Here is a 42,985-nt window from a genome sequence, read left to right as displayed (position 1 = left end):
TGATCATGCGTATTAGCCTGTAAACAATGTCCCCGGTTTGAAATGTAAACGATGTCTTCGGTTTGTACCCGGGGCAAGCCCGCTCCCACAGGTACCCCACATTACTTGAGATCTGTGCAGTCTCTGTGGGAGCGGGCTTGCCCCGCGAAGAGGCCGGCCCTGACACACCTCAAACCGCCCGAGCCAGCCGATCCTCCCGGGGGCAGCGCCCATACCGAACCCGATAGCAACGGGTAAAGTACGAAGCCGACTCAAACCCACACGCCACCGCCACCTCCAGCACACTCATATCAGTCTGGCGCAACAACAGCCGCGCCTTGTCCAGCCGCAAGCGCAGGTAAAACCCGCTGGGCGTGTCATCCAGGTGCAAGCGGAACAACCGCTCCAACTGCCGCCGCGTCACCTGTACCGCCTCTGCCAGCACCTGGGTATTGAGCGGCTGCTCGGTATTGCGCTCCATTTCGCCGATCACCTTCACCAGCTTCTTGTTGCTGATGCCATAGCGACTGGCGATCTGCATGCGCTGGTGGTCCTGTCGCGGGCGGATACGCCCGAGCACGAACTGCTCGGATACCTGCACCGCCAGCTCACTGCCATGCGCCTGGCCGATCAGGTCGAGCATAAGGTCGATGGATGCCGTGCCGCCTGCACAGGTGATGCGCCGGCGGTCGATCTCGAACAGCTCCTGGGTCACATGCAAGCGCGGATAGCGCTCTTTGAAGGCATCCAGCGCTTCCCAATGCAAGGTGGCGCGATGGCCATCGAGCAGGCCCGCCTGGGCCAACACCACGGGGCCGGTGTCGATGCCGCCTAGGATCACGCCTTCGTGATCGAGGCGGCGCAACGCTTGCTGCAGCGCCGGGCCGTAGCAGGCCAGCGGCTCGAAGCCGGCGACGATCAACAGTATCCCACCCGGCTCACCCTCCCCCAGCGCACCGTCGGCGTTCACCGACATGCAATTACTAGCTTCGACCGCGCCGCCATCCAGGCTCAGCACCCGCCAGCGGTATGAAGGCCCCTTGAAGCGGTTGGCCACCCGCAGCGGTTCCAGGGCGCTGATGAAGCCCATGGCCGAGAAACCCGGCAGCAGCAGGAAATGAATCAGTTGCGGCATTGCATGCTCCACGTTGCAGGTGGTCGCTTCCGTACTAGTGTTGGTCGCCAGGGTGCGATTTTCCACCCTGGCGCCAGCGTAGCGTATTACCACGGCCCGCAGAGGCCGCCCTCAATAACAATATGCACTGCCGATGGAGAGCCACCATGCACAGCTTGATCCGCCGCAGCCTGTTGTCCCTTGCCGTGAGCTGCATCGTTGCCACCCCGCTTTTCGCCGCCGAGCCCGCGGCCTGCAAGAACGTGCGCCTGGGCGTGGTCAACTGGACCGACGTCATCGCCACCAGCGCCATGGCCCAGGTACTGCTCGACGGCCTGGGTTACCAGACCAAGCAGACCAGCGCCTCGCAGCAGATCATCTTCGCCGGCATCCGCGACCAGCGCCTGGACATGTTCCTGGGTTACTGGAACCCGATCATGACCCAGACCATCACCCCGTTCGTCGACGCCAAGCAGGTCAAGGTGCTCGACAAGCCGAGCCTGGAAGACGCCCGCGCCACGTTGGCCGTGCCCAAATACCTGGCCGACAAGGGCCTGAAAAGCTTCGCCGACATCGCCAAGTTCGAGAAGGAACTGGGCGGCAAGATCTACGGCATCGAGCCGGGGTCCGGCGCCAACACGCAGATCAAGGCGATGATCGCCAAGAACCAGTTCGGCCTGGGCAAGTTCCAGCTGGTCGAGTCCAGCGAAGCCGGCATGCTCGCCGCCGTCGACCGTGCCGTGCGGCGCAAGCAGGCCGTGGTGTTCTTCGGATGGGCGCCGCACCCGATGAACGTGAACATCGACATGGCCTATCTGAGCGACAGCCAGGACGCCCTGGGCCCGGATGAAGGTCGTGCCACGGTGTGGACGGTCACCGCACCGGACTACGCCGAGCGCTGCCCCAACGCCAACCGCCTGCTGGCCAACCTGAACTTCAGCGCCGAAGACGAGAGCCGGATGATGCAGCCGCTGCTCGACCACAAGGATGCGCTGGAGTCGGCCCGCCAGTGGCTGAAGGACCACCCCGAGGACAAGGCGCGCTGGCTTGAGGGGGTGACCACCTTCGATGGCAAGCCCGCGGCTGAGAACCTCAAGCTTACCGCCAACTGATTCGGCCTCTTCGCGGGGCAAGCCCGCTCCCACAGGTACAGCGTAAAACTCAGGATCTCGCTGATCCTGTGGGAGCGGGCTTGCCCCGCGAAAGGGCCAGCACAGACACCACAAGGAACCGATCCATGAACCACGACGTCATCATCACCTGCGCCCTCACCGGCGCCGGCGACACGGTCGCCAAGAGCCACCTGGTCCCAGTCACTCCCAAGCAGATCGCCGAATCCGCCGTCGAAGCCGCCAAAGCCGGCGCCACCGTGGTCCACTGCCACGTCCGCGACCCGCAAACCGGCCGTTTCAGCCGTGACGTGAACCTCTACCGCGAAGTCATGGAACGCATTCGCGAAGCCGACGTGGACATCATCGTCAACCTCACCGCCGGCATGGGCGGTGACCTGGAGATCGGCCCGGGCGAATCGCCCATGGAGTTCGGCCCCGGCACCGACCTGATCGGCCCGCTGGAGCGCCTGGCCCACATCGAAGCGCTGCTGCCGGAAATCTGCACCCTTGACTGCGGCACCCTCAACTTCGGAGATGGCAACGCGATCTACGTTTCCACCCCCGCGCAGCTGCGCGCCGGGGCCAAGCGCATCACCGAGCTGGGCGTGAAGGCGGAGCTCGAAATCTTCGACACCGGCCACCTGTGGTTCGCCAAGCAAATGATCAAAGAGGGCCTGCTCGAAAGCCCACTGTTCCAGCTCTGCCTGGGCATCCCGTGGGGCGCGCCGGCTGACACCACCACCATGAAAGCCATGGTCGACAACCTGCCCGCCAACGTCACCTGGGCCGGCTTCGGCATCGGCCGCATGCAGATGCCCATGGCCGCGCAAGCCATGCTGCTCGGCGGCAACGTGCGGGTTGGCCTTGAAGACAACCTGTACCTGGACCGTGGGGTGCTGGCCAGCAACGGCCAACTGGTAGAGCGTGCAGCGGAGATCATTACCCGCTTGGGTGGCCGCGTACTTACCCCGGCAGAGGGCCGGGAAAAAATGAACCTCAAGCGCCGCTGATCCCTATCACCGATTGCAGCAGCGCCACAAACCCTGTGGGAGCGGGCTTGCCCCGCGAACACCGGCGCAGCCGGTGCCATGCAACACCGCGTCGCTTGCTTCGCGGGGCAAGCCCGCTCCCACAAAGGTCGGCGCAAACCCATTGACTCTGTTTCGCCCTGAGGACTCGATATGCCCTTCATCACCGAGATCAAGACCTTCGCCGCCCTGGGTAGCGGCGTGATTGGCAGCGGCTGGGTCGCCCGCGCCCTGGCCCACGGCCTGGACGTAGTCGCCTGGGACCCGGCGCCAGGCGCCGAACAGGCCCTGCGCAAGCGCATCGCCAACGCCTGGCCTGCACTTGAGAAGCAAGGCCTGGCGCCAGATGCCGCACAAGACCGTCTGAAGTTCGTCGCGACCATCGAGGAGTGCGTTCGCGACGCCGATTTCATCCAGGAAAGCGCACCGGAGCGTCTGGACCTCAAGCTCGACCTGCATGCGAAAATCAGCGCTGCTGCCAAGCCTGATGCGATCATCGGTTCGAGCACCTCGGGCCTGCTGCCCAGCGAGTTCTACGAGTCGTCCACCCACCCGGAACGCTGCGTGGTCGGCCACCCGTTCAACCCGGTGTACCTGCTGCCACTGGTCGAGATCGTCGGCGGCAGCCGCACTTCGCCAGAAGCCATTGAAGCTGCGAAAACCATCTACACCGCACTCGGCATGCGCCCGCTGCACGTGCGCAAAGAGGTCCCCGGCTTCATCGCCGACCGCCTGCTCGAAGCGCTCTGGCGCGAAGCCCTGCACCTGGTCAACGACGGTGTGGCGACCACCGGCGAAATCGACGACGCCATCCGCTTCGGCGCTGGCCTGCGCTGGTCGTTCATGGGTACCTTCCTCACCTACACCCTGGCCGGTGGCGATGCCGGCATGCGCCATTTCATGTCGCAGTTCGGCCCGGCGCTGAAACTGCCCTGGACCTACCTGCCGGCACCGGAGCTGACCGACAAGCTGATCGACGATGTAGTGGACGGCACCTCCGAGCAACTGGGTGAACGCAGCATCGCCGCGCTGGAGCGCTATCGTGATGACACGCTTCTGGCGGTTCTGGAGGCGGTGAAGACCAGCAAGGCCAACCACGGCATGTCGTTCAGCGATTGAGGAAGCCACGATGCCCGCACTGATTACCTACCGCACCCCGATCCAGGAGGACTGGGTCGATTACAACGGGCATCTGCGCGATGCCTTCTACCTGCTGATCTTCAGCTACGCCACCGATGCGCTGATGGAGCGCATCGGCCTGGATGCCGACAGCCGGGGGCAAAGCGGAAATTCCCTGTTCACCCTTGAGGCACACATCAACTACCTGCACGAGGTGAAGCTGGGCACCGAGGTACGGGTGCAGACGCAGATCATAGGTTTCGACAGCAAGCGGCTGCAGGTCTATCACAGCCTGCACCGGGCAGGTTTCGACGAGGCGCTGGCGGCCAGCGAGCAGATGCTCCTGCATGTGGACCTGGCAGGGCCGAAAGCGACGCCATTTAGCGAGCGCAGCGTGGGGTTGCTGCAGGGGCTGGTGGCAGAACAGCAAGATCTTCAAGCGCCCGCCTTCGTGGGCCGTGTGATTGGCTTGCCGCAAAAAAATAACCCCGCAAAGCCGTGAGCCAGCGGGGCCAAGAGCGAGCAACATCCACTGTGCGTGAGTGAGGGTGACCAAACCCTCGGGTACCGTGAATGAAGCCAGTGTGCTGACTTCCCGGCTCAAGCAATTAGCCGGGAGCGACCTGTTCTTAGCCAAAGCAGCCATGCCGACATTCTGTTGTTGCGGGCATGTCGCCATGGACACAGAATCGGTCGTAAATCACAGCAGCACTCTCTTAGCGATAAAAGGGAAAACAGCCATGATGCATGCGGATTTGATTGACCAGGACGACCTCGCCGGCCACCTGCGCGCGCGCGGTTTCGATATCCCTGCCGGGGCCAGTGCCGAGCAGGCGTGCGAGGCGGTGGTGCGCGGGCTGACCGAGCCCAATGCGCGGGCGCTGAAGGGCATGGTCGAGCAGATGTATACCGGTAGTGCGACGATTTTGCCGGCGGTGCGTCAGGCGATCGACAAGCAATTGCTGCCGGCGCTGGCGAGTTTCAGCAAGCGGGCTTGAAACCGGGCCTTGTGCAATCTGAACCGGCCTCTTCGCGGGCAAGCCCGCTCCCACAGGAACCCTGCAGTTCTGAAGTGCAGTGAACTACCTGTGGGAGCGGGCTTGCCCGCGAAGAGGCCGGTACTGTTTCACACGGTTTCCAGCTCCACTGTATTCGCAAATACCGAAGCCAACCCTTCCTGGTGCGTGACCGCCACCACTGTACACCCCGGCAACTCCCGCTTGAGCATCTCCAGCAACCCCCGCGCACTCCCGGTATCCAGCTGACTGGTCGCCTCATCCAGATACAGCGTATCCGGCCGATACAACAACGCCCGCGCCAGGCTGACGCGCTGCTGCTCACCACCGGAAAGCACGCGATCCCACTCCGCCTGCTTGTCCAGCTGCCCAATCAACCCGCCCAACCCCACCTTGCCCAGCACATCGACCAACACCACATCGTCGATCGACTGCACCTGTGGATAAGCCAGCAACCCGCGCAAGCTCATGTGCGGCATGTAGGGTTTCTGCGGCAGCAACAGGCTGCGCCCCGGCGGCAGCTGCCAGTCGCCCAGGCTGTAGGGCCACAGCCCCTGCAGGGTCCTCAGCAACGTCGACTTACCCAGCCCGCTGCGCCCGCCCAGGCGCAGCCACTGGCCCTGCCCCACGCGCAGGTCAAGGTCACGCAGCATCGCGCTGCCATCCGGCCGACACAGCGTCAGCCCTCGCGTGCACAGGCAGTCGCCGCGCGCAGCAGCAACGGCCTGTTCGCGGCTGGCGGCAATCGCCTGTTCGAACTGCTCCAATCGCTGCAGTGCGGCGCTCCAGCGCACCAACCGGGTGTACAGCTTGATGAACCAGCTGAGCGAGCCGTGCACGGCGCTGAACGCGCTGCGGATCTGCATCAGCCCACCCAGGGTGATGGTCTTGGCCATGAACGCCGGCAATGCCGCGAACACCGGGATGATCAGGCTCAGGCGTTCGTAGGAGACGGTGAACAGGCTGAGATTGCGCTCACGCCCCATCAGCTGCCGCCAGTTGTCGGCGATGGCGCGAAAGCGCTCGGCCAGGTGCGCGCGCTCCACGGCCTCGCCACGGTACAGGGCGATCTGCTCGGCATGGTCGCGCTTGCGCAGAAGGCTTGCGCGAAAGTCCGCTTCGCGGTGCTCGCGCTCGTAGTTGAGCGCATGCAGCGGCTTGCCGATCAGGTGGGTGAACAGGCTGCCGAGCAGGGTGTAGGCCAGTACGATCCACACCAGATAGCCATGCACCGTGAAGCTTTCGCCGAACAGGCTGAAGGTTTGCACCCCCGACAGATTCCACAGGATCACCACGAACGCACCGACCTGCGCCAGGTTGATCACCAGCGAGGCCACCAGCTCGATGCTCAGGCCGACCATCAGGTCGACGTCCTGGGCAATGCGCTGGTCGGGGTTGTCCGGCTCGCCGGTCAGCCCCAGGCGGTAGAACGCCTGGTCGGCCAGCCAGGCATCGGTCAGGCGCCCGGTCATCGCCTGGCGCCAGCGCAGTTCCAGGCCTTTGCGGATGTAGTCCATGGCCACGACGATCAGTACATAGCTGCCCAGGTACAGCGCGTACTCGCCGACCAGGCCGTACAGCCCGGTCGTGTCGAACGCGGCCAGGGTGTCGTAGAACGTCTTGCTCCAGCTGTTGATCAGCACATTGATCTGCACCACCAGCAATCCCAGGCCGATGACCGCTGCCAGCATCAGCCAGGCGGGCCACTGGCGGCGGTCGTGCCAGAACGGGCGGCTCAGGCGGTAGAACCTGCGCAGGGTCTTCACAGGGCCTGCTCCAGCGCGGCGGGCGATGGCAGCAGGCGCAGTTGCACCTGGTTGGCGGCGGGGAACAGTTGCCGGGCCAGTTGCTGCATGGCTGGGAGGGTCAGCGCCTCGGGCATCTTGACCTGCTCGCTGAGGTAGCGTGGGTCCTGATAGTGGCGCTCGCTGAGGATCAGGCGCTTGAACTGGGTTTGCGGATCATCGCGGCGCTTGGCTTCCTGGCGCACCAGTTCGCGGCGTGTGGTTTGCAGCCACTGCTCATCCACGGTCAAACCGGCCAGGGTCTTTTGCGCCATTGCCCACAACTCATCCACGCGTGCTGGGTCGCAGGTGAAGTTCAAGGAGCTTTCGATACGCTGCGAATCGGGGTCGAGCTGTGCATCGAAGCTCAGGCGATAGACCCCCGACGCCTCACCGCGCAGTTGCTGCTTGAGCCGCTGGTTGGCCAGCTCGCGCAGCAGTGCGACGCGCATGGCGGCCTGCGGTTGCCAGGCTTGGCGCTGGAAACTGCTAGCCTGCAGCACAGCACGTGGCTCCAGCGCGATGGCCAGGTCACTGCGGCGCTGGCCGGGTTGCTGCGCAGTCACTTGGGGGACGAGCGAGGCGCCGCGCGGCAGATTGGCCAGATAGTCGCGCACCAATGGTTCGAGCTGCTCTGCAGGCACATCGGCCATCAGGTAATAGGTCACCGGTGCCTTGGCAAGGCGCTGCCAGTCATCCTGCAGCTGCTTGCGATCCAGTTTTTGCAGCGCCGCCGGGTCCGGCGATTGCCAGTGATCGGCACCGTACTTCAACTCACGCTGCGCGCTTTCCTGGCGCGAACGTACATCTTCAGGACGGCTGCGCAGGCGCTGCAGCAGGTCGCTGCGAGCCTCGTCGAACACGGCCGGATCGATGCCTGCCTGCTGGCTCTGGCGATAGCTCTGCAGCATGGCCCGCAGTTGCTCGGGAGCACCGCTGAGGTTCAGCTGAAGACGCTGCGGCTGATGCTCAAGGCTGAGGGTGGCCCGTTTTTTCTCCCGCCACGCCTGGGCGCCTGGCGGCCCGCTGCGCACGGCCAGTTGCGCAGCCATCTGCAAGCGCCACGCTGGCGCGTCGGCAAGCCGGTAACCGGCAGACGAGTCGGCCTGCAGCAACCACTTGCCGTCCGGGCCGTTTCGGCGCAACCACACCAGGCGGTCGCCATTGCTCAGGGTCCAATGTTCGACCTGCTCGGCGGGGAATGCCTTGCGGCCGACGATTTTGCCAGCGGGGGCCGGGGCATCGGGCTGGTATTCAGCAACAGCCGGCGCTTCGGCTTGCTGCTGCACAGGGGCTCCCAGCACCTGCTTGGCGACGTCTGCCTGCAATGCCTTGACCGCCGCAACTCTCGGCAACGCGACTTGCGACTGCCCAGGCACACTGAACTGCAGCACGCGGTCGGCACTGCCCAGCCACAACCGCAGCCGCTCGTTCAGGTCTTCGCGGTCGACGTCTGGCAATACGTCCAGATAGCGCTGGGCAGCCGCATGCCGCTCGACCACGCGGCCTTCTGGCGCGGTGGCGTTGTTGAGCTGCTCGACCCATTGCTCGAAGGTGCGTGACGCCTGGTTGCCCAACGTCTTGTCGGCCAAGGCGCGGATATGAGTGCGTTCGCTTTCGAAGTCTTGTTCGCTAAAGCCGTGCTGACGCAGGCGCTCGATCTCAGTCAGCAACTGGCGCAGCGCAGGTTCCTGCTGCTCGCCTTCGACGCCGGCCGCAATCCCCAGCACGGTCGACTCGCTGCCGATCAGGGTTTTCTGTGCGGTCAGGCTGCGCACACCGGGCTGCAGGGGCTGGCGACGCAGGTTGTCGAGCAGCGCTGCCAGGGCCATGCGGTCGATCAAGCGCTCACGCAGGGCGGACCGGGAGGTGCCGCGGCTGTCCGGTTCGTGCAGGCGCAGCAGCAGCGACACTTGGTTGCTACCGGACTGCGGATCCTGCAGGCGGAAGATTTTCAGCTGGGCATCCAACGGCAGGTCGCGATGCTCGCGCGGCGGTGTTTCGCTGCCCTGAGCCTTACCGAACACCTGTTCGATCTGCGCCAGCATGGCCTTGGGCTCGAAGTCGCCAACGGCGGAAATGACCAGGTTCGAAGGCTGGTACCAAGTGGCTTGGTACGCTTGCAGGCTGGCCAGGCTGGCACTGCGGATGGCCGCTTCGTTACCGATGGTGCGGTGCGCTGGGTAGCGCGAGCCAACCCGCTGCGAAGCCGTGCGCTGCTGGTTCATGCGCTGCGCCACGCCCAGCCCGCCGCGCCATTCTTCGATGACGATCGGCCGCTCACGCTCCAGATCCGCCGCGCTGTAGTCGCGGGCGAAGGCCATGTCGGCGAGCACCTGCAAGGCCTGCGGCGCCTGGCGCATGCCCGCTGGCGGGCTGAGCATGTACTGGGTGCGCTCGTAGTTGGTCACGGCATTGAAGTGCCGGCCTTGCACCCAGCCCAGCCCGACCATCCGCGCGCGCAGGTTTTGCGCCTGCCCGGCACGGCTGTGGAACACCAGGTGCTCGACCAGGTGGGCGACGCCGACCTGGTCGTCGGCCTCGTCTACGGAGCCGGCGTTGACGGTCATGCGCAGGTCGAGCCGGCCGGGTTGCGCGGCTTCGCGCACCAGGCGGTATTGCACACCGTTGGCCAGGGTGCCTTGAGTGACCTGGGCATCCCAGGGCAACGGCGCGTCAGGTTCGGGCAGCGACGCGCAGGCGCCGAGCAGCAGCGGGCCGAGCAGGCCCGCAATGAGCTTTTTCATCAGGGTGTCCACGGTTTTTTAAGGGAGGGGTCAGAAGCGGTAGCCGACTTCCAGCCAGTACTGGCGGCCGACTTCGTAGCTCACCAGGCTCACCGACTCGCGGCTGGATATCTTGTTGACCTTGTCGGTGACGTTGGTGATATCGACGTTGACGAAGAACGCCTGGTCCTTGCCGGTAGGGATGTCCCAGGCCAGCTTCATGTCCCAGGTCGGTGCCGCTGGCGTGGCCACGGTCTCGTAGCCGCTGAGTATCTCGCCGTCGACCTCGATGTCTTCGTCCAGGTTGACGACTTGGTCGTACGCCCCGCGATAGCGCAGGAAGTTGCTGATCGACAGGTTCCACTGGGGGATATCGGTGATGGTGGTCAGCCGCGCGGTCCAGGGCCGGTTGAAGTCGCTGCCCGGCAGTTCGTGGTACGGAATGCGCTTGCCGTCGAGCACCACATCGTTGCCCGCCAGCTCGTCACCGTCCAGGCCGGCCTCGTAGGTCTGGCCATAACCGCTCTTGGTCCGCGACCAGTCCAGGGCCAGCTGCACGCTGGTGCTGGTGCCCTTGAAGCGCAGTGGCTGCATCGGCGTGACGGTCAGGCTGACGTTCTCTGTCTCGCTGGTCCCGGCGTTGAGGTAGGCGTAGTAATCCTTGCTGTAGCCGTCGGGAATATCCTTGGCATCCAGGTTGTAATAGGGCCGGGTACGGTAGATCTGGTCGTGGCCCTTGCGGTTGACGTACTTGAGCTGGAATTCGGTGTCGAACCAGCGTTGGTTGAGCCCCAGCATCAACTCGTCGTCGTAGGGGATGTCCATGCTGGAGAACTTGCTCATGTTCTTGTTGGTGCTCGACAGCGCCCATTCGGCGGCCTGGGTGGCACGGGTGTAGCGCGAAGTGAACTGCTGGCGGCCATCGGCTAGACGATACTTGAACAGGTTGCGGCCGTAATAGCGGTTGGCGCCGAACACCAGCACCGTGCTGCGGTCGCCGAAGAAGTCGTAGTCGCCGGCAAAGCGCGGCGCCAGGCTTTTCTGTTCCATGTAGTCGTCGCCCTCGAAGCGCAGGCCGGGGCGCAGGGTGAGCTTGCCGTAGCCGATCTCGTCCTGGACGAACAGCGCATACTTCTTCTGCTCCATTTCGATCTTGCCGGCGCCGTAGACCATCATCGCCGAGCCGTACTGGCGGTTGTTGCCGTTGAGCAACCGGCCGTTCGAGCACCAGATATCGCCGCCGCTGCACACGCCGTTGTCGCGTTTCAAGGTGGTGATCGACAGGGCTTCGTCCTCACGTTCCCAGCTCGCTCGCTGATAGCCCAGTTCCAGGCCAGTGGTCAGGCTGTGCGCGGCAGAGCCAATGCTGAAAGTCTGCCAGTCGGCCTTGAGCTTGTAGTCGATGCTGCGCTGGGTCTGGTACAGGCTGCCGAAACCGCCCTCGGCACTGCGCGCGTTGCTGTCGTCCGGGTTGCCCCAGTCCTTGGTGTCGGACCAGTACCACTTGATCTCCTGGTTACGGTCGGAGTCGCGCGAGGCGTACAGGTTGCTCACCGCCAGTTGCTGCGTCCAGCGGGCGGTGTCGCCTTCGTAGATGGCCTTGAACGAGCCCTGCCAGCCACCGTTGATGTTGGTGTAGCCCGAGTCGCGGTAGTCCTCGCGGTAGTAGGTGTTTTCCTGAGGGGCGTAGACGATCGAGGTGTCCAGGGTCAGGCGGTCGTTGACGTTCCAGTAGGTCTTGAGCAGGAAGTTGTCCAGCGCGCGGGTCTGCTCCTGTTCGTTGTCGTTGTTCGGGCTGTTGTAGCCGTTGGCATAGGTTCGCAGCGGCAGGTACGAACGCTTCTGCGAGAAGTTGAACAGGACGCCGAAGTCGTCGGTGAGGTGCCCTTCGAGCGTGCCGCGCAGGGTGGTCTTGGTGAACTCGGGCTGGTTTTTCTCGTTCGACGAGGTGTCGAAGGTTTCTTTGTTCTCACGGGTGATGTGGTAGCTGGTCCACTCCGAACGGGTCATGGCATAGGACAGCTTGCCGTGCAGGTCGTAGCTGGGGCGACGGGTGATGGCATCGACCACGCCGCCATTGAAGCCACCGTACTCGACCGGGACGTTGCTGTCGTAGACCTTGATCTCTTCGAGCAGGTCAGCGTCCAGGGCGATGCCGTGCGAGCGGCTGGGCGCCGAATCGAACTGGCGGGTTTCGTTGTAGCCGTGGGCGCCGGGGTCGAGGTCGTTGTTGATCGAGATGCCGTCGATCATGAAGTTGTTCTGGTAGAACTTGGCGCCGTTGATGCTGATATCGGCCGGGTCGATCTCGCCCGGCGTATTGGAACTCTTCTGCTCGGTGCTGAACTGCACGTTGGGGTGCATCTGCAACAGCGTGGTGATATCGCCGTTGGCACCGGGGAAGGCCTGGATCGCCTTGCGGTCGATGACCTTGGCGCCCATGTAGCTGTTCTCTTCGGTGTCACCGAGGATCACCGTGTTGTGCAGCTCCAGCGAACCGTTGCCGGCCTGCAACAGGCGAAACACCAACGCGCCGTCCTGGTAATCCCAGGTGATGCCGGTGCCGATCAGCAATTGCGCCAGCGCCGACTCGCTGCTGAGCTGGCCGCTGATGGCGGTGGACTGCAGGCCATCGAGCAGGTCGGGGTCTACCGTGACCTGCATGCCGCTCTGCTGGCCGAAATTGATCAGGGCGATGGCGAGCTTCTGCGCGGGGATATCGAAGCTGTGCACCTGGGTGAGCTCGGTTTTTTCCATGGGCACTTCAGCAGCGGCCGGAATGACCATCAGCGTGCTGCACAACCCCAGTACTCCGGCACCTGCCGCTTGTTTAAGGCGCAACGACCAACCCCGCGCTGGGCGCGGCCTACGGCTTGTTGTTTCAGTCATCCCACGTCCCCGCCCCGGGCAGTCGCCGGGCAGTAAATTGAATACGAATCGCTATCAGTTATTGCGCGCGGGGGAGAAGACGGGGGAGGTCAGGGGATTTTCAGAAGATTTTTGAAATTTTTTTATGGGGGTGCTTTGGTGGTGACAAGGGATTCGGCTTGGGAGCTTGGCAAGCTTTGAGAGATGGCAGCCATGAGCTTTTTGGCGCCTATGAGATCGAGCGCCGCCCGCGCGGCGCTTCGCGGGGCAAGCCCGCTCCCACTGTCTACCTCCGGCCAGTTATGCCTCTGGTACTGTCCCCCTTGTTTGCCCGCCTCGATTGAGGTGGGCACTATTTCAGGCCATGCTCAATCGCTGGCAGCGAAGATGTCATTACTATAAATGGCCTTCTAGCGGTGGAGATTTTCTAAAAAAATGAACAACCTCAACCTGGAAGCGTTGGGCATAGACATGCTCCACTCGGGAAGAACCTGCCTAAATTTGACCTCAAGCATAAATTGGGAAGACTTCCCAAGCTACGCAAAATCATTGCTTGATCTGTTCGATGGCAACGTTGAAAAGATGTCGGATTCTTTCGATATAAGGATCTGGCAGGTCATGATTCAAGGGGAAACGTTCTGCCTTACCTTCGATGACTTTCCTGTGATGGTCTCGCTAGAGTCATTAACACCTAAGGGTGATTTATTGATCGCAGAATTTAAAAACAAGCTGACCCGATAGAACCTTTTTATCGAGCCCCTTAGCAACGTTGGATACAAGAGGCCCCGAGTTATCAGGGTTTATCCAGCACCACCAGCCAAGGACCATAACTCACGACTTGGCCTCCATGCGGCCTAACGACGGCACCAAGCGCGGTCAAGGGTTTACGCAAGTCATAAACACCCGTCACCCGCTTCTGACCGAGCGCCTCATCACGCAACACCACCTTCCCAGGCAGATACCGCGCCAACTCCGCCACCAGTTCGGCGACCGGCGTCTCGTCGGCAATCAGCTGCCCCTGGCGCCACGCCGCTGCCTGGGACGGTTGGAATGCCCGTACCTGTGCCTGCCCTTCGACATAGCGCAGTTTCTGCCCAGCCGTCAGCGCGGCCGCCAGCACCTGAGCCTTCACGGCATCTTCGACCCGCACCGAGCCATGCTGCACATCCACACCCACCCTGCCCGGTCGCAGCTCGACGTTGAACGCGGTGCCGGTGACCGTCACCCGCACGTCGTCGACACGGACATGAAACGGTTTGGCCTTGTTGGGCGTGACTTCGAAGAACGCCTGCCCCGCCAGTAGCGTCACGTTGCGGTGATTACCGGAATAATCGACGGCGATGGCCGTGTCGCTGTCCATCTGCACCACGCTGCCATCGGCCAGCGTGACATCGCGGGTCTCGCCCTGGGCGGTGTGGTAATCGGCTTGCAGGCGCAGGCTCAGCGATGGCGCCACGGCCACCAGCAAACAGGCGGCTACCGCTGCGCCGAGCCACCAGCGGCGGGTCGGTTTTCTTTTCGGCAGCGGTACGACCGTGGCCGTTGCAGGTTGCTCAGGCCACTGATCGACGGTGGCGGGCGCCAGCTGGCCGGTGAGGCGCCAGACCCGCTCGGCCTTGCCATAGGCCTGGGCGTTGGCCACATCGCTGGCGCACCACTGCGCAAGCTCCGCACGCAGCTGCGCATCGTGCGGGGCCTGCTGGATGCGCAGGAGCCAGTCCAGGGCCTGGTCGCGGCGGCTGGAAACGCGATCTGCTGACGTCATGTCCGGCAAGTCTCCTGGGGGCTCGGGGGCGCGAAGGGTCGCACAGAGTCGGCCCGTTGAGCAAAGGACGCACCAGCAGCCGAATTTTTCACAGGTCGTCCTCCAGGTGTTCCATGCAGTGACGCAAGGCGTCGTGGACCAACTGGTGCACCAGGCTCACCGAGACGTTCAGGTGGGCGGCCACCTGCTGCAGGGTGAAGCCACCGAGGCGGTGCATTTCGAAGGCCAGGCGGGTGCGCTCGGGCAGCGATTCCAGGGCACGGCTGATGGCGGCGAGCTCGTCCTGTTGGGTGACGGTCTGTTCGGGCGAGGCGCTGCTGGAGGGCAGTTCGGCAAGTATCTCGTCGCCGCCGGGCTGGGCCTTTTCGGTGGCGGTGCGGCGGGTCTGGTCGAGCGCCAGGTTGCGCACGATACGGTAGAGGTAACTGGCCGGGTGGCGGATCTCGGCGTCGCTGTCCTGGCGACTGAAACGCAGCCAGGCTTCCTGCACCACGTCTTCGGCACGGGCACGGCAACCCACGATTGGCGCGGCATAGTCGACCAATGCTGCCCGGTGGGCGAGGTAGAGCTGCAGTTTGTCGTCCGCCACGGGGTGGTATGCCAAGCGATTTCGGGGCGGGGATGTTACCTGTAGTCGAGAATCATTATCAACAGAAGTTATTGGGTGTCTGGGCTGGCCTCTTCGCGGGACAAGCCCGCTCCCACAGGCACTGCACAGTATTCAGGAACTGCGGCAATCCTGTGGGAGCGGGCTTGCCCCGCGAAGGGGGCGACACGGTATCAGAGCCTTACACTGGCAAAGGTCGACTCATTGCGCGCCTGGCTCAACGCCGCCATCGGCCCGCTGTGCGGCGACAAGGCCATGGCCTGCGGAATCGGCATCATCGCCACCTGCTGCGCAGTATTCGACCCTACCCGCTCATCCCGTGGCGGAATGCCGAAGTACTCGCGGTAGCACTTGGAGAAATGCGGCGTGGAAACAAAGCCGCACACCGACGCCACTTCGATGATCGACATCGGCGTCTGCTTGAGCAGCTGCCGCGCGCGGATCAAGCGCAGCTTCAGGTAGTAGCGCGACGGCGAGCAGTGCAGATATTTCTGGAATAGCCGCTCCAACTGACGCCGAGACACCGCCACATAGACCGCCAGTTCGTCGAGGTCGATCGGCTCTTCGAGGTTGGCCTCCATCAGCGCGACGATTTCCTGCAGCTTCGGCTGGTTGGTGCCGAGCATGTGCTTGAGCGGCACGCGCTGGTGATCCTGCTCATTGCGAATACGCTCGTAGACGAACATCTCGGAGATCGCCGCCGACAGTTCGCGGCCATGATCGCGGCTGATCAGGTGCAGCATCATGTCCAGCGGCGCGGTGCCGCCGGAGCTGGTGAAGCGGTTGCGGTCGAGGGTGAACAGGCGTGTGCTCATGTTGGCCCGTGGGAAGGCCTCCTGCATGGCCGCCAGACATTCCCAGTGCACGCTGCAATCGAAGCCGTCGAGCAGGCCGGCGCAGGCCAGCGCCCAGCTGCCGGTGCATACTGCGCCAAGCCTGCGCGACTGGCGCGCCTGGGCCTGCAGCCAGGTGACGTGTTCACGGGTGACGCTGCGCTGGATACCGACGCCGCCGCAGACGATCACGGTGTCGATCGGTGGCGCGCTGTGCATGGCCGCGTCCGGGGTGATCTGCAAGCCATCGCTGGCCCACACCTGGCCGCCATCGGCCGTCAGCGTGTGCCAGCGGTATAGCTCGCGGCCGGACAGCTGGTTGGCCATGCGCAGCGGCTCGACGGCTGATGCCAGGGAAATCAGGGTGAAATTGTCCAATAGAAGAAACCCGATGGACTGGGGTGCTGTGCGGTTCTGGGTTGGGTTCCCGGAGGTGTACGACGTCATCGCGGTTTCTCCTCACACAATGCAGGGTGTGCCTCAGGCGGGCACTGATTTCTTGTTATGACCCCCCGGTCATGTTTCCGGGGGTAGGTTGCCAATCTCAACGCAATCGCCGTGCCGTAAATTGAACGGCTATCCTAAAACTCCTGAAAACGACGCCTTTGCTGGGGCTTTCAGGAGCTTGCGTGTTGCTGGTCAGTCGTCGCAAACCGGCGAGCTAGCGCATTGCGTGTAACCGGTGAGCACTTTGGTGACACGCGCAGTGTAGGTTTCCCAGAAACGACACTCATGAGTGTCACCGACAATGCCCACACTGATCACGACATCCGACAATCGGTAGATGCACAAACGCCCCATAACGGGGCGTCGTGACCAGCATAGCGCGCATTCAGCGCATCAACATTCGATGACGCTGACCGCCAGGCCACCGCGCGAAGTCTCTTTGTACTTGTCGTGCATGTCGGCACCGGTGTCGCGCATGGTGCGGATCACCTGGTCGAGGGAGATGAAGTGTTCGCCGTCGCCGCGCAGGGCCATCTGCACGGCGTTGATGGCTTTGACCGCGGCGATCGCGTTGCGCTCGATGCAGGGCACCTGCACCAGGCCACCGACCGGGTCGCAGGTGAGGCCGAGGTTGTGTTCGAGGGCAATCTCGGCGGCGTTTTCCACTTGCGGTGGAGTCGCCCCCAGCACTTCGGCAAGGCCCGCCGCCGCCATGGCGCAGGCCGAACCGACTTCACCCTGGCAGCCGACTTCGGCACCGGAGATCGAGGCGTTCTTCTTGCACAGGATGCCCACGGCAGCAGCCGCGAGGAAGTAATCGACCACGTTGGATTCATTCACCTCATCGCTGAAACGCATGTAGTAGTGCAACACCGCTGGAATGATGCCGGCCGCGCCGTTGGTGGGCGCCGTCACCATGCGCCCGCCAGCGGCGTTCTCTTCGTTGACTGCCAGGGCGAACAGGTTGACCCACTCCATGGCGCTCATGGTCGAGCCGATCACGTTGGGCTTGCCCATCTCCTGCAGGCTGCGGTGCAGCTTGGCGGCGCGGCGGCGCACGTTCAGCCCGCCGGGCAGGATGCCTTCATACTTGAGGCCGTTGTTGACGCATTCCTGCATGGCTTCCCAGAGTTTGTACAAGCCCGCGCGGATCTCTTCCTCGCTGCGCCAGACCTTCTCGTTGGCCATCATCAATTGCGACACGCTGAGGTCGTTTTGCTTGCACAGGCGCAGCAGCTCGGCGGCGCTGTTGAAATCGTACGGCAACACCGTCTGGTCGGCGTCCAGCACGCCACTGGCGGCCTGGGCCTCATCGACCACGAAGCCCCCGCCCACCGAGTAATAGGTGTCGCGGTGCAGCTCGCCGTGCTCGCCTTCGGCGATCAGGGTCATGGCGTTGGGGTGGTAGGGCAAATTCTCGTCTAGCAAAAGCATGTCGCGGGCCCAGACAAATTCGATGGGCAGGCGGTTGTCGAGCTTCAGGGTGTCGGTTTCGCGCAGGTCGGCGATACGCGGGACGATCTGGGTCGGGTCGATGGCGTCCGGCCATTCGCCCATCAGGCCCATGATGGTGGCGTTGTCGGTGCCGTGGCCGATGCCGGTGGCCGACAGCGAACCGTAAAGCCGTACCTCGATGCGTTTCACCTGCTCCAGTTCGCCGCGCTCACGCAGGCCCTGGACGAACAACGCACCCGCTCGCATGGGGCCGACGGTATGCGAGCTGGAGGGGCCGACACCGATCTTGAACAGGTCGAACACGCTGATGGCCATTGTCGCTTCACCTCTTGCTGGGCTTGTCTCTGCGCGCCATGCGCAGGGCGGGGCAACTGCTAGGCTGAAGCTGCGAGCCGCCACGAATGCACGCATCATCGGGCTTTTACGCACCCCCTCGCCGTCTGCAACCGACGTAATTTTGCTCAGCAGCGCCGTGCTGTTTTGGCCATTTGTGCGCCGTTTTCCGGCGCATGGATGACGGAAAAATGCGCAAGCGAGGGTGGATAAATCCATAAGCGACGTCGCCCGTACTGGATACGACCCGTTGCGTACTGGTTACGACCCCACCAGTAGGCGATTGCCCGGCGCTGGAGGATTATCGAAAGCGACTCGTATTGCACGGCCTCGCATCCTGCCCTCTGCAGGCCTGGTCGACCGGACCCTGAGAACGCCCGGCGGCCCTCGCGAACCCGAAGATAAAATCACAGGAGTCCATCCATGAAAGGTTCACCCTCGCTGTTGCTGGTCGCGTTGCTGTCCGCACCGTTACTGGCCCAGGCTGCAGAACCCGAGCAGTGCCAGACGGTGCGTTTCTCCGATGTCGGCTGGACCGACATCACCGTGACCACAGCGACCACCAGCGTCGTGCTCGAAGCCTTGGGTTACAAGACCCACACCACCATGATCTCGGTGCCGGTGACCTACAAGTCGCTGGCCGCCGGCAAGGACCTGGACGTGTTTCTCGGCAACTGGATGCCGACCATGGAGAACGACATCAAGCAGTACCGCGACGCAGGCACGGTGGAGACCGTGCGCGCCAACCTGGAAAACGCCAAGTACACCCTGGCCGTGCCCCAGGCGCTGTACGACAAAGGCCTCAAGGATTTCGCCGACATTGCCAAGTTCAAGAAGGAACTGGACGGCAAGATCTACGGCATCGAGGCCGGCAACGACGGCAACCGCACCATCCAGAGCATGATCGACAAAAACGCCTTCGGCTTGAAGGACGCCGGCTTCAAGATCATGCAGTCCAGCGAAGCCGGCATGCTGTCGCAGGTCGACCGTGCGCAGAAGCGCGGTGACGCGGTGGTGTTCCTGGGCTGGGAACCACACCCGATGAATACCCGTTTCAAGATGCAGTACCTGACTGGCGGGGATGAGTTCTTCGGCCCCGACTTCGGCAAGGCGACGGTGCTGACCAACACCCGCAAGGGCTATGCGCAGGAGTGCAGCAACGTAGGGCAGCTATTGAAGAACCTGTCGTTCGAGCTCAAGGATGAAAGCACCATGATGGGCTATGTCCTGGACGACAAGATGAAGCCCGAGGCTGCCGCGCAGAAGTGGCTCAAGGACAACCCAGGCAAGCTGGACGCCTGGCTGGCCGGGGTAACCACCGTGGATGGCAAACCCGGCCTTGAGGCGGCCAAAGCCAAACTGACGCAATAACGCAAGACGCTCAAGCAACACCGCGGGGTGAGACCGTGCTCGCCCCGGACTGATTTCAATCATTGCAGGTGGAAGCTCGCTATCATGCTTATCGATCAGAAAATACCCCTGGGGCAGTACATCGCGTCGTTCGTCGAATGGCTGACCCAGAACGGCGCGAACTACTTCGACGCCATCGCGCAAGGCCTGGAGTTCATGATCCATGGCGTCACCAGCGCCCTGACCTGGTTTAACCCGTTCGTTCTCATCGCCCTGTTCGCCGCCCTCGCGCACCTGATTCAGCGCAAATGGGCACTCACCGTGTTCGTCGCCCTTTCCTTCCTGCTGATCCTCAACCTGGGGTACTGGCAGGAAACCATGGAGACCCTGGCGCAGGTCACCTTCGCCACCGTGGTGTGCGTGGCCATCGGCGTGCCGCTGGGCATCGTCGCCGCACACAAGCCGATGTTCTATACCGCCATGCGGCCAATCCTCGACCTGATGCAGACAGTACCGACCTTCGTCTACCTGATCCCTACCCTGACCCTGTTCGGCCTGGGCGTGGTACCGGGGTTGATCTCGACAGTCGTATTTGCCATTGCCGCGCCGATTCGCCTGACCTACCTGGGCATCTGCGACGTACCCCAAGAACTGCTCGACGCCGGCAAGGCCTTTGGCTGCTCACGCCGCCAGCTGCTGACCCGCATCGAACTGCCCCACGCGATGCCGAGCATCGCTGCCGGTGTCACCCAATGCATCATGCTGTCGCTGTCGATGGTGGTGATCGCCGCCCTGGTGGGCGCCGACGGCCTGGGCAAACCTGTGGTCAACGCACTCAACACCGCCGACATTTCCCTGGGCTTCGAAGCGGGCCTGGCGATCGTGCTGCTGGCGATCATGCTCGACCGTATCTGCAAGCAACCGGAAGTCACGGTAAGGGGTGAAGCATGAGCATCATTCGATTCGAAGACGTCGACGTCATCTTCTCCAACAAACCGCGCGAAGCCCTGACGCTGCTCGACGAGGGCAAGACCCGCGAGCAGATTCTCAAGCAGACGGGCCTGGTGGTCGGCGTCGAAAAAGCCAACCTGGACATCAACAAGGGCGAGATCTGCGTGCTGATGGGCCTGTCCGGATCAGGCAAGTCGAGCCTGCTGCGCTGCATCAACGGCCTCAACACTGTCAGCCGCGGCAAGCTGTTCGTCGAGCACGAAGGCAAGCACATCGACATCGCCCACTGCACCCCGGCGGAGCTGAAGATGATGCGCACCAAGCGCATCGCCATGGTGTTTCAGAAGTTCGCCCTGATGCCCTGGCTGACGGTGCGCGAGAACATCAGCTTTGGCCTGGAAATGCAGGGCCGCCCGGAGAAAGAGCGGCGCAAACTGGTCGACGAGAAACTTGAGCTGGTGGGCCTGACCCAGTGGCGCAACAAAAAGCCGGATGAGCTTTCCGGCGGCATGCAGCAGCGCGTCGGCCTGGCCCGGGCGTTGGCGATGGATGCCGACATCCTGCTGATGGACGAACCGTTCTCCGCCCTCGACCCGCTGATCCGCCAGGGCTTGCAGGACGAGCTGCTGGAGTTGCAGCGCAAGCTGAGCAAGACCATCGTGTTCGTCAGCCACGACCTGGATGAAGCGCTGAAGCTGGGTTCGCGTATCGCGATCATGAAGGACGGGCGGATCATCCAGTACAGCAAGCCCGAGGAGATCGTGCTCAACCCGGCGGATGAATACGTGCGTACCTTCGTCGCCCACACCAACCCGTTGAACGTGCTGTGCGGGCGCAGCCTGATGCGCAGCCTGGACAACTGCAAGCGGGTCAATGGTTCCGTGTGCCTGGACCCAGGCGGTGATTCCTGGCTGGACCTGGGTGAAGGGAATTCGATCAAGCGCGCACGCCAGGGGCAGAACGGGCTGGAGATGCAAAACTGGGCGCCTGGGCAATCTGTCGAGGGGCTGGGGCGTAGGCCAACGCTGGTGCATGCGGATATCGGCATGCGCGAGGCGCTGCAGATTCGCTACCAGACCGGGAACAAGCTGGTGCTGCAGGAGAATGACAAGATGGTGGGGATTCTTGGGGATACCGAGTTGTATCACGCCTTGCTCGGCAAGAATCACGGTTGAAGCCATTGGGGCCGCTTTGCGGCCCTTCGCGGGCAAGCCCGCTCCCACAGGTACAACACAAACCGATCCCTGTGGGAGCGGGCTTGCCCCGCGATGGGCTGCAAAGCAGCCCCAATCAATCGATCAGCGAACCACGATCCCGCGCGCAGCCATATAAGCCTTGGCTTCCGGAACAGTGTACTCACCAAAGTGGAAGATACTGGCCGCCAGCACCGCGCTGGCATGCCCTTCCACAATCCCGTCGGCCAAGTGCTGCAGGTTACCCACACCACCGGACGCGATCACCGGAATCCCCAGCGCATCACTGATCGCCCGGGTCACACCCAGGTCAAAGCCGTTCTTCATGCCGTCCTGGTCCATGCTGGTCAGCAGGATCTCACCGGCACCCAGGCCTTCCATCTTCTTCGCCCACTCGACCGCATCCAGGCCGGTCGGCTTGCGTCCGCCGTGGGTGAAGATCTCCCAGCGCGGCGCTTCGCCCGGCCCGGACACTTTCTTGGCGTCGATCGCCACCACGATGCACTGCGAACCGAAACGGTCGGCGGCTTCACCGACGAACTCCGGGTTGAACACTGCGGCGGTGTTGATCGAAACCTTGTCGGCACCAGCGTTGAGCAGGTTGCGGATGTCCTGCACGGTGCGCACGCCACCGCCCACGGTCAGCGGGATGAACACCTGGCTGGCCATGCGCTCGACGGTATGCAACGTAGTGTCGCGGCCATCGACGCTGGCAGTGATGTCGAGGAAGGTGATTTCGTCGGCACCCTGCTCGTTGTAGCGACGGGCAATCTCCACCGGGTCGCCGGCGTCACGGATGTTCTCGAACTTGACGCCCTTGACCACCCGGCCGTTGTCCACGTCCAGGCAAGGGATGATGCGCTTGGCCAGTGCCATGGTTCAGTCCTCAGCCTTGGTAGTTGTCGCAGAAGGCCTGGGCCTCGGCGACATCGAGGGTGCCTTCGTAGATGGCACGGCCGGTGATGGCGCCGACAATGCCTGGCGCCTTGGCGTCGAGCAGGGCCTTGATGTCACCCAGGTTGTGGATGCCGCCCGAGGCGATCACCGGAATGCGCGTGGCTTCGGCCAGGGCCTTGGTGAAAGGCACGTTGCAGCCTTGCATCATGCCGTCCTTGGCGATGTCGGTGTAGACGATCGCCGAGACGCCATCGGCCTCGAAACGCTTGGCCAGGTCGATGACCTGCACCGAGCTCACTTCAGCCCAGCCGTCGGTGGCGACGAAACCGTCCTTGGCGTCCAGGCCAACGATGACCTTGCCCGGGAAGGCCTTGCACGCTTCGGCGACGAACTCAGGCTGCTTGACTGCCTTGGTGCCGATGATCACGTAGCTGACGCCAGCCTTGACGTAGTGCTCGATGGTTTCCAGCGAGCGGATGCCGCCGCCGATCTGGATCGGCAGGGTCGGGTAACGCTTGGCAATGGCGGTGACCACTTCACCGTTGACCGGCTGGCCTTCGAAGGCGCCGTTGAGGTCGACCAGGTGCAGGCGGCGGCAGCCACCCTCGACCCACTTGGCGGCCATGCTCACCGGGTCGTCGGAGAACACCGTGGAGTCTTCCATGCGGCCCTGGCGCAGGCGCACGCAAGCACCATCCTTCAGATCGATAGCGGGGATAATCAGCATCTTGGGAACCTGTCTATTTGTTGGGTTTCAGGGCTTCTCGAGTGCCCACAGGTCGCTTTCGATGCTCTCGAACCGCTCCTTGAGGTGCAGCTGAACATCGGCAATCGCCCTGTTGTAGTAATGGGGTGCAATCTCTTTGCTGAACAGATCGAGGACCTCGGCCACTTCGAACGAACCCAGCTGCAACTCGAAACGGTCTTCGAGGAAACGCTTGAGCGTGTCCAGCGCCTCGCGCTCCTGCTCGGCGGCCAGGGTGATGATCGGGGCCTTGGTCTTCGAACGGCTCATTTACCAGCGCCCGTCCCAGGCAACGAAGTTCTGCAGCAGCTGCAGGCCATGGGTATGGCTCTTCTCCGGGTGGAACTGCACGGCAAAGCGCGAACCGTCGGCCAGCGCTGCGGCGAAGTCGACGCCATAGTGGCCGCGACCGACCACCTGGCCAGGCTTGCCGGCATTGATGTAGTAGCTATGTACGAAATAGAAGCGCGCACGGTCAGGGATGTCGTGCCACAGCGGGTGGTCGATGCTCTGGCTGACTTCGTTCCAGCCCATGTGCGGCACCTTCAGGTGCTCGCCGTCTTCCTGCAGGCCTTTGCCGAAGAAGCGTACCTGGCCAGGGAACAGGCCGATGCAATCGACCCCGTCGTTCTCTTCGCTATGCTCCAGCAGCGCCTGCATGCCGACGCAGATGCCGAGGAACGGGCGGTCCTGGCTGACTTCGCGCACCAGGCTGTCGAAGCCCAGGCGGCGGATCTCGGCCATGCAATCGCGGATCGCGCCCACGCCCGGGAACACCACGCGGTCAGCCTCACGGATTACCGCGGCATCGCTGGTGACCAGCACCTTGCCGGCGCCGACGTGCTCGAGCGCCTTGGCCACCGAGTGCAGGTTGCCCATGCCATAGTCGATTACGGCTACCGTCTGCATTTACAGGCATCCCTTGGTGGATGGCATCTGCCCGGCCATGCGCTCGTCAAGGGTCACGGCCATGCGCAGCGCGCGGCCGAAGGCCTTGAACACGGTTTCGATCTGGTGGTGGGTGTTGTGGCCACGCAGGTTGTCGATGTGCAGGCTCACCAGGGCGTGGTTGACGAAGCCCTGGAAGAACTCCTGGAACAGGTCGACATCGAAGCCACCGACCGTGGCCCGGGTGTACGGCACGTGCATCTGCAGGCCTGGGCGGCCGGAGAAGTCGATGACCACGCGCGACAGCGCTTCGTCCAGCGGCACATAGGCATGGCCGTAGCGGAAGATGCCTTTCTTGTCGCCGATGGCCTGGGCGAATGCCTGGCCCAGGGTAATACCGACGTCTTCGACGGTATGGTGATCGTCGATATGCAGGTCACCCTTGCACTCGATATCCAGATCGATCAGCCCGTGTCGGGCGATCTGGTCGAGCATGTGTTCAAGGAAAGGCACGCCGATATCGAATCGGGACTTGCCACTGCCATCGAGGTTGATCGAGCACTTGACCTGGGTTTCCAGGGTATTGCGCTCGACGGAAGCCTTACGTTCGACCATCACCAGCTCCGCAAAATCATTGGGCGAAAAGGGCTCCATTATAGGCCCAGAACGCGCAAGCTTGAAACGCGGATGACATATGGCATAAAGCATTCGCGGGACAAGCCCGCTCCCACAGAGGTCGGTGTAGTCTTTGTGGGAGCGGGCTCGCCCCGCGAAAGGGCCCTATCAGGCCCCGATAATGCTGGCTACTGCATCAATCAGTGAAACAACACCGCCGTCTTCTGCAGGGTAATCCACACCCCCCAAGCCAGCGGAATCACCACCACCGCCCAGGCTATCAGCACCAGCGGCAGGCTACCCGGCGCAGCGTGCCACTCCAGCGAGCGTGCACCATCGGCGCCTTTGTCGTGGCTCAGCGCACGCTCGGCGGCCAGCTCGGCATCGGTCATGAAGTACTTGTCGGCCACCGGGCGGATCATCAGGTTGCAGATGAAGCCCAGCACCAGAAGACCGGCGAGGATGTACAGGGTCATGTCGTAGGCCGCCGCACGCTCCACACCCGCCGCCAACTGAGACTCGCGCAGGTAGGTGATCAGCACCGGACCCAGCACGCCAGCTGCTGCCCAGGCCGTCAGCAGACGACCATGGATGGCACCGACCATCTGGGTACCGAACAAGTCAGCCAGGTAAGCCGGCACGGTGGAGAAACCACCGCCATACATCGACAGGATGATGCAGAACGCCGCCACGAACAGCGCCACGTTGCCCAGGTGGCCCATGTTCGGCACCAGGCTGTAGAGGCCAACGCCCAGGGCAAAGAAGGCGAAGTAGGTGTTCTTGCGGCCGATGTAGTCCGAGAACGATGCCCAGAAGAACCGTCCACCAATGTTGAACAGGCTCAGCAGGCCAGTGAAACCGGCAGCGATAGCAGCGATCTGCGCCAGTTGCGCCGCATTCAGCTCACTGAACGTCAGTTCGTTGCCCAGCAGCTTACCCGCGAACACTTCCTGCAGCAGTGGCGAAGCCATGCCGAGGATGCCGATACCGGCCGAAACGTTCAGGCAGAGTACCAGCCACACCAGCACGAATTGCGGGGTTTTCCAGGCGACGCTGACATGCACGTGACGGTCGGTGACCATGCCATTGCCGGCTTTCTTGGCCGGCGCGGTCCAGCCTTCAGGCTTCCAGCCGGTTGGCGGCACGCGATACGCCAGGGCGCCGGCGGTCATGAACACGAAGTAGATCGCGGCCATGACCACGAAGCTCTGCCACACGCCCACTTCATGCTCGTTGCCGAAATGGCCCATCAGCGCGGTGGCCAAGGGTGCGCCAACCATTGCACCGCCGCCAAAGCCCATGATCGCCATGCCGGTAGCCATGCCGCGCTTGTCCGGGAACCACTTGATCAGGGTCGAAACCGGCGAGATGTAGCCCAATCCCAAGCCGATCCCCCCAATCACGCCAGAGCCCAGCCACATCAGCCACAGTTGGTGGGTCTTCACGCCAATCGCCGAAATCAGCATGCCGCCACACCAGCACAGTGCCGACACCAGGCCAGCCTTGCGCGGGCCGGCGTGTTCCAGCCAGCCGCCCAGCACCGCTGCCGAGCAGCCGAGGAAGACGAAGAACAGGGTGTAGATCCAGCTCAACATGGAAATCGGCCAGTCGCATTCGGCGCTGAACAGACGGGCTATGAAGCCCATGTCCGCCGAACAGGCGACCGGCGCGGTGATGCCGATGGCCTGCGACAGCGGCAGCCAGAACACGGAGAAGCCGTAGGCCATGCCGATGCACAGGTGAATGGCCAGGGCCGCGGGCGGAACCAGCCAGCGGTTGAAGCCCGGGCGGGCGATGATGCGCTCCTTCGACAAGAAGCTCGGGGCGCTGACCCGGGCTTGTGCCGTGATGGTACTGCTCATGGATTCGATCCTTTTGTAGGTAGACAGTGCTGGCGGATGGGTCCCGGGCTCTTGTATCTGCACGCACGGCAAAAGGCCTTGTCCATGGGTAAAGGCCCGCGACAATGGGTCGCGGGCGCTCCGCAAAGCGGCACAAGGGTACCAGCTCACAGATGACATGGAAGCAATCTGATATCGTTATTTTTTGCATGGCTGAATCGTTAGTGCGCTTTTGGCTGTGCGGGCCTCTTCGCGGGGCAAGCCCGCTCCCACAGGATGGGGTGCAAATTTCTGTGGGAGCGGGCTTGCCCCGCGAAGAGGCCCGCGCAGGCAAGGCAGAAGGAACTGCGCAAGCCACAACTGTCGAAACCCGCGACAGTTAGTCAATAAGTAGGAAATGGCCTGTATCTCTTGTCTGATACTCAGGGCCCACCGCTGCGGCGCTATACTCTGCCGCTTGAATTTCAAATACCGACTACAAGGACTCGCCCATGAAAGCGTTCGGCAAAATCCTGGGACTGGGGCTTCTCGGGTTGCTGCTGATCATCGTGGCGCTGGGCTTCGCCCTGACCCACCTCTTCGATCCCAACGACTATAAAGACGAGATCCGCCAGTTGGCGCGCGACAAGGCCCATGTCGAGCTGACCCTCAATGGCGATATCGGCTGGAGCCTGTTCCCCTGGTTGGGCCTGGAGCTGCACGAAGCCAGCATCGCCACGCTGAACAAACCCACCGAGCCGTTCGCCGACCTGCAGATGCTCGGCCTGTCGGTGCGCGTGCTGCCGTTGCTGCGCCGTGAAGTGCAGATGAGCGATGTGCGTGTCGAGGGCCTGAACCTGACGCTGGCCCGCGATGAACAGGGCCATGGCAACTGGGAAGACATCGGCAAGCCGCTACCGGCAAAGGACGGCGCAACCGCCAGCGCACCCGCGCCTGCCGACCAGCCGAACGCACCCGCCGAAAGCAGCAGCGAACGTGCGGTCAAGCTCGACATCGACAGCCTGACCGTGAACAACGCCCGCGTGCAGTACACCGATGCCAAGACCGGCCAGAGCTACAGTGCCGAAAGCATCCAGCTGAGCACCGGTCCGGTTCATGAAGGCGCGAACATCGCGCTCAAGGCCAGCGCCTTCCTCAGCGCCAGCCAGCCAAGCCTCAAGGCCCGCACGGAACTGGCCGGCGAGCTGCGCTTCGACCGCAAACTCAAGCGCTACAACTTCGAGGACATGCGCCTGTCTGGTGAAACGTCGGGCGAGCCATTTGCCGGCAAGACCGTGACCTTCGCCGCCCAGGGCCAGCTGCTGGTCGACATGGCGGCCAATGTCGCGTCGTGGAACGGCCTGAAGATCTCCGCCAACCAGTTGCGCGCCTTGGGCGAGCTGAACCTGCGCGACCTGGACAAGGCACCGCAACTCAGCGGCGGCCTGTCCATTGCCCAGTTCGACCTGCGTACCTTCCTCGACGGCATCGGCCACCCGCTGCCGGCCACCAATGACCCGGCCGCCTTCAACAAGCTGGAATTGGTCAGCCGCCTGCAGGGCACGCCGAACAGCCTGGCCCTGGAAGACCTGGCGGTGAAACTGGACGACAGCACCTTCAGCGGCCGTGTCGCCGTCGAAGATTTCGCCAAACAGGCCCTGCGCGTGCAGCTCAAGGGCGACACGTTCAACGCCGACCGTTACATGCCGGCCAAGAGCGAAGAAGCCAAGGGCGCCACCGCAGCACGCCAGAACGAGGTCAAGCAGCAGGAAGCCAGTGCCGTGGCCGGTGCCGGCAGCTCGCCGCTGCCGAACGCACCGACTCAAGTGGCCTGGAGCAACGACAAGCTGCTGCCGGTCGACCGCCTGCGCGCCCTCGACCTGCAAGCCGACCTGGCCTTCGGTTCGCTGACCCTGGACAAGCTGCCGATCAGCGACGCCCAGCTGCAGGCCACTGGCCAGGGTGGCCTGATCACCCTGCAAACCCTGCGCGGCGGCCTCTACAACGGCAGCTTCGAAGCCAAAGGCAGCGTCGACGTGCGCCCGGCCGTGCCGCAGATCGGCGTCAACACCAAGATCAACCGGGTGCCGGTGGAGCACTTCATCAAGGCTGAAGACAAAGATCAGGCGCCGCCGGTCAAAGGCCTGCTGACCTTGACCAGCGATCTGACAGCGACCGGTAACAGCCAGAAGGCACTGGTCGACACCCTCAATGGCAGCGCAAACTTCACCATCAACGACGGCGTGCTGGTCAACGCCAACCTGGAACAGCAACTTTGCCAGGCCATCGCCACCCTCAACCGCAAGTCGCTGAGCGGCGAACCGCGCGGCAAGGACACACCGTTCGAAGAACTGCGCGGCAGCCTGGTGGTACGCAATGGTGTGGCCAGCAACCCGGACCTCAAGGCGCGTATCCCGGGCCTGACCGTCAACGGCCACGGCGACCTCGACCTGCGCGTGCTGGGCATGGACTACAACGTCGGCGTGATCGTCGAGGGCGACCAGCGCGCCATGCCCGACCCGGCCTGCCAGGTCAACGAACGCTTCGTCGGCGTCGAAGTGCCGCTGCGCTGCCGTGGCCCGCTGGAGCTGGGCGCCAAGGCCTGCCGCCTGGACCAGGATGGCCTGGGCAAGGTCGCGGCCAAGCTGGCCGGCAACCGCCTGAAAGACAAGATCGATGAAAAGCTCGATGAAAAACTCGGAGACAAAGTGAGCCCAGAACTGAAAGATGCGCTCAAGGGGCTGTTCAAGCGATGACCCCTGCGCAGTTCTCCAGCGCCGTGTTGGATTGGTATGACCAGCACGGCCGACACGACCTGCCCTGGCAGCAGGGCATCAACCCTTACCGGGTGTGGGTGTCGGAAATCATGCTGCAACAGACCCAGGTCAGCACCGTGCTGAACTACTTCGACCGCTTCATGCAGGCCCTGCCTACCGTGCAGGCGCTGGCCGAAGCGCCGGAAGACGAAGTGCTGCACCTGTGGACCGGCCTGGGTTACTACACCCGCGCACGCAACCTGCAGAAGGCGGCAAAAATCGTCGTTGAGCAACACGGCGGCGAGTTCCCACGCAGTGTTGAACAGCTCACCGAGCTGCCCGGCATCGGCCGCTCCACCGCCGGTGCCATCGCCAGCATCAGCATGGGCATCCGAGCGCCGATTCTCGACGGCAACGTCAAACGCGTGCTGGCCCGCTTCACCGCCCAGGGCGGCTACCCGGGAGAACCCAAGGTGGCCAACCAGCTGTGGGCAACCGCCGAGCGCCTGACCCCGCAGCAACGCGCCAACCACTACACCCAGGCAATGATGGACATGGGCGCCACGCTCTGTACCCGCAGCAAGCCCAGTTGCCTGATCTGCCCACTGCAACGTGGCTGCGAAGCGCACCTGCACGGTGAAGAAACCCGCTACCCCGAGCCCAAGCCGCGCAAGGCCCTGCCCCAGCGCCGCACGCTGATGCCGCTGCTGGCCAATCACGAAGGCGCCATTCTGCTTTACCGCCGTCCTTCGAGTGGCCTGTGGGGCGGCCTGTGGAGCCTGCCCGAGCTGGACGACATCGAACAGCTCGACGACCTGGCCTATCAGCACGGCCTGCGCCTGGCCGAAAGCCGCGCACTGGACGGCCTGACCCACACCTTCAGCCATTTCCAGCTGGCGATCGAGCCATGGCTGGTGCGTGTCGACCCGGTCGGCCAGCACGTGGCCGAGGCCGACTGGCTCTGGTATAACCTCGCCACCCCGCCGCGCCTGGGCCTCGCCGCCCCGGTCAAGAAGCTGCTCAAACGCGCGGCCGACGAATTGATTGCAGGAGAAGCCCGATGACCCGCACCGTAATGTGCCGCAAGTACAAAGAAGAACTGCCAGGCCTTGAGCGCGCGCCCTACCCCGGCCCCAAGGGCCAGGACATCTTCGAACACGTCTCGCAGAAAGCCTGGGCCGATTGGCAGAAGCACCAGACCCTGCTGATCAACGAAAAGCGCCTGAACATGATGAACGCCGAGGACCGCAAGTTCATCCAGGCCGAGATGGACAAGTTTTTTGCTGGCGAGGATTACGCCCAGGCGGAAGGCTACGTCCCACCCGCCGAATGACCCCAAAAATCGTAAGCGACGGAATTAATTTAAAATTTTTTCAAAAAGTCGTTGACGAGCGGTCTGGAAATCTATTTAATTCACCTCGTCGCCCAGATAGCTCAGTCGGTAGAGCAGAGGATTGAAAATCCTCGTGTCGGCGGTTCGACTCCGTCTCTGGGCACCACCTTCAAGCTTCTGGTGGTTGCAAAGTTACCCGAAGCGACAACAAGAAACCCGCCTAGTGCGGGTTTTTTGTTGTCTGGGATTTATGCCTTACCCTCGGCAGATTCACTTTCATGATCTGCCACTCCACCTGTCACCCAGCCGCTTGAGAAAAATGTTAACCACAGTTCACACTGGATCAATCCGCACCTGTTTCAAACTATCTATGAAAAGAGCTCTACTAGAGCTCTTTCCCGTCACGCCTCATTGACCCGCATCAACTACCCCTCCCTCGCTCAAATCCACAATTGCAGACGGACACTTGACCCCACCTCGCAAGGACCTCCATGAGCGAAGAATCCACCCTGCTGCTCCCCGCCCCCGAAGCTTCCACACCCAGCCCTACGCCATCTCCGCGCACCCGCCGCCCCCGCCAGCGCAAACCCGAGCCGACCATCACCCAGATCAGCCAGGCCCCCGCCGCCCTGGAAGTGGCCAGCGCGCCAAAGGGCAGCAACGAGGACAGCACCACCGCGCGCCTGCCCGCCAGCTACCCCTACCGCACCCGCATGCGCCGCCAGGAATACGAAAAAGCCAAGCACGCGCTGCAGATCGAGCTGCTCAAGGTGCAAAGCTGGGCCAAGGAAACCGGCCAGCGGATAGTGGTGTTGTTCGAAGGGCGCGATGCGGCCGGCAAGGGTGGCACCATCAAACGCTTCATGGAGCACCTGAACCCGCGCGGTGCGCGGATCGTCGCCCTGGAGAAGCCTTCCGAGCAGGAACAGGGCCAGTGGTATTTCCAGCGCTATATCCAGCACCTGCCCACAGCGGGCGAAATGGTGTTCTTCGACCGCTCCTGGTACAACCGCGCCGGGGTCGAGAAGGTGATGGAGTTCTGCACGCCGCTGCAGTACCTGGAGTTCATGCGCCAGGCGCCGGACCTTGAACGCATGCTGTGCAACAGCGGCATCCTGCTGTTCAAGTACTGGTTCTCGGTGAACCGCGAGGAGCAGCTGCGCCGCTTCATCTCGCGCCGGGACGACCCGCTCAAGCACTGGAAGCTCTCGCCCATCGACATAAAGTCGTTGGATAAGTGGGAAGACTACACCGCCGCCAAGGAGGCGATGTTCTTCCACACCGACACCGCAGATGCGCCGTGGACAGTGATCAAGTCCGATGACAAGAAGCGCGCGCGGATCAACTGCATCCGCCACTTCCTGCATTCGCTGGATTATCCGGGCAAGGACCACAGCGTGGCCCATGCGCCGGATGACTTGCTGGTTGGCCGGGCGTCGCGCGGATTCGAGGAAGATGAACCGGCTGTGCCTTGCGGTTGAATCGCCCGGGCGGCTGCGCTTCAATACGCGCAATTTCAAGCTCACCCAAGGATTCGCCCCATGGCCACCAACACCAAGCAACAGAAACGCGCCAAACGCGCCGCCACCAAGGCCAAGCAGAACCGCATGGTGCGCAGCGGCCAGGCGGTCAAGGCCAGTGCCGGCGACAGCGCCAGCATCGAGCAGGTGTTCAACAAGGCCATGGAGTCGGACAGCTATAAAGAGCTGTTCGAGAAGATGAAAGCGGCGCAGGAAAGCGGCCTGGTATCGATGATCTCGGTGTTCCTGGTCGACCCGCTGCTGGCCCTGGTGCTCAAGGGGCACAAGGAAGAGCACGCCACCGACTACATCGTGCTGGTGTTCAACGCCTACCGCACCTGGCTCGATGGTGCTGACGAAGACACCACCATGGCCTGGCTGGAGAGCGATGAGTTCCAGGATGCCTATATCGCGGCTTCCGAGTTGGTGGCCAAGCAGCAGCAACAGCAGAAGCAGTTCGGCTGAGTCAGTACCGGCCCCTTCGCGGGCAAGCCCGCTCCCACAGGTTCTTCACAATGCCTTAGGCCTGTGTAGAACCTGTAGGAGCGGGCTCGCCCCGCGAAGAGGCCGGCACAGACAACCAAAAAGGCCGCGCCCCTACACAGGGCGCGGCCTTTTCATTGCAGCCAGCTCAGATCAGCTATCCAACGCCACGCGCCCGGCAGCCTGGCGCTTGCGATGCACCAGTAAGCCCGCAGCAACCACACCAATGCTCAGCAGCGCAGTGGCGATGATTTCCGCACGGTGATCCTCACCCAGCGCCATCACCACCAGCACGGCAACGATGAAGGCAATGGTCGCCCAGGTCAGCCCCGGGAACAGCCACATCTTGAAGTCGATCTTCTCGCCACGCGCTTCACGCTGGCTGCGCATGCGCAGCTGCGAAACGGCAATCACCAGATACACCAGCAGCGCGATGGCACCGGAGCTGGCCAGCAGGAACTCGAACACCTGCGCCGGTGCCACGTAGTTGGCGAACACGCAGAGGAACGCTGCAGCGGTCGACAGCAGTACGGCCACATGCGGGGTAGCCGCCTTGGTGGTGCGCTGGGCGATGGCCGGCGCGTCACCACGTTTGCTCAGCGAGAACAGCATGCGCGACGAGGTGTACAGCGCCGAGTTCAGGCAGCTGGTCACGGCGACCAACACGACGATGTCGACGATCAGCTTGGCATTCGGCACGCCGATGCGACTCAACACCGTCTGGTAGGAACCGATCTCGGCCAGCGCCGGGTCGTTCCACGGCACCAGGGCCACGACCAGGAAGATCGACACCAGGTAGAACAGGCAAATGCGCCAGATCACCGAGTTGGTGGCGCGGCTGATCTGCTTGCCCGGGTCTTTCGATTCGGCGGCGGCGATGGTGACAATTTCGGTGCCCATAAACGAGAACATGGTGGTCAGCATGGCGGCCAGCACCGCGCCCAGGCCGTTAGGCATGAAGCCCTGGGTATCGAACAAGTGGCTGGCACCGCTTACCTGGCTGTTAGGCACGAAACCGAACATGGCCACACAACCGACAACGATGAAACCGATGATCGCCAGCACCTTGAGCAGGGCGAACCAGAACTCGAACTCACCGTAGTTCTTCACGCTGCACAGGTTGGTCAGGGTCAGCGCCAGGGTGATCAGCAGGGAGAAGGCCCAGAGATCGACGGCGGGGAACCAGGCATGCAGGATCGCTGCGGCGGCGTTGGCTTCCAGCGGGATCACCAGCACCCAGAACCACCAATAAAGCCAGCCGATGGTGAAACCGGCCCAGCGGCCGATCGCGCGGTCGGCGTAAGTGGAGAACGAACCGGTGTCGGGCGAGGCGATCGCCATTTCGCCAAGCATGCGCATCACCAGCACCACCAAGGTACCGGCAGCGGCGTAGGCCAGCAGCACGGCGGGGCCAGCGGCAGCGATGGCGTGGCCGGAGCCGACGAACAGGCCGGCGCCGATGACGCCAGCAATGGACAGCATGGTCACATGCCGTTGTTTGAGCCCCTGAGCGAGGTCATTGGAATTGTTACCGCTCATTGAAACTACCTTTGTAAGGAGTGGACTACTCGATTGCGAATGCCAGGCGCGCCGAGGATTGATTCGGGCGCTGCTGCAATCGGTGAGTTCCAGATGGCAATAAGCGGGCCAGGTGCTGAATGCATTCGTCAGATAAATCTGGTAACCGTGAAGGACGGGGCTTGCAGGGCATTCGGTCAAGTCCTGGCCGAAAGGACGTTAAATCCCTGGATTACGGAAATACCCACTTACAAACGCACCAAAGGTGCTCCTTGGTAACACCTTTGCACCAGTGCAAGGCGAAAAGTGCAACCTCGGGGTACAACCTGTTTCCGCGTCGACGCCATCGCGGCTGAAGCCGCTCCTACAGGGGGGGGCAGGTGTCTGTAGGAGCGGCTTCAGCCGCGATGGGGTCAAAACCGCTTCCCACCCTTGCCCAAAGCTGGCACCATCGCGCCTTTTTTCATCAAGGCTCTGGAGCTGGGCGACACCTTCGCAGACAGATGCGCGACGTTGCGCTGCACCGATGCGACAAACTGCCCCAGCATTGCCCCGAGCCCCTTGCGACCCTGTTGGCCGCCATATTGCCGCTATGCTAGCTTGGCGCACGCCAGGAAGGCCGCCAACAGCTGGGAACGCACCCGAACACATGAGGACCGCACATGGCCCAGGCCACGCCCGCGCTGGAAATCCGCAATCTGCACAAACGCTACGGCGACCAGGAAATTCTCAAGGGCATTTCGCTGACCGCACGTGACGGTGACGTGATCTCCATTCTGGGATCGTCCGGCTCCGGCAAGTCCACCCTGCTGCGCTGCATCAACCTGCTGGAAAACCCGCATCAGGGCGAAATCCTGGTGGCCGGTGAAGCACTCAAGCTCAAGGCCGCCAAAAACGGCGACCTGATCGCTGCCGACAACCGCCAGATCAATCGCCTGCGCAGCGAGATCGGCTTCGTCTTCCAGAATTTCAACCTGTGGCCGCACATGTCGATCCTCGACAACATCATCGAGGCGCCGCGCCGCGTGCTCGGCCAGAGCAAGGCCGAAGCCATCGAAGCCGCCGAAGCGCTGCTGAACAAGGTCGGCATCTTCGACAAACGCCACAGCTACCCCGCCCAGCTTTCCGGTGGCCAGCAGCAACGTGCTGCCATCGCCCGCACCCTGGCCATGAAGCCCAAGGTCATACTGTTCGACGAGCCAACCTCGGCGCTCGATCCGGAAATGGTCCAGGAAGTGCTTAACGTTATCCGCGCATTGGCCGACGAAGGCCGTACCATGCTGCTGGTGACGCACGAGATGAACTTTGCCCGCCAGGTGTCCAGTGAAGTGGTCTTCCTGCACCAGGGCCTGGTTGAAGAGCAAGGATCGCCGCAGCAGGTCTTCGAGAACCCGACCTCGGCGCGTTGCAAGCAATTCATGTCCAGCCACCGCTAACGGAGCAATACATGCAGACTTACAAGAAGTTTCTCCTGGCAGCCGCTGCCACCCTGGTGATGTCGGCCAATGCCATGGCTGCAGAAAAACTGCGCATGGGTATCGAAGCGGCCTACCCGCCGTTCAACAACAAGGACGCCAGCGGCCAGGTCGTCGGTTTCGACAAGGATATCGGCGACGCCCTGTGCGCCAAGATGAAAGCCGAGTGCTCGGTCGTCACCTCCGACTGGGACGGCATCATCCCGGCCCTGAACGCCAAGAAGTTCGACTTCCTGGTGTCGTCGCTGTCGATCACCGACGAGCGCAAGCAGGCTGTGGACTTCACCGAGCCGTACTACTCGAACAAGCTGCAGTTCATCGCGCCGAAGAACGTCGACTTCAAGACCGACGCCGGCTACCTGAAAGGCAAGACCATCGGTACCCAGCGTGCGACCCTGGCCGGCACCTGGCTGGAAGACACCTACGGTAGCGACATCGACATCAAGCTGTACGACACCCAGGAAAACGCCTACCTCGACCTGGTCTCTGGCCGCATTGACGGCATCCTGGCCGACAAGTACGTGCAGTACGAGTGGCTGAAAAGCAAAGACGGCATGAACTTCGAGTTCAAAGGCGAGCCTGTGGTCGACAGCGACAAGATCGGCATCGCCGTGCGCAAGGGCGACCCGCTGCGCGAGAAGCTGAACAAAGCCCTGGCAGAAATCAAAGCCGACGGCACGTACAAGAAGATCAACGACAAGTACTTCCCATTCAGCATCGAATGACCCGCCCTGACCGGCGCGCCCCCGTGGCGCGCCAGTCCCTAGAATGACCTGCCCATGAATATCGACTTGCACGGATTCGGTCCGGCCATGCTGGCTGGCACCGTGATGACCGTAAAACTGGCGCTCTGCGCCTTGCTGCTGGGGCTGGTCCTGGGCCTGCTCGGCGCCCTGGCCAAGACATCCCCGATCAAGCCGCTGCAATGGCTTGGCGGCTTCTATTCGACCCTGGTTCGCGGCGTGCCCGAACTGCTCTGGGTGCTGCTTATCTATTTCGGCACCGTCGGGCTGATGAGCAGCCTCGGCGATGCCCTCAATATGCCTGGCCTGGAACTCAGCGCCTTCGCCGCCGGCGTGATCGCGCTCGGCCTGTGCTTCGGCGCCTATGCCACCGAAGTGTTCCGCGGTGCCATCCTGGCGATCCCCAAAGGCCACCGTGAGGCCGGCCTGGCCCTGGGCATGTCCAAGGGCCGCATCCTGTCGCGGATCATCCTGCCGCAGATGTGGCGCATCGCCCTGCCAGGCCTGGGCAACCTGTTCATGATCCTGATGAAGGACACCGCGCTGGTGTCGGTGATCGGCCTGGAAGAAATCATGCGCCACGCGCAGATCGGCGTGACCGTGACCAAAGAACCGTTCACCTTCTACATGGTTGCGGCCTGCATCTACCTGAGCCTGACCGTGGTTGCCATGACCGGCATGCACTTCATGGAAAAACGCGCCGCTCGCGGCTTTGCGAGGGCCGAACAATGAATTGGGAAGTGATCATCAAGTGGCTGCCCCGCCTGGCCCAGGGTGCCACCCTGACCCTGGAGCTGGTGGCCATCGCGGTCGTTGCCGGGCTGATCCTGGCGATCCCGCTGGGCATCGCCCGCTCGTCGCGGCACTGGTACGTGCGCGCCCTGCCCTTCAGCTACATCTTCTTCTTCCGCGGCACGCCACTGCTGGTGCAGCTGTTCCTGGTCTACTACGGCCTGGCGCAGTTCGATGCGGTGCGCTCCAGCAGCCTGTGGCCCTACCTGCGCGATCCGTTCTGGTGCACGGTGCTGACCATGACCCTGCATACCGCCGCCTACATCGCCGAGATCCTGCGAGGCGCGCTACAATCGATCCCCAAGGGTGAGATCGAAGCGGCCCGCGCACTGGGCATGTCGCGCGGCAAGGCGCTGTTCTACATCATGCTGCCCCGCGCTGCGCGCATCGGCCTGCCGGCGTACAGCAACGAAGTGATCCTGATGCTCAAGGCCAGCGCCCTGGCCAGTACCGTGACCCTGCTGGAACTGACCGGCATGGCCCGCACGATCATCGCCCGGACCTACCTGCCGGTGGAGATCTTCTTCGCTGCCGGGGTGTTCTATCTGGTGATCTCGTTTGTGCTGGTGCAGGGTTTCAAGTTGCTGGAGCGCTGGTTGCGCGTTGATGCCTGCCAGGGTCGCTGAGACCTCGCCGCCCTCTTCGCGGGCAAGCCCGCTCCCACAAGTTCCAGGCTATCGCCATAACCTGTGGGAGCGGGCTTGCCCGCGAAGAGGCCCTTAAAGACAGCACACCTTCCAAGCCCTATGCCCTCTTTCCTCCACAGCCACCACCTAAGCGACCGCTTCCAAGCCCTCGACCAGTTCCTGATCGAGCACCAAGCACTGTGGAAACCCAGGCCCTTCACTACCCTGCGCCTGGACTGGGAGACCGAACACCCCGCACTCGCCGCCCATCTGCGCCAATGCAACCTGGCCGAAGCCGAAGCTGACCTTGATCCACAAGCCATACCGGCACCTTATTCACAGCTTGCCGAAAAAGCCCAACACCTCAGCACCCTCGGCGCCCTCCCCGACACCGGCCTGCCCCCCGCCGCCCACCGCCTGGACGTCAACGTCCCCGGCCGCAAATGGCAGCAGATCGAAGCCTTCAGCCGCCGCCTGGACTTCCGCACCCAAACCCAGCACTGGCTGGACTGGTGCTCGGGAAAAGGCTACCTCGGCCGCCGCCTATTGCAGCCAGGCCAGCAACTCACCTGCCTGGAGTACGACGCCGAATTGGTAGCCGCAGGCCAGGCCTTAAGCGACCACCACCACCTGCCGGCCACCCACATCCATCAAGACGTCATGGCCGCCGACAGCCGCCGCCACCTGGGCAGCGACAAAAGCGTGGTAGCCCTGCACGCCTGCGGAGACCTCCACGTTCACCTGCTGCGCGTAGCCAGCGAACAAGGCTGCCGCCACTTGGCCGTGGCCCCGTGCTGCTACAACCGCATCCAGGGCAACCAGTACCAGCCGTTATCCACAGCAGCGCGAAACTCCACACTGCAGCTGTCCCTGCTGGACCTGGGCCTGCCACTGAGCGAAACCGTCACCGCCGGTGCCCGCGTTCGCCAACAGCGCGACTGCTCCATGGCCCGGCGCCTGGGTTTCGACCTGCTGCAACGCCAACAGCGCCAATGCGATGAATACCTGCCCACCCCGTCGCTGCCGGTGGCGTGGCTGAGCAAACCCTTCGAGCAGTACTGCCGGGAGCTGGCTGATTTGAAGCAGCTGAAACTGACCGTCACGCCGGACTGGGACACGCTGCAAGCCGCCGGCTGGCAGCGACTGGCCGAAGTGCGCAACCTCGAACGGGTCCGCAACCTGTTCCGCAGGCCGCTGGAGCTATGGCTGGTACTCGACCGCGCGCTGTTCCTCGAAGAACAAGGCTACGCCGTTCGCCTAGGCACCTTCTGCGATTACCCCCTCACCCCACGCAACCTGCTTTTGCTCGCAGAACGCGACAGTTAGCCACAGCACAACCTGTGGATAAGTCTGTGAACAAGCTTGTGATAGATGCTTCGTTCAAACTGCTATTTCAACGGCTTCGCTTATTCCGACCCAAGCGCCAAGCCCAGTAAAAACAGGCATTTGCGCAAAGACAGGCGGTGTAGCTGCTGGGCATGCCTTTCGCGCAAGGCGCTGATGCCTCTTGTGCATAAACAAAAATTCGATTAGGCAAACTCGCTCCAAAACCGGTGATAAAACTTGTGGGAGCGGGCTCGCCCCGCGAAGAGGCCCTACCAGTCAATGCAACCTGTTCTTGGCTACCTCGATATCATTCATCAAGGCTTTGGCCAAAGCACTCAAGTAATCCGCAGCCCCCAATAGCTTGTGGTCATCCTCCATATCCCCCTCCCTCAGCAGGTGCTTGATATACCCCAACAGCACCGAAACCTGCTCATAGGCAGCATCCACAGGAATCCCAGGCTGAACCCGCAGCAAGTTCACACCCGGGTTGCCGACTTCGAGAAAGATTTCCACGCCGGCGGTGGTGACAGGCTTGGCTTGATCGCTCATCACAATGCCTCCTTTGTCTGACCATCTTTCATCCGCCGCTTCGCATGCTCGACCAGCACGCGCGCCGAATCGGCCGCATGGGCGGCATTTGCCAGCAGGTTCGAGCCGGATTCACCTGCGTGGGCACGGCAATGTTCATCAATGGTTTCGACCGAGACACGCAACAGCTCACAGGCGTGGGCGATGGCGTCGGTTGGGGTGATGTCGCTGTGGATGGTGAAGTACGGGGTGGTGATGAGCGGACGGGGTGGGTCTGGAACGATTTTCTTCATTCTGGAAATCCCTACATTCAATCAAGGGCTTCCACTTCCATCCTTCTCACAGAACAGAGGTGGCGACCGTACACGGGGTGAGAAACCGAGTGAATGTAGGAAGCTCGGCCAGACCGAGGTCTGCCCGTGCACGGTCACCATAAAGCAGCCGAAAACATTCAAACGGGTTCTCACACCCGGTCACCAGGAAATTGGCGACCCAGAAACGTTATCCCTGGGGCACTTCCCCGCCAACAGTGAAGCTTCAGCTAGCTGCGTAGGATAATTCCCAAGCACTTAAATCCTTAAGCATTTAGTTTTAGCTTCAGAAATGCCTTACAGATCGGCTAGGCAAAGGTCCCAGCGTAATCTCAAGCCGACCGTGTATTATCCGCTTCCCAAATCATTAAAAAGCTACGTCGCGCGCTGCCCGCCAGCCTCGCGACCGTCTGGCGTTGCGCCAGAACCGACCATGGACAAACGGACTCAGACATCGTGACCTACGCCAAACCACTCTTCCTGCTGGCTTTCGCCGTGACCCTGACCGCGTGCGCCAGCGGCACCCCGCCGCAGCACACCAGCAACCTGGACTGGAACACCCCCGGCATGCAGCTGGGCGGCGACAACGGCCTGCCCCTGCGCATCGATAGCAAGCCCCCTCACCAAAAGCGTGGCAGCGACAACAACAAGCTGTTTTTCAACCCCGGCAAGACCGAGCCAAACGTCAACACCATCCACCGCGGCTGGTAGGAAATTTCTCCTTCCAGGCCGGTGACTTAGGTCATTTGCGCACAATCGCAAGGAAGTGGTTTACAGGCGCGAAACTGTCGTTATAATGACGCCCCATTGCCGGTATAGCTCAGATGGTAGAGCAACTGACTTGTAATCAGTAGGTCCCGGGTTCGATTCCTGGTGCCGGCACCATATCCAGCTCCATCGCGTTCCACCGAATGCCTTGGAAGCCCCTAAAACCCGCCCTTTGGCGGGTTTTTTCGTTCCAGGACCCTCCGTCGGGATCCAACTAAATACCCCATCCCCGGGGGTATTTTTAGGGTACAGCGTCTTGCCTGCATGGAGAACGTACCCTTATGCCACGCCTAGCCGTTCCTCTCAGCGACCTCAAATGCCGTACTGCGAAACCTCGCGAACGTGCCTACAAGCTATTCGACGGTGGCGGCATGTACCTCTTCGTGAAACCCAACGGCGTGAAAACGTGGCGATTGCGCTACTTCAAGCCCAGCGGCAAGGAGGGCACGCTGATCATCGGCAACTATCCCATCATTTCGCTGGCCGTCGCGAGGACCAAGCGCGATGAAGCCAAGGCCCTGCTGCTCGACAACCTCGACCCGATGGAAGAGAAGAAGAAAGCGAAGCTAGCTGCTCAACGAGCTTCCCTGCTTTTTGAAACCGTCGCCCTGGAGTGGCATGCCGAAATGTCGCGGCGCTGGACGGAGGGACACGCCAAGACAGTCATGAGCCGATTGCGCACCCACGTCTTCCCCCTGATCGGCCAACGCCCCATTGCTGAGCTTGATACCCATGATCTGCTTGAAATCACTCTGCGTATCAAAGAGCGCGGCACCATGGACGTTGCTCTGCGCGTGCAGAATTATCTCTCCACGATCATGCGGGGCGCGAAGCGGGCACGGCAGATCAGCCAGAATCCTGCGCTCGATCTGGCAGGGTCGATTCATGCCCCGCGTACCGTGCACCGCCCAGCCCTCTCACTCAACCGCCTCCCCGAACTACTCAGCCGGATCGATAACTACAACGGCCGTGAGCTAACCAAGCTGGCTGTATTGCTGACGCTGCACGTGTTCGTGCGCTCCAGCGAACTGCGCTTTGCGCGCTGGGATGAGTTCGACCTGCAAAGGGCAATGTGGGAAATCCCCGACACCCGCAAGCCAATCGACGGCGTGCGCAATTCCACCCGTGGCACCAAGATGAGCGGAGACATACAGATGGTGCCGCTATCACCCCAAGTCATCGCGATCCTTGAACGGCTACGCAGCTTGAGTCGCTTCTCCGAACTGGTGCTGCCCGGTGACCACAAGTACTGGAAGCCAATGTCGGAGAACACGGTTAACCAAGTGCTGCGCAACGTCGGCTACGACACATCCAAGGAAGTATGCGGGCATGGATTCAGGTCCATGGCCTGTAGCGCCTTGCTGGAGTCAGGGCTGTGGACAGACGCGGCCATTGAGCGACAGATGAGCCACAAGGAACGCAATCGCGTGCGCGCCGCCTATATCCACAAGGCTGAATTTCTGGAGCAGCGTCGGCTGATCATGGCGTGGTGGAGCAATTACATCGATGCGAACAGATCGGGGCATGTCACTCCACATGAGTTCGCCCATCCAGCTGGCGACAACATCACTCCCTTGCCAAGTGGGCGTGGCGCATTCAATCGTCGATGAACCCTCCCGATCACCGTTGGCCGCTCTTTAATTCGGGTACATCCAAACAGGGCTGCAAAGCCGCCCTGTTTGGATGGACCTCGCTTTGCAAAGCTAAAAGCCGACACAAATCCTTTGGATACCACTGATTTCCACCGGTGGATAATTTCATGCACAGCCCCAGAGGCCACGAGGAATGGGGCGTTGACCAAAATTATCCACAGGCGTAGAACTGATCTTGCAAACGCTGCCTTAGGCAGCACCCCAGGTGACCCGAGCTTTCAAGGTCACACCGCTCTCGCGGTGGCTCTACCCAAGGGCGATTCGCATCCGGCAGCTCGCCCGGTCACTACCCATGTGATGGATGCTCTTACACATATAGCGCTCGTGCGCCAGATACACCGTACCTCGCTGCCCTGCAGCAACCTATCCGCTTGGCCGAATCTTGCGCCAACCTGTGCCCGTCTCTTTCTTCTGTGTAGGGACTGAATACAAGGGTGACACCTGTGCCAGGACATGGTGGACACTTTCAAGGCTTCGACTTACGGCCACGCATATCTATCTCGTAGAGC

The 42,985-nt window shown here is 62.4% G+C and carries 38 protein-coding genes and 2 tRNA genes; 23 read left to right on the top strand and 17 right to left on the bottom strand.

The window, feature by feature from the left end; genetic code table 11:
• Window positions 1–169: 169 nt before the first annotated feature.
• The gene (locus ACZ6YA_RS25060; RefSeq protein WP_465900318.1) at window positions 170–1,114 is read right to left on the bottom strand and encodes a GlxA family transcriptional regulator; all 945 of its coding nucleotides are present in this window, start codon (window positions 1,112–1,114) and stop codon (window positions 170–172) included.
• Window positions 1,115–1,260: 146 nt separating this feature from the next.
• On the opposite strand from ACZ6YA_RS25060, the gene choX (ACZ6YA_RS25055) reads away from it, so the two are divergent.
• From choX (ACZ6YA_RS25055) to ACZ6YA_RS25035, 5 genes are all read left to right on the top strand, one after another.
• Complete coding sequence (choX, locus tag ACZ6YA_RS25055) at window positions 1,261–2,205, top strand: choline ABC transporter substrate-binding protein (protein ID WP_465900316.1); 945 nt, start codon at window positions 1,261–1,263, stop codon at window positions 2,203–2,205.
• Between the two features lie 125 nt (window positions 2,206–2,330).
• Window positions 2,331–3,215, top strand: a complete 885-nt coding sequence (gene cdhC / locus ACZ6YA_RS25050) for a 3-dehydrocarnitine:acetyl-CoA trimethylamine transferase CdhC (protein WP_465900314.1) — start codon at window positions 2,331–2,333, stop codon at window positions 3,213–3,215.
• Window positions 3,216–3,386: 171 nt separating this feature from the next.
• Complete coding sequence (locus tag ACZ6YA_RS25045) at window positions 3,387–4,352, top strand: L-carnitine dehydrogenase (RefSeq protein ID WP_465900312.1); 966 nt, start codon at window positions 3,387–3,389, stop codon at window positions 4,350–4,352.
• A gap of 10 nt (window positions 4,353–4,362) precedes the next feature.
• The gene (locus ACZ6YA_RS25040; protein WP_465900311.1) at window positions 4,363–4,854 is read left to right on the top strand and encodes a thioesterase family protein; all 492 of its coding nucleotides are present in this window, start codon (window positions 4,363–4,365) and stop codon (window positions 4,852–4,854) included.
• A 238-nt stretch (window positions 4,855–5,092) separates the two neighbouring features.
• A complete protein-coding gene (locus tag ACZ6YA_RS25035) occupies window positions 5,093–5,350 on the top strand; it encodes a hypothetical protein (protein WP_401078610.1) in 258 nt (85 codons plus the stop codon).
• Window positions 5,351–5,478: 128 nt separating this feature from the next.
• Here the strand turns inward: ACZ6YA_RS25035 and ACZ6YA_RS25030 are convergent, their stop codons facing one another.
• Genes ACZ6YA_RS25030 through ACZ6YA_RS25020 form a run of 3 tightly spaced genes read right to left on the bottom strand, consistent with a single transcriptional unit; the run spans window position 5,479 to window position 12,767 of the window.
• Window positions 5,479–7,134, bottom strand: a complete 1,656-nt coding sequence (locus tag ACZ6YA_RS25030) for an ABC transporter ATP-binding protein/permease (protein ID WP_465900308.1) — start codon at window positions 7,132–7,134, stop codon at window positions 5,479–5,481.
• On the bottom strand, window positions 7,131–9,899 hold the full coding sequence (locus tag ACZ6YA_RS25025) for a M16 family metallopeptidase (protein ID WP_465900307.1): 2,769 nt from the start codon (window positions 9,897–9,899) through the stop codon (window positions 7,131–7,133). Before ACZ6YA_RS25025 ends, ACZ6YA_RS25030 begins: the two co-directional genes overlap by 4 nt.
• A gap of 30 nt (window positions 9,900–9,929) precedes the next feature.
• Window positions 9,930–12,767, bottom strand: a complete 2,838-nt coding sequence (locus tag ACZ6YA_RS25020; RefSeq protein ID WP_465900305.1) for a TonB-dependent receptor plug domain-containing protein — start codon at window positions 12,765–12,767, stop codon at window positions 9,930–9,932.
• A 414-nt stretch (window positions 12,768–13,181) separates the two neighbouring features.
• Between ACZ6YA_RS25020 and ACZ6YA_RS25015 the strand changes: the two genes are divergently transcribed.
• On the top strand, window positions 13,182–13,487 hold the full coding sequence (locus ACZ6YA_RS25015) for a DUF3630 family protein (protein ID WP_465900303.1): 306 nt from the start codon (window positions 13,182–13,184) through the stop codon (window positions 13,485–13,487).
• A gap of 52 nt (window positions 13,488–13,539) precedes the next feature.
• Here ACZ6YA_RS25015 and ACZ6YA_RS25010 read toward each other — a convergent pair whose 3' ends face one another.
• From ACZ6YA_RS25010 to ACZ6YA_RS24995, 4 genes are all read right to left on the bottom strand, one after another.
• Entirely contained in the window at window positions 13,540–14,511 is a 972-nt protein-coding gene (locus ACZ6YA_RS25010) for a FecR family protein (RefSeq protein ID WP_465900301.1), read from the bottom strand.
• A gap of 88 nt (window positions 14,512–14,599) precedes the next feature.
• Window positions 14,600–15,100: a sigma-70 family RNA polymerase sigma factor gene (locus ACZ6YA_RS25005; RefSeq protein ID WP_465900322.1), complete on the bottom strand. Its 501-nt coding sequence runs from the start codon at window positions 15,098–15,100 to the stop codon at window positions 14,600–14,602.
• Window positions 15,101–15,291: 191 nt separating this feature from the next.
• Complete coding sequence (gbdR, locus tag ACZ6YA_RS25000; protein WP_465900299.1) at window positions 15,292–16,398, bottom strand: choline metabolism transcriptional regulator GbdR; 1,107 nt, start codon at window positions 16,396–16,398, stop codon at window positions 15,292–15,294.
• Between the two features lie 393 nt (window positions 16,399–16,791).
• Complete coding sequence (locus ACZ6YA_RS24995; protein ID WP_465900297.1) at window positions 16,792–18,168, bottom strand: L-serine ammonia-lyase; 1,377 nt, start codon at window positions 18,166–18,168, stop codon at window positions 16,792–16,794.
• A gap of 441 nt (window positions 18,169–18,609) precedes the next feature.
• On the opposite strand from ACZ6YA_RS24995, the gene choX (ACZ6YA_RS24990) reads away from it, so the two are divergent.
• The 3 genes from choX (ACZ6YA_RS24990) (at window position 18,610) to choV (ending at window position 21,662) form a co-directional block, all read left to right on the top strand.
• A complete protein-coding gene (gene choX, locus ACZ6YA_RS24990) occupies window positions 18,610–19,557 on the top strand; it encodes a choline ABC transporter substrate-binding protein (RefSeq protein WP_465900295.1) in 948 nt (315 codons plus the stop codon).
• 81 nt (window positions 19,558–19,638) lie between these two features.
• A complete protein-coding gene (gene choW, locus ACZ6YA_RS24985; RefSeq protein ID WP_465900320.1) occupies window positions 19,639–20,487 on the top strand; it encodes a choline ABC transporter permease subunit in 849 nt (282 codons plus the stop codon).
• A complete protein-coding gene (choV, locus tag ACZ6YA_RS24980) occupies window positions 20,484–21,662 on the top strand; it encodes a choline ABC transporter ATP-binding protein (RefSeq protein ID WP_465900293.1) in 1,179 nt (392 codons plus the stop codon). Before choW ends, choV begins: the two co-directional genes overlap by 4 nt.
• 123 nt (window positions 21,663–21,785) lie before the next feature.
• Here the strand turns inward: choV and hisF are convergent, their stop codons facing one another.
• The 6 genes from hisF to ACZ6YA_RS24950 form a co-directional block, all read right to left on the bottom strand.
• On the bottom strand, window positions 21,786–22,556 hold the full coding sequence (gene hisF / locus ACZ6YA_RS24975) for an imidazole glycerol phosphate synthase subunit HisF (RefSeq protein WP_172227698.1): 771 nt from the start codon (window positions 22,554–22,556) through the stop codon (window positions 21,786–21,788).
• A gap of 10 nt (window positions 22,557–22,566) precedes the next feature.
• Window positions 22,567–23,304: a 1-(5-phosphoribosyl)-5-[(5-phosphoribosylamino)methylideneamino]imidazole-4-carboxamide isomerase gene (gene hisA / locus ACZ6YA_RS24970; protein ID WP_060494680.1), complete on the bottom strand. Its 738-nt coding sequence runs from the start codon at window positions 23,302–23,304 to the stop codon at window positions 22,567–22,569.
• A gap of 27 nt (window positions 23,305–23,331) precedes the next feature.
• A complete protein-coding gene (locus ACZ6YA_RS24965) occupies window positions 23,332–23,592 on the bottom strand; it encodes a DUF2164 domain-containing protein (protein ID WP_401078588.1) in 261 nt (86 codons plus the stop codon).
• Window positions 23,593–24,231, bottom strand: coding sequence for an imidazole glycerol phosphate synthase subunit HisH (gene hisH / locus ACZ6YA_RS24960; RefSeq protein ID WP_465900290.1), 639 nt, complete (start codon window positions 24,229–24,231; stop codon window positions 23,593–23,595). It abuts the gene before it with no gap.
• Window positions 24,232–24,825 carry an imidazoleglycerol-phosphate dehydratase HisB gene (gene hisB / locus ACZ6YA_RS24955; RefSeq protein WP_465900288.1) on the bottom strand — a complete coding sequence of 198 codons (594 nt, stop codon included), beginning with the start codon at window positions 24,823–24,825 and terminating at the stop codon, window positions 24,232–24,234.
• Between the two features lie 200 nt (window positions 24,826–25,025).
• A complete protein-coding gene (locus ACZ6YA_RS24950; RefSeq protein ID WP_465900287.1) occupies window positions 25,026–26,687 on the bottom strand; it encodes an OFA family MFS transporter in 1,662 nt (553 codons plus the stop codon).
• A gap of 470 nt (window positions 26,688–27,157) precedes the next feature.
• Between ACZ6YA_RS24950 and ACZ6YA_RS24945 the strand changes: the two genes are divergently transcribed.
• The 6 genes from ACZ6YA_RS24945 to ACZ6YA_RS24920 all read left to right on the top strand — a co-directional run bounded on the left by ACZ6YA_RS24945 (window position 27,158) and on the right by ACZ6YA_RS24920 (window position 32,719).
• Window positions 27,158–29,401 carry an AsmA family protein gene (locus tag ACZ6YA_RS24945; protein WP_465900285.1) on the top strand — a complete coding sequence of 748 codons (2,244 nt, stop codon included), beginning with the start codon at window positions 27,158–27,160 and terminating at the stop codon, window positions 29,399–29,401.
• On the top strand, window positions 29,398–30,465 hold the full coding sequence (mutY, locus tag ACZ6YA_RS24940; protein ID WP_465900283.1) for an A/G-specific adenine glycosylase: 1,068 nt from the start codon (window positions 29,398–29,400) through the stop codon (window positions 30,463–30,465). Before ACZ6YA_RS24945 ends, mutY begins: the two co-directional genes overlap by 4 nt.
• Complete coding sequence (locus tag ACZ6YA_RS24935; RefSeq protein ID WP_400803789.1) at window positions 30,462–30,734, top strand: oxidative damage protection protein; 273 nt, start codon at window positions 30,462–30,464, stop codon at window positions 30,732–30,734. Before mutY ends, ACZ6YA_RS24935 begins: the two co-directional genes overlap by 4 nt.
• Before the next feature lie 90 nt (window positions 30,735–30,824).
• Window positions 30,825–30,900 (top strand) — tRNA-Phe (locus ACZ6YA_RS24930).
• A 325-nt stretch (window positions 30,901–31,225) separates the two neighbouring features.
• Window positions 31,226–32,215, top strand: a complete 990-nt coding sequence (ppk2, locus tag ACZ6YA_RS24925; RefSeq protein WP_465900280.1) for a polyphosphate kinase 2 — start codon at window positions 31,226–31,228, stop codon at window positions 32,213–32,215.
• 60 nt (window positions 32,216–32,275) lie between these two features.
• The gene (locus ACZ6YA_RS24920) at window positions 32,276–32,719 is read left to right on the top strand and encodes a hypothetical protein (protein ID WP_465900278.1); all 444 of its coding nucleotides are present in this window, start codon (window positions 32,276–32,278) and stop codon (window positions 32,717–32,719) included.
• A gap of 171 nt (window positions 32,720–32,890) precedes the next feature.
• On the opposite strand, the gene gabP is transcribed toward ACZ6YA_RS24920, so the two are convergent.
• On the bottom strand, window positions 32,891–34,276 hold the full coding sequence (gene gabP, locus ACZ6YA_RS24915; protein WP_403131691.1) for a GABA permease: 1,386 nt from the start codon (window positions 34,274–34,276) through the stop codon (window positions 32,891–32,893).
• Window positions 34,277–34,917: 641 nt separating this feature from the next.
• Here gabP and ACZ6YA_RS24910 point away from each other — a divergent pair.
• The 5 genes from ACZ6YA_RS24910 to ACZ6YA_RS24890 all read left to right on the top strand — a co-directional run bounded on the left by ACZ6YA_RS24910 (window position 34,918) and on the right by ACZ6YA_RS24890 (window position 39,217).
• Entirely contained in the window at window positions 34,918–35,691 is a 774-nt protein-coding gene (locus ACZ6YA_RS24910) for an ABC transporter ATP-binding protein (protein WP_465900276.1), read from the top strand.
• 11 nt (window positions 35,692–35,702) lie between these two features.
• Window positions 35,703–36,455, top strand: a complete 753-nt coding sequence (locus tag ACZ6YA_RS24905; RefSeq protein ID WP_465900274.1) for an ABC transporter substrate-binding protein — start codon at window positions 35,703–35,705, stop codon at window positions 36,453–36,455.
• Window positions 36,456–36,509: 54 nt separating this feature from the next.
• Complete coding sequence (locus tag ACZ6YA_RS24900) at window positions 36,510–37,205, top strand: ABC transporter permease (protein ID WP_465900272.1); 696 nt, start codon at window positions 36,510–36,512, stop codon at window positions 37,203–37,205.
• Window positions 37,202–37,891 (top strand): ABC transporter permease, encoded by a 690-nt coding sequence (locus ACZ6YA_RS24895; RefSeq protein WP_400803770.1) that lies wholly within the window; start codon window positions 37,202–37,204, stop codon window positions 37,889–37,891. Before ACZ6YA_RS24900 ends, ACZ6YA_RS24895 begins: the two co-directional genes overlap by 4 nt.
• 120 nt (window positions 37,892–38,011) lie before the next feature.
• Entirely contained in the window at window positions 38,012–39,217 is a 1,206-nt protein-coding gene (locus ACZ6YA_RS24890) for a methyltransferase (RefSeq protein WP_465900269.1), read from the top strand.
• 276 nt (window positions 39,218–39,493) lie between these two features.
• Here the strand turns inward: ACZ6YA_RS24890 and ACZ6YA_RS24885 are convergent, their stop codons facing one another.
• Window positions 39,494–39,766 carry a DUF3077 domain-containing protein gene (locus tag ACZ6YA_RS24885; RefSeq protein ID WP_465900268.1) on the bottom strand — a complete coding sequence of 91 codons (273 nt, stop codon included), beginning with the start codon at window positions 39,764–39,766 and terminating at the stop codon, window positions 39,494–39,496.
• Entirely contained in the window at window positions 39,766–40,038 is a 273-nt protein-coding gene (locus tag ACZ6YA_RS24880) for a hypothetical protein (RefSeq protein WP_465900266.1), read from the bottom strand. Before ACZ6YA_RS24880 ends, ACZ6YA_RS24885 begins: the two co-directional genes overlap by 1 nt.
• A gap of 474 nt (window positions 40,039–40,512) precedes the next feature.
• Here ACZ6YA_RS24880 and ACZ6YA_RS24875 point away from each other — a divergent pair, with 474 nt between their 5' ends.
• The 3 genes from ACZ6YA_RS24875 to ACZ6YA_RS24865 all read left to right on the top strand — a co-directional run bounded on the left by ACZ6YA_RS24875 (window position 40,513) and on the right by ACZ6YA_RS24865 (window position 42,434).
• The gene (locus ACZ6YA_RS24875; RefSeq protein WP_465900264.1) at window positions 40,513–40,767 is read left to right on the top strand and encodes a hypothetical protein; all 255 of its coding nucleotides are present in this window, start codon (window positions 40,513–40,515) and stop codon (window positions 40,765–40,767) included.
• A 98-nt stretch (window positions 40,768–40,865) separates the two neighbouring features.
• Window positions 40,866–40,941 (top strand) — tRNA-Thr (locus ACZ6YA_RS24870).
• A 164-nt stretch (window positions 40,942–41,105) separates the two neighbouring features.
• Window positions 41,106–42,434 (top strand): tyrosine-type recombinase/integrase, encoded by a 1,329-nt coding sequence (locus tag ACZ6YA_RS24865; protein ID WP_465900262.1) that lies wholly within the window; start codon window positions 41,106–41,108, stop codon window positions 42,432–42,434.
• Window positions 42,435–42,985 lie beyond the last annotated feature (551 nt).

This window comes from Pseudomonas sp. NPDC090752 (genome assembly GCF_055584805.1).
Note: the sequence above shows the minus strand (reverse complement) of the source record. Positions and strands in the feature narration are given on the sequence as shown.

Coding starts and splice junctions, on each gene's coding strand:
- choV (WP_465900293.1), top strand. CDS start 20,484: ATGAGCATCATTCGATTCGAAGACGTCGACGTCATCTTCTCCAACAAA.
- choX (WP_465900295.1), top strand. CDS start 18,610: ATGAAAGGTTCACCCTCGCTGTTGCTGGTCGCGTTGCTGTCCGCACCG.
- hisB (WP_465900288.1), bottom strand. CDS start 24,825: ATGGTCGAACGTAAGGCTTCCGTCGAGCGCAATACCCTGGAAACCCAG.
- ACZ6YA_RS24945 (WP_465900285.1), top strand. CDS start 27,158: ATGAAAGCGTTCGGCAAAATCCTGGGACTGGGGCTTCTCGGGTTGCTG.
- ACZ6YA_RS24905 (WP_465900274.1), top strand. CDS start 35,703: ATGCAGACTTACAAGAAGTTTCTCCTGGCAGCCGCTGCCACCCTGGTG.
- ACZ6YA_RS25025 (WP_465900307.1), bottom strand. CDS start 9,899: ATGAAAAAGCTCATTGCGGGCCTGCTCGGCCCGCTGCTGCTCGGCGCC.
- ACZ6YA_RS24965 (WP_401078588.1), bottom strand. CDS start 23,592: ATGAGCCGTTCGAAGACCAAGGCCCCGATCATCACCCTGGCCGCCGAG.
- ACZ6YA_RS24995 (WP_465900297.1), bottom strand. CDS start 18,168: ATGGCCATCAGCGTGTTCGACCTGTTCAAGATCGGTGTCGGCCCCTCC.
- gabP (WP_403131691.1), bottom strand. CDS start 34,276: ATGAGCGGTAACAATTCCAATGACCTCGCTCAGGGGCTCAAACAACGG.
- ACZ6YA_RS24950 (WP_465900287.1), bottom strand. CDS start 26,687: ATGAGCAGTACCATCACGGCACAAGCCCGGGTCAGCGCCCCGAGCTTC.
- cdhC (WP_465900314.1), top strand. CDS start 2,331: ATGAACCACGACGTCATCATCACCTGCGCCCTCACCGGCGCCGGCGAC.
- ACZ6YA_RS24865 (WP_465900262.1), top strand. CDS start 41,106: ATGCCACGCCTAGCCGTTCCTCTCAGCGACCTCAAATGCCGTACTGCG.
- gbdR (WP_465900299.1), bottom strand. CDS start 16,398: ATGACGTCGTACACCTCCGGGAACCCAACCCAGAACCGCACAGCACCC.
- ACZ6YA_RS24900 (WP_465900272.1), top strand. CDS start 36,510: ATGAATATCGACTTGCACGGATTCGGTCCGGCCATGCTGGCTGGCACC.
- ACZ6YA_RS24880 (WP_465900266.1), bottom strand. CDS start 40,038: ATGAAGAAAATCGTTCCAGACCCACCCCGTCCGCTCATCACCACCCCG.
- hisF (WP_172227698.1), bottom strand. CDS start 22,556: ATGGCACTGGCCAAGCGCATCATCCCTTGCCTGGACGTGGACAACGGC.
- ACZ6YA_RS25045 (WP_465900312.1), top strand. CDS start 3,387: ATGCCCTTCATCACCGAGATCAAGACCTTCGCCGCCCTGGGTAGCGGC.
- ACZ6YA_RS24935 (WP_400803789.1), top strand. CDS start 30,462: ATGACCCGCACCGTAATGTGCCGCAAGTACAAAGAAGAACTGCCAGGC.
- ppk2 (WP_465900280.1), top strand. CDS start 31,226: ATGAGCGAAGAATCCACCCTGCTGCTCCCCGCCCCCGAAGCTTCCACA.
- ACZ6YA_RS25015 (WP_465900303.1), top strand. CDS start 13,182: ATGAACAACCTCAACCTGGAAGCGTTGGGCATAGACATGCTCCACTCG.
- ACZ6YA_RS25010 (WP_465900301.1), bottom strand. CDS start 14,511: ATGACGTCAGCAGATCGCGTTTCCAGCCGCCGCGACCAGGCCCTGGAC.
- ACZ6YA_RS25040 (WP_465900311.1), top strand. CDS start 4,363: ATGCCCGCACTGATTACCTACCGCACCCCGATCCAGGAGGACTGGGTC.
- choX (WP_465900316.1), top strand. CDS start 1,261: ATGCACAGCTTGATCCGCCGCAGCCTGTTGTCCCTTGCCGTGAGCTGC.
- ACZ6YA_RS24910 (WP_465900276.1), top strand. CDS start 34,918: ATGGCCCAGGCCACGCCCGCGCTGGAAATCCGCAATCTGCACAAACGC.
- ACZ6YA_RS24920 (WP_465900278.1), top strand. CDS start 32,276: ATGGCCACCAACACCAAGCAACAGAAACGCGCCAAACGCGCCGCCACC.
- hisA (WP_060494680.1), bottom strand. CDS start 23,304: ATGCTGATTATCCCCGCTATCGATCTGAAGGATGGTGCTTGCGTGCGC.
- ACZ6YA_RS25035 (WP_401078610.1), top strand. CDS start 5,093: ATGATGCATGCGGATTTGATTGACCAGGACGACCTCGCCGGCCACCTG.
- ACZ6YA_RS25020 (WP_465900305.1), bottom strand. CDS start 12,767: ATGACTGAAACAACAAGCCGTAGGCCGCGCCCAGCGCGGGGTTGGTCG.
- ACZ6YA_RS25060 (WP_465900318.1), bottom strand. CDS start 1,114: ATGCCGCAACTGATTCATTTCCTGCTGCTGCCGGGTTTCTCGGCCATG.
- ACZ6YA_RS24895 (WP_400803770.1), top strand. CDS start 37,202: ATGAATTGGGAAGTGATCATCAAGTGGCTGCCCCGCCTGGCCCAGGGT.
- ACZ6YA_RS24890 (WP_465900269.1), top strand. CDS start 38,012: ATGCCCTCTTTCCTCCACAGCCACCACCTAAGCGACCGCTTCCAAGCC.
- hisH (WP_465900290.1), bottom strand. CDS start 24,231: ATGCAGACGGTAGCCGTAATCGACTATGGCATGGGCAACCTGCACTCG.
- mutY (WP_465900283.1), top strand. CDS start 29,398: ATGACCCCTGCGCAGTTCTCCAGCGCCGTGTTGGATTGGTATGACCAG.
- ACZ6YA_RS24885 (WP_465900268.1), bottom strand. CDS start 39,766: ATGAGCGATCAAGCCAAGCCTGTCACCACCGCCGGCGTGGAAATCTTT.